Here is a 56,319-nt window from a genome sequence, read left to right on the forward strand (position 1 = left end):
GGGCTGACGCAGATTGGCCACGGCGCGGCCCGCCATGGTGGGGATGGCCAGCAGGCGGCCATCAGGCACCGATGGCAGGAACACCTGGATGAACGACAGCAGCACAGCCACGGCGACCGTCAGCACCAGGGCCCGGGCCAGCAGATCCATCACGGTGGAAGCGCCCCGCTCCTGGCTGGTGCGAAACAACACATGCAGCAACACCAAGGCACAGGCCATGGAGCCCATGGCCATGAGCGCCAGGCCTTCGGCCAGCCCGCGCCATACCATCGACACGCCTGCGGCGGTCATGCACACCAGAAGTGCCACCGACAGGCCCACCAGCCCTTTGCTGCGCAACCGGGCCACTGGCGACCCGGGCGCCACCAATTGCTGCGCACCTGCACGCCCCAGCGCCCAGACGCACGCCCCCCACCCCGCCACCGACAGGATCTGGTTGTAGAAGGTGATCATGGGCGGGTCACTGGGCGCCAGCAAAGTCGGCAACAGCACAGCGGCCAGGAACCAGGGCCACAAACGCAACTGCCAGGGCGAAGTGAGCCGCGCGAATGAAAACGTGAACGGATGCATGGCGCCCATTGTCTGCGAGCTTGCGTTTCGCTCAGGGACTACCCTTCCTTGAATCGAGGGGCGGGAGTGTCCCGAGGTGGCGCACATATTGAATGCACAAACAAGCAGAATGCATTCGCATGTCACCTACGGCCCCCCGATCACCTTCACCGCGTTCACGCACCCAGGATGTCGACACCCGGGATGCCATCGTGCGTGCGGCCCTGACCCTCTTCGCCAAGCACGGCGTCGACGGTGTGTCGCTTCGCCAGATCGTGGGTGCCGCCGGTCAGGCCAACCCCTCGGCGGTGCACTACCACTTCCAGAGCAAGGAGGGCCTGGTGGCCGCCGTGCTGCGCCATGTGCAAGACCAGCTGCTGCCCATGCAGGAACAGGCACTGGCCACCATGGACGAGGCCGCCACACGCGATGAACTCACCGTGCGCGACGTCATGCGCCTGTGGGTGACCCCGGCCGTGCTGATCTATGCCGGCTCGGCAGAAGGCCGCATGGCCATTCGCTTCCTGTCACGCCTGACCTGGCAACCCCAGCACATGGGCCAGGATCAGCTGGTGGGCTGCAGCCAGGCTCACATGGTGCGTGTGTGCGAGCACCTCGAACGCCTGATTCCCCACCGCAGCCGCGAGCGGCTGTTCTTCCTGACCGTGCTGGCCACAGCCAACATGCTGCACGCCCTCTCGGATGCCAGCGTGCTGATGCGCCAGACCGTGCTGGGCCTGGACCGCCTGGTCGAGGACAAGCCGTTCGAAGTGGTCGACTGGATCGTCGATTACCTGGCCGACGGTCTGACGGGTCAGCCACAGATCATGTCCACGGCCGGCGCTCCGCGCGCAGCCTGAGGCGGCACCGCCTGCAAGCTCGTGTCGCCAGGGGCCATCAATGCCCTTGCATGAAAGCGGCGTGAACGCATCACCGATACTGGCACATTGCCTGCCACGCCGAGCGACCGATGCACCCTGCCCCTTTGTTGACCGAGCGCCAAGAGCGCTGGATGCTGTGGTGCCTGGCCGCCGTGCAGTTCACCCACATCGTGGACTTCATGGTCATGATGCCACTGGGGCCACAGCTCACGCAGCTGTTCGGACTGTCTGACGCACAATTCGGCCTGCTGGTGTCGGCGTATTCGCTGGCCGCCGGGGCATCGGGTCTCACGGCCTCCTTGTTCATCGACCGCATCGAGCGGCGCCGCACGCTGGTGGGCCTGTACGCCGGTTTCGCACTGGCCACCCTGGCCTGCGGCCTGGCACCGACCTACATCAGCCTGATGGTGGCACGGGTGCTGGCCGGCGTGTTCGGCGGTGTGCTGGGCGCCCTGGTGCAGACCATCGTGGCCGACACCGTGCCTTATCAACGGCGGGGCCAGGCCATGGGCGTGGTGATGGCCGCCTTCTCACTGTCCACGGTGGCGGGTGTGCCTGCCTCGTTGTGGCTGGCCTCCGTCTGGGGCTGGCACGCCCCTTTCATCGTGCTGGCGGCAGCCTCGGTGCTGATCTTGCTGGCGGCACTGCGCCTGGTGCCCGAACTGCGAGGCCACCTGCAGGCCCAGACCTCGGGCATGAGGCCCTGGCATGGCTTGGCCGAAGTGCTCAAGGTGCCCGCCCACTGGAAGGCCTTCACCCTGTCGACCCTGATGATGCTGGGCAGCTTTTCCATCATCCCCTACATCACCATCTACACCACCACCAATCTGGGCCTTCAGCCCCAGCAGGTGCCCTGGGTGTACCTGGCGGGCGGCGTGGCCACGCTGTTCACCTCACGCTTGTGGGGGCGGTTGGCCGACACCTGGGGCAAAGAGAAGGTGTACCGTGGCCTGGTGGTGGCAGCAGTGCTGCCCATGATGGCCCTGACACACATGCAGCAGGCCAGTCTGCCACTGCTGCTGGTGGTCACCACCGCGTTTTTCGTGCTGGTGTCAGGACGCATGGTGCCCGGCATGGCACTGCTGACCGCCACACCACCTGCCCACTTGCGTGGCGGCTTCATGAGCGTGAACAACGCCATCATGTCGGCCACCATGGGTTTGGCCTCGTGGGTGGGTGGGCTGCTCATCAGCCGTGCGCCCAACGGCCTGGTCACCGGCTATGAACGGTGCGGCTGGCTGGCCTTGGTCACCAGCGCGCTGCTCGTGGTGTGGGTGGGGCAACTCAAACCTCGCGAAACCGGCGCGCTTGCGAACGGATGAATGACGCGCCAACGAAAAAGCCCTGCGCAGGCAGGGCTTGGAGAGGTTGACCCGCTTGATGCAAGCGGCCGTGACCGGATGAACCTCAGGGTGCAGGAATGTCTGCGATGGTCAAAGGTTTGTCGTTGACCTTGGGGATGCGCAAAGCGGTGGACACGTCGATCTTGATGTTGCCCCAGTCTGTGGACACCAGCACGGCCTTCAGAGGCACCGACAGCGCCAAGGTCTTGCCGATTTCGTCGCTGGTCACCGGCTGGAAATACAGCTCGCTGATCGATTGCTTCATGGTCAGCGCCAGACCCTTGAGGCTGATCTTCAGGTCGCCATTGTCCTTGAATGAATAGATGGGAACGTGGTTCAGCACGGTGCCTGCCGAGGTGAACACATCGCCGTACAGCATCTTGTCGGTGAAATTCACATCAAAGTTGGCCAGCACCACCCAGTTCTTGACGCCACCCTTGCCGGTGCGCACCAGTTGCAGTGCCGAGCGACTGGCCTGGCCCGACTTCGGCTTGATCTTCAGGTCCCAACCCACGGCCACGTCGGCCTTGGTGACGGGCTGGTTGTAGCTGGGAACCAGCACATTTTCGTCCAGATCAGGGTCGTAGACCGACACATCACCGATCTTGGTCATGTTGCCCAGCGGCACGAAACTCACCCCGGCGCCAGTCGCCGAGCCGTAACCAGCATACGACAGCGTCAGGACCGAGGTTGCCTTCAGGCCCGCCGTGTTGAGGGTCAGCGCAGAGGCACCGGTCGAGACTGCCAGGCCGGCAACAGCCATCACACCCGTCAGGGCGAAACGATGAAAGGTCATCTTGAGATCTCCGTCTAAATCGTTGTGTCGAGGGATGACTCATGATGCCGACTCGTTTGATTCATGTGTATGAATCAATCTAATGGCTTCCCCTGAACCGGGGGTACGACATGTGCATTCGCCACAAAAATCCCCCACAGGAGACCCCGGGTATCCCCGCGGTGACCCAAGATGCAAAAAAAAAGCCTCCCCGAACGGGAGGCTTTGCGCAGGGTGCCCCTCGTCGCCTGAGCGACAAGGGATCACACGACAGCGATCACTGAGCGGCAGCGAAGTCGGCGGCGGTCAGCGGCTTGGTCGACACGGCGGGCGAGCGCTTGAACGAGGTCACGTTGATGACGATGTTGCCCCAGTCCAGTTCGATCAGGGTGGCACGCAGTGCACCCGACAGGGCCAGAGCATTGGACACTTCTTCAGCAGCGCCAGCGGCGAACTTCAGGGTGTTGACCGAACCGGTCTGGTTCAGCACCAGGCCCTTCAGGCTGATCTTGGTGTCCTTGGGGTCGGTGAAGGTGTACAGCGGGGCAGCAGCGATCACGGTGCCGTCCGACTTGATGATGTCAGCGAAAACGGTGGTCTTTTCGAAGTCGACCTTGAAGTTGGCAACGCCGATCCAGCGGGCGCCACGCACGATCTTCAGGCCCGAGCGAATAGCTTCGCCAGACACCGGGGTGATCTTCAGGTCGAAACCGACATTGACGGTGGCCTTGGTCACCGGCTGGTTGAACGAGGCGGCAGGCACGTCTTCCTGCAGTTCCTCGTCGAAGGAAATGACGTCAGCCAGGCGGGTCATGTTGCCGATGGCCTTGAAGTCAACGCCAGCGCCAGTGGACGAACCGTAGGCAGCAGGGGTGAAGGTCAGGACCGAGTTGGCTTTCAGGCCAGCGGTATTCAGGGTCAGGGCCGAGGCAGCGCCAGTGGTAGCGATCAGGGCGGCAGCGAAAGCAAGCTTGAAGGTGTTAGCCATCTGTGTACTCCGTTTGTGAGAGTGTTTGTTGAACCGACGACTTCATCTTGCCTGCAGCGCATTCAATCGTGGCCGCTGAACTCCTTGGGTTTGCCCTAGGGCATGGCATGAACCGAGGGGTTTCGTCCCCCATCAAACACGGGGTACGGATCAGGGCAAACGCGAGGAATGCCTGAGAAGCACACTTTTGAAGGGCCTGAAATTCTCTTGTTCAGTTGCAAGCCCACGGGCCGGTGTTCAACGCCCCAACCAGAGGGTTTACACGGTGCATGTCCAGCGGAGCGGGGGGCAAACTGCCCGCGGGGCTCGCCCCAACCATCCATTCATCACTCAGGAGTTCACATGCAACGACACTTGCTGGCTGCGGCAGCTGCCCTGTCCTTGGCCCTCATCACACCCGTTGGTGCACAAGCGCAAACAGTCACCTTGCAGCCTGGTCAGGACCACCTGCTTCAACCCAGTGATCCCAGCTTGCCTCCGGTGGCGATCACTGTGCTGCCCACGCAGCAACGCGCACAGTTCAGCATGCTGCCCGGTGTGTCTTGCCAAGGGTTGGGTGCTGTTGCTGTGTCGGCCCTTGTGGAACAAGACCCATACTGCATCCAATTCGGATTCAATGCTTTTGGCCAAGATTTCAAGGGGCAGGTCACCGCCAATGCTGGCACAAGCTACAAGGCGCACTATCTGTCAGAGGCGGCCATTGCAGGCGGTTTGACAACGACCTACCGTATCGATCTCTCAGCGCCATGGAGTGAAGTGAAAATCGACCTGACTGAAGGATCGATCATAGAGGGACTGTTCAAAAGCGGTTTCAACTGGACATTTTCTCGCTCAGCCATGGGCATTGGCGGCAAAGTTTCTGAAACAGAGTTTCGCCTAGTTGCTCGTGATAAAACGGTCTACACCAACTTCAATGGAGCCTCTTCGGCAACAAGCACAAGACCGCAAATGAAGTACAGCCAATTGAACGCGCCAGTCTGGGGCTTTACCGATTGGATTGGCCCAAAAATTCCGCTGAACCAAATCGCAGGCAAAACACGCGAACAACAAACTGAAGCATTTCAAAAGGCGGGCTTCACCGTTCGGAAAACGATCGACGGCGCACTGTTGGTCACGGGAAGGTATTTCACCAGAGGTTTGGCGTTGACTGGTACTGGTGCCAGCCTTTACTGGCGCAGCTTTGGCGGAGTCAACGCTGCGCGATCGGTGCTTGCATCGAGCTATGAACAAAATGATAGCTTGGCATCCGATCCACGCGAACAAGCGAACAAAGCCGAGTTTTCGATTCAGATGAGTTATCTGATTCGGAACTGACGCCTTTCGGATCAATTCAACCAATACGTATCAAAAATCGCGCCCAATTGAGAGCATGTAAATCGTGTTGGTCAATTGGGTGTCTGTTTTTCTGACGTAGGTGCCAGACGAATTCCCAGAAAAACTCTGCGCTGCGCGGGTGGTGATCGCGGTGATCCCGCCCAACGCATCATAAAGTCGGCTTCTGCTGGACCCGTCAGCGCCTCTGACCGCCAGGAGGCCTTCGCCTGCCAAGATCACGCCCGTCACGTTGTCCACCAATCCAGCCTGGTCATTGCCCAGGTCGAGGATGGCCGGCGTGTTCTTGTCAAAGCGGCTGTTGCGAGTCACCAAGGTGGCCTGCGTCTTCAGCTTGACGGACCCGATCGAGAAGTTGACGCGCCACGAATCATTGAGCGCATACCGAAACCCCAGCATGGGGCCTGCACCGAACGCGTTCTTGATCGACACCGAGGTGTCGCCAGGATTGCTTCCCCCCACATAGGCATTGAGCGCCGGCGTCGCCTTGGTGTCATAAAAAATGGCGTACATGGCCAGGGCACCCGTGTAAGGCCTGAACCTGGACGACGCGCTGCCCCAGTAGCGCCCGAACATCACCGTGGGCGGCAACAGCTTGCTGCTCAAGATCTGCTGCCCCTCCAGGCCAAACGGGGACAACACTTCGACCTCCTGCCCATCGCCGTCCAGCACCACGCGATATCGTGGCCGCCCGGTGGCGGTCACTGACGTGGTCAGCGGGGCCGCCAGCACATAGGTCTCCACCGCCCATTGGTGGTCATCGTCCAGGTAATAGCCCAAGCTGATGCCACCCGTGGACATGGAACGACTGGCCTGCCCACGTATGCCCGGGGGTGTGCCCAGTGCGTCCAAACCCAGGTTCGACATGGTGGCGCTGAGACGTGGCAAGGCATTGGCAAACCGCGCCATGTTCCTGGCGATGTCTTTGGCATCGGTTTCCGAACCCGTGATGCCGTCCTGGGCCATCATGCGCAAGATGTCATTGAACAGGCGATTCGAAGGCGAACCAGGTGTGTCCACTGTGGCGCCACCCACCATGGTTTGCAGCAAGCTCAGAGGCAGCACCTTGCCATTGGGGCCGTCAACATCGTAGGTTTCCCCGGACTTGGTCTGCACGTTCACATGGATGGCGCCCGCATTCCAGAACGTGCGGTCGCGAAGCGCAGAAGAAATCTTGAGCGACAACGACGGTTCCGCAGCAGCGGCCGGCACCGCCGCACTGAGCCAGACGAGCGCACACGCGGCAAGCCTGGGAAATGATGGGCCCATGGACATGAAAACTCTCCTGAATATTTGTGATCCCGGATGAACCGGGTGCCAAGATGCTAGGAGAGCTTCCGGCCGCGGGCAAGGCACCCGCAAAGGGGGCGTGTTTACCCGCTTCCCCAAAGAAAAAGGAGGCCATAGGCCTCCTTGATGAATGCTGTGGCCCGGATCAGAAGTCGCGGCCGATGGACAGCATGTAGATCGTGTTGTTAAGGACTGTGTCCGTCTTTCTGACATAGGTACCCGTGTTGTTACCAGAGACAACCTGAGAAACACGAGTCACGATACCAGTGACACCTCCGAGGTCTGCGAACAGCTTCTGGCGACTGGCAGTCGTGCCCTTGATCGCAGCGACGCCCTCGCCGGTCAGGATCGTGCCGGTAATGTTGTTAAGAAGACCCGCCTCATCGTTACCAAAGTCCAGTACGGCCGGTGTGTCTTTGGTGAATCGGCTGTTACGAGTTGTCAGCGTCGCGGTGGTTTTGAGCTTGACCGACCCCAATGAGAAGTTGACGCGCCAAGAATCACCCAATGCATACCTGAAACCCAGCATTGGGCCAGCGCCAAAGGCGTTCTTGATGGATACCGTGGTATCGCCAGGATTGCTACCACCCACGTAACTGTTCAGTGCTTGTTCTGCTTTGGTGTCATAGAAAATTGCATACATGGCCAACGCGCCCGTGTAAGGCCTGAATTTGGCATTAGCGTCCCCCCAGTACCTACCGAACATCACCGTGGGCGGCAACAATTTGGATGTGAGAATATTTTGTCCCTCTAACCCGAAAGGTGAGAGCACTTCCACCTGCTGCCCGTCAGCGTCCTCAACAATCCGATAACGTGCCTTGCCAGTTGCTGAAACGGCTGTGGTCAGAGGCGCGGCGAGCACATAGGTTTCTACCGCCCACTTGTGTTCGTCATCCAAGTAGTAACCGATACTGAGCCCACCAGTAGACATCTTGGGTTGAGCAACGCCCTTGATACCCGTGGGTGTACCCAAAGAATCCAGTCCGAGAGCGTCCATATCGCTCTTCAGCAATGACAAACCATTGTTATTACCAGCCAAGGCTGTTGCCAAATTCCGAAGGTCGGTATCAGAGGCAGAGATCTTGTCCAGAGCGACGATCTTGAGGAATTCGTTGTACAAACGATTTGCGGGTGTCCCAGCCGTATTGGCACTGCCAGTGCCGATGAACTGAGGCAGCATGCTCTTGTTGATCACCTTCCCATTCGGCCCATCGACGTCATAGGTATCACCCGACTTGGTCTTCACGTTCACGTGGATGGCGCCAGCATTCCAGAAGGTGCGCTCGCGCAAGGCGCTGGCAATCTTCAGGGACAGGGTGTCGCCAGCGGCTGCAGCCAGGGGCGAGAAGGTGCAACCAGCAGCCATCAGGGCAGCCACCACGCCGGTACGCGCCAACACGGAACGGTTCATGTCGTCTCCAAAAACTTGTGCTTCACACTACAACAAACAAAAAGCCGCTCGAATGCTAGCGCATGAGCGGCTTGTCACAAGGCCAGGCTTACACCACCTGGCCTTGCGTGCAACACCAATTACTTGGCGCGGCGACGGGCGGCGAAGCCCAGACCCACCAGACCGATGGCCATCATGGCGTAGGTGCTGGGTTCCGGCACTTCACGCACCGAGAACTTCAGGACCGAGTTCACGTCACCGTAGCTCTGCACAGCGGTCAGAGCCGAGATGCCAGCGTTGGTCAGGCCCAGCGAGTTCTTGAAGAAGTCGAAGCCAGCGGTGGTCACGCGCAGGTCGCCGATCTGGTTTTGGGCTTCAGCGGTGTAGTACACGCCGCGAGCGTCGGTCAGGCGCTGGATGTTGGTGAAACCAGCAGCGCTCATGGCGGCCACGGGGTCAGCAGCGGTCAGAGCCGAAGGAGGGATGGTGGTCGGGCCGGTCAGGGTGCCGATGGTCCACAGGGTTTGGGTGCCCAGGTCATAGGTCACGGCAGGACGGGTGCCCACAGCGCTCTTCACGCCGAACAGGGTGGCCGACACGGTGCGGTTGACCAGGTCGAACGACAGGTTGGTCACGCTGGCGAAACCACCGGTCAGGGTGCTGTTGCGCACGCCAGTTTGCTTGGCACCACCGGCCGAGCCCACACGCAGCACTTGGCCGGTCTGGTCATCAGCGGTCACCGAGGTCACGGGGGCCGAAGCGAAAGCCGAATAGCGGCTCAGGATGTCGGTTTCGTCTTGGCGCAGTTCGCCGCCGGTGGCGGGCGACACGGGTTCGATGGTGACTTGACCGGCGTTCAGGGCCGAGATCAGGCCGCCAGCGGTCGAGGGGTCAGAACCGTCGTAGCAGAACGAGCTGTCGCAGTTGCTGAAGGTCAGGGTGCCCGACGAACCGGTCAGCAGGGTCAGTTCGGCTTGACGGCCCGAACCTGCGGGATCGCTCACAACCACGGCTTGGCCGACGTTACCGGTCACGGCAGCGGCGTTGGCGGCACCAGCGGCGACCAGCGCAGCGGCAACAACCAGAGACTTCATTTCGAATTTCATGTCTATCTCCACTAAAGCGGCCCTTTTGGCAATTTTTTACTGCCGGGAGGTCAGGCATCCGCGTCTTCCTGTCCACCAAGCACAAGCTCTGAAGCCTGTACGGACAAAGCATACCGGGGGTGCCGAGCGCTTCACAACCGGAGGTCACAGTAACGACCGGTAAAACGCCTCAGGAAAACACCAAACCGAGGCACTTACCCCTCAGTCGGGGGTGCGGGTAATCACTGAACATTAAGAGTTACCCGCACGAACTTCCGCTTGCCGACCTGCACCACGTGCTGGCCAGCCCCCAGTTTCAGTGCGCGGTCGGTCACCACGGCGCCGTCCACCCGCACGCCACCCTGGTCCAGCATGCGGTTGGCCTCGCTGGTGGAGGGCACCAGGCCGGTCTGCTTGAGCAGGGCGCCAATGCCCAGGCCGTCGGCAGCAATGCCCAGGGTGGCCTCGGGGATGTCATCGGGAATGCCGCCCTTCGATCGGTTCACGAAATCCTGCAGGGCCGCTTCGGCCGCGGCCTGGCTGTGGAAGCGGGCCACGATCTCCTGGGCCAGCATGACCTTGGCGTCGCGGGGGTTGCGGCCGCCCTCGCACTCGGCCTTCAGGCGGCCGATCTCGTCCATGGGGCGGAAGCTCAGCAGCGTGAAGTATTTCCACATCAGGGTGTCGCTCACGCTCATGAGCTTGCCGAACATGTCGTTCGGGGCCTCGCTGATGCCGATGTAGTTGTTCTTGGATTTCGACATCTTCTCGACGCCGTCCAGGCCCTCCAGCAGGGGCATGGTCAGGATGCACTGGGCTTCCTGGCCGTATTCGGCCTGCAGGTGGCGCCCCATCAGCAGGTTGAACTTCTGGTCGGTGCCGCCCAGCTCCAGGTCAGACTTCAGGGCCACCGAGTCGTAGCCCTGCATCAGGGGGTACAGGAACTCGTGCACGCTGATGGAGGTGCCGGCGTGGAAGCGGTCGTGGAAGTCGTTGCGCTCCATCATGCGGGCCACGGTGTAACGGCTGGCCAGCTGGATCATGCCGCGCGCGCCCAGGGCGTCGCACCATTCGCTGTTGTAGCGAATCTCGGTGCGGGCCGGGTCGAGCACCAGGCTCGCCTGCTTGTAATAGGTCTCGGCATTGGCCTTGACCTGCTCGGGCGTGAGCGGCGGGCGGGTGGTGTTGCGGCCCGACGGGTCACCGATCAGGGAGGTGAAGTCACCGATCAGGAAGATCACCTGGTGGCCCAGGTCCTGCAGCTGGCGCAGCTTGTTGAGCACCACGGTGTGGCCCAGGTGGATGTCGGGCGCCGTGGGGTCCAGGCCCAGCTTGATGCGCAAGGGCACGCCCGTGGCCTCCGAACGGGCCAGCTTGGCCACCCATTCGTTTTCAGGCAGCAGCTCTTCCACGCCTCGGCGGGTGACCGCCAGGGCCTCCAGCACGCGGTCGGTGACAGGGTGTTTGGGGGCGTTGGCAGCGGCTTGATCTGGGGCAGACATGGAAGATCTCACGGATGTGTAAAGACGGCCGATAAGGCTGGCAGGGAGATGACACCGGAAGGCTGGCGGCTATACTGCGCACACTTTTCCGAGGGTGTCATGCCTTTGTCACATCGCGAAATGCGATGTGCACACGGCGCGGCGGGGATTCTAGGGGACAGCTTTTGGCTTCTGAACACTTGCATCGACTGTTGACTCTGGCTGAGGCGGCCCAGGAGGCCGTGCATCGTCACCCCCGCCGCCTGATGGCCGCCACCCTGGTGGTGCTGGCCGGCTCGGCGGCCACCGCATTCGGTGTGGCCCCGCTGGCCGCCGACGACAGCCGCATCGCCCCCACCATCCAGCAGATTGAAGAAGCGCTGCCGCTGCCCCAGCTGCCCGAGCAAGTGGCGGCCCTGGACAACGCCTCGCTGCGCCTGTACCGCAGCGCCCTGACCCACCCCTCCGACACGGTGGACAGCCTGCTGCGCCGCCTTGGCGTGGACGATGCGCAAGCCGCACAGTTCATCCGCGCCGATGCGGTGGCCAGCCAGGTCATGACCGGCCGCAGCGGCCGCATGCTCAAGGCCATCGTGGAAGAAGGCCGCCTGGTGGAACTGGTGGTGCGCGGCCCGTCACAAGACGCCGAACAGCTCGACACCCACTTCACCCGCATCACGGTGCAGCGCGCCGGTGGTCGCCCTGATGGCGAGTTCTCGGCCCGCGCCGAACAGGCCCCGCTGCAGGTGCAGTCGCAGGTGGCCTCGGGCACGATCCAGTCGTCGCTGTACCAGGCCACCGACGACGCCAAGGTGCCCGACGCCATCGCCAACCAGATGGCCGAGATCTTCGGCTCCGAGATCGACTTCCGACGCGAACTGCGCAAGGGGGATGCCTTCAGTGTGGTCTATGAAGCCCACACGGCCGATGGTGAACCCATCACCTGGGGCGGCTCGGCCGGCAAGGTGCTGGCCGCACGCTTCATCAACCAGGGCAAGGTGCACGACGCCGTCTGGTTCCAGGAACCGGGCCGCAAGGCCGCCTATTACGACCTGAGCGGCAAGAGCAAGAACAAATCGTTCCTGGCCTCGCCGCTGGCCTTCTCGCGCGTGACCTCGGGCTTTGCCATGCGATTCCACCCCATCCTGCAGCGCTGGAAGGCGCACCTGGGGGTGGACTATGGCGCGCCCACCGGCACCCCGGTGCGCTCGGTGGGTGACGGCGTGGTGGCCTTTGCCGGTGTGCAGAACGGCTATGGCAACGTGGTGCAGGTTCAGCACTCGGGCAACCGCATGACCGTGTACGCCCACCTCAGCCGCATCAATGTGCGCAAGGGCCAGGCCATCAGCCAGGGTGACAACATCGGCGCTGTGGGGGCCACGGGCTGGGCCACCGGTCCGCATCTGCACTTCGAATTCAAGGTCAATGGCGCCCATGTGGATCCGATGCAGATCGCGCGCGCCTCGGAAAGCACGCAGCTGTCACCCGTCGCGCTGGCGCAGTTCCGCCGCATGGCCGTGCTGACGGCGCCACGCCTGGACATGGCCGACCAGATGCAGACGGCCGGCGCCAGCAGCGGCCCCCGCTTCGAATAAGCCCATGGCGCAGCCACAGGCCTTCATCGGCCTGATGTCGGGCACCTCGATGGACGGTGTCGACGGCGTGCTCGGGCTGATCGGGCCCGATGGCCAATGGCTGGGCTCACTGGCGCATGCGCACCAGCCCTTTCCCGAGCCGCTGCGCCAGGAACTGATGGCCTTGAACACCCCGGGCGCCGACGAACTGAACCGGGCGGCCCTCGCCAGCCAGGCGCTGAGCGTGGTGTATGCCGAGGTGGTGATGGCGCTGCGCCAGGCGCAACCCGATGTGCCTGTGCAAGCCGCGGGCGCCCATGGCCAGACCGTGCGACACCGCCCCGAGCTGGGCTACACCCTGCAGTTGCTGGCCCCTGCCCTGCTGGCCGAGCTGTCGGGCGTGAATGTGGTCGCCGATTTCCGCAGCCGCGATGTGGCCGCAGGCGGGCAAGGTGCGCCGCTGGTGCCCATCTTCCATGACGCCCTGTTCGGTCGCCCGGATGCCGTGGTGGCCGGGCTGAACATCGGCGGCATCTCGAACATCAGCCTGCTGGCGCCAGGCCAGCCCCCCAGGGGCCACGACTGCGGCCCCGGCAATGTGCTGATGGACCTGTGGGTGCAGGCCCACCGCGGCCTGCCCTATGACGCCGATGGCGCCTGGGCGGCCACCGGGCAGGTGCAGGCCGACTGGCTGGCGCTCGCCCTGGCCGACCCCTATTTCGCGCAGGCCGCGCCCAAAAGCACCGGGCGTGACCTGTTCCACGCCGACTGGCTGCAGGCCTGGCTGGCCCGCTGCGGTTTGCCCGATGCCGCCACGCAGGCCGCACGCGCCGCCGATGTGCAGGCCACGCTGTGCGAGCTGACGGCCGCCTGCTGTGCAGCCGACGTGCTGCACGGTGGTGCCCGCGAGGTGCTGGTGTGTGGCGGTGGCGCGCTGAACGGCCACCTGATGGCCCGCCTGGCGTCCAAGGTGCAAGGCGCCGCACCCGGCACGGTGGTGCACACCAGTGCCGCACGGCAGCTGCCCCCCATGGAAGTGGAAGCCGCCGCCTTCGCGTGGCTGGCCTGGGCCCACCATGCAAAACGGCCGGGCAATGTGCCGGCCGTCACGGGGGCCCGTGGGCCCCGGGTGCTGGGTGCGCTGTACCCAGCCTGAGTGCCTCGCCTGAATCGGCAAGGCAGCGCCTGAGGTGTCAGCTCAGACCGAGAAACTCGAACCGCAACCGCAGGTGGTGGTAGCGTTCGGGTTGCGGATCACGAACTGGGCGCCTTCGAGGTCGTCCTTGTAGTCGATCTCGGCACCGATCAGGTACTGCAGGCTCATGGCGTCGATCAGCAGGGTCACGCCGTTCTTGCTCATGGGGGTGTCGTCTTCGTTCTGGATTTCGTCGAAAGTGAAACCATACTGGAAGCCCGAACAGCCGCCACCTTGCACGAACACACGCAGCTTCAGGTCAGGGTTGCCTTCTTCGGCCACCAGTTCAGCCACCTTGGCGGCAGCGGCATCGGTGAAAACAATCGGGGCCGGCGGTGCGTCAGGCACCTCGGCGGTGGTCAGTGCTGCGGTGGCAGTGCTCATACAGTTCTCCAGAAATTCAATGCGCCGGCTCAGCCGTTGTTGGCGGCCAGCTTCAAGGCAGGCTTGTCTTCGGTCTTCATGGGGTGCAGTTCACCATTGATGGTGGCCCCCTGGTGCATTTCAAGCGCCTCGTACTTCACATCGCCCACGATACGCGCTTTGGGCTGAAGTTCGAGCAGGTCTTCCGATTCAACCGGACCCTGCACAAGGCCATTGATGATGACATGGCCCGCACGGATCTTGCCCGTGACCTTGGCCTTTTCGCTGATGACCAGCAGGGTGCGCTTGTCACCGATGGCGATGATGTCGCCCACCACTTCGCCGTCGATGCGCAAGCCGTCGCTGAAACGGATCTCGCCCTGCATGACGGTGCCTTCACCGATCAGGGTGCGGAGAGGGGGGGTCTTCTTCCAGCCAAACATGCGAACTCCAGGTCAGTGCCGATCAGAGGGGCGCAAGATTTACACCAATCGCCACCAGCGTCAATGCCCTGATTGTGCGGTGCGTCACAGCTTCTGGCTTTGCGTGGCGTGCACGCGGCCCTGCTCGTCCAGCACCCGCACCTGCACCTGCTTGACCACGACAGTGGAGGGGTATTCGGCCACCCCTTCCAGGCGGGCGTACTGGCGCAACTGCAGCGGCTTGCTCACCTGGGGCATCTGCACGTTCCAGGGCTTGCCATCGACCAGCCCGGACAGGCTGACTTCGTAGCGCCCGCGGAAATCAGGCAACGCGCGACCACCCTGCTGCATCACCAGCAACTGGTAGCGCAGCTGGCCAGGGGCCGGCAGGTCGATCTGCAGGCCGCGGATGTTCATGCCATCGCCCGCCGAGGGCATCAGGCGCTCGAAAAAGCCCAGGTCGTCTTTGAGCACCTGGTTTTCCAGCTCCAGGGCCTTGACCTGCTCGGCCAGACGGCTCTGGGCGGCTTTTTCGGCCTTGAGCAGGCTGTCGGCGGTGTTGGCGATGGCCTGGGCGCTTTCGCGCTCGCGGCGCAGGGTGTCGATGTCGCTGCGGGCCTGCTGCAAAGCCACCTTCAGCTCGGCCGAATCCTGGCCCAGGCCGGCGATGTTCTTGCCGAACTCGAAGGCCCACAAGGCCAGCGCACCGGAAAAACCGAGCACCACGGCCACGGCGGCCCAGCGCAGCGGCCACGGCAGGTGGCTGCGGACTGTCATGCGCGGCGAGCTGATCGACAGCCGCCGCCGCAGCAGGCGCCAGCGCATCAGGGCAGCACCGGCACCAGGTTCAGGCCCAGGTGCTCTTCCAGGCCGAACATCAGGTTCATGCACTGCACGGCCTGACCCGAGGCGCCCTTGCACAGGTTGTCTTCCACCACCAGCACCATCACGGTGTCGGGGCGGGGCTTGTGCACTGCGATGCGCACCGTGTTGCTGGCGCGCACGCTGCGGGTTTCGGGGGCGCTGCCAGCCGGCAGCACGTCGACGAAGCGCTCGCCCTGGTAGGCGGCTTCGAAGGTGGCCTGCAGGTCGGCGGCCTGGCCGGCGCTGTTCAGGCGGGCATACACCGTGGAATGGATGCCGCGGATCAGGGGCAGCAGGTGGGGCACGAACAGGCAGTCGATGTCGTCGCGGCCTGCGATGGTGCGCAGCTGCTGGTTGATCTCGGGGCCGTGACGGTGGCCCTTGACGCCATAGGCCTTGAAGTTGTCGGCGGCTTCGGCCATCAGGGTGTGCACTTCGGCCTTGCGACCGGCGCCCGACACGCCCGAGGCGCAGTTGGCGATGATGCCGGTGGGCTCGATCAGGCCGGCACGCAGCAGCGGGGCCAGGCCCAGCTGCACCGAGGTGGGGTAGCAGCCCGGATTGCCGATGACACGCGCGGCCTGGATGGCCTCGCGGTTGAGTTCAGGCAGACCGTACACGGCTTCGGCCAGGATGTCGGGACAGGTGTGGGCCATGCCGTACCACTGTTCGAACTCGGCGGTGTCTTTCAGGCGGAAATCGGCCGCCAGGTCGATCACCTTCACGCCAGCGGCCAGCAGCTCGGGCGTCTGAGCCATGGCCACACCATGCGGGGTGGCAAAGAACACCACATCGCAGGCCTTCAGGTCGGCTTCGTCCGGGGTGACGAAGGGGATGTCGACGTGGCCGCGCAGGCTGGGGTACATGTCGGACACCGGCATGCCAGCCTCTTTGCGCGAGGTGATGGCCTTGATCTGCACCTGAGGGTGCTGCGCCAGCAGGCGCAACAGCTCGACGCCCGTGTAACCGGTGCCACCGACGATGCCAACTTTGACCATGACCAATCCTTTGCGAGAACCTGCGGGAAAACCGCGATTGTAGAGATCTCGCAGGGCCGATCCCTGTTTCGCCAGGGAATCGGGAGGCCGACGCCGGTTTCCAGGGCTTTTTCGGCCATCACACAAGGCCCGCAGGGCTCAACCTGTGCGTGCGAATGCCGACACCAAGGCATTGCCGGTCGGGCTCGGAATGCCCGACGGCCGGCGCGCAGTCGCCGTACCGGACTGCCCGTCGGCTCGCATGGACTTTTCCCAGGTGAGCCCACATGGTCAATTTTCGCAACGCACTGGTGGCCTGGAGCTGCCTGCTCAGCCTCGGCGTCGCTCAAGCGCAATGGGCAGGACTGACACCCTGGTCCCCCCCGTGGCTCAGCCCGCCGCTGAGCGATTGGCAACGCGCCAACCAGTTGCAGCAACTGGGTGGTGCCCGCTGGCTGGCGCAGGGTGTGAACGGCCATGGGGTGATCGTGGCCGTGCTGGACACCGGACTCAACCGCCAGGTGGCTGATTTTGCAAATTGGCAGCGGGTGCTGCCAGGCATCAATGCCATCGACGGCAGCCAGAACGTGCAGGACGAAAGTGGCCATGGCACCCAGGTGGCCAGCCTGCTCGCTGCACCCATCAATGGTGCCGGTGTGGTGGGTGTGGCCCCCATGGCCACCTTGCTGCCCATCAAAGTGGTGGCTGGCGACCTGGCCAGCAGCGCCGCCGTGACCGCTGGTTTACAAGCGGCGCAGCGCGCCGGCGCCCGCGTGGTGAACATGAGCCTGGCGGCCACCGGCCCGACGGCCACGCAGGCCCTGAAAGAGCTGGCCGCCACCGACCGTACCCTGGTGGTGGTGGCCGCAGGCAACCAGGGGCAACCTGAGGCCGCATGGCCCGCCCGCTACGCCGGCACCGCCTGGGCCCAAGGCACGATGCTGGTGGTGGGCGCGGTCGACGTCAACCGCCAACTGGCCAGCTTCAGCAACCAGGCAGGCAGCGCGGCCGCCCACTACCTGGTGGCACCCGGTGTGAACATCCAGGGGGCCGGCACCTCGGGCACCCTCACCCTCAGTGGCACCTCGCAGGCCACGCCAGCGGTGTCGGGCGCTGCGGCCCTGCTGCTGTCGAAATGGCCCTACCTGCGGGCCAGCCAGGTGGGCGCCATCTTGCTGCAGACCGCCGATGACCTCGGCGCCCCGGGCGTGGACCCGGTGTATGGGCACGGCCTGCTGAACATCGACCGCGCCTTGAGCCCGGTGGGCAGCTTCACCTACCGCACGGCCCGCGGCGTGACCTTCACGGTGCCCCTGAGCAGCGGCAGGGTGCTGTCCAGCCAGCCTCGCGTGGCCAGCCCCCAGGCCTTCCAGGGCCTGATCACCCAGGTGTTCGACGCGCACGGTCGCCACTTCACGCGCGACGAAGGTCAGGCCCTGGCCGCGCGCACGCGTTTGCGTCTGGACACCCTGCTGGGCCAGGATGGCCTGCTGGGCGAGCTCAGCCTTCGCCCCCTGGGGGCCGGGCTGCTGGGCTGGAGCTACCAGGCGCAGACACGCCCCACCCAGAGCCCCAGGGGGCCATGGGGCCCTGCCGACCCCTTCTCACCCCAGGCCAAGGCCCCGCTCGCCCAGTTCCACGCCTGGCAATGGCGCAGCCCCACACAGGCAGGCGCGCCCACAGGCTGGCAAGTGGCGGTGGGTGACGGCGGCACGGCCACCATGGCCTTAGGTGCCGGCAGCCTGAGTGGCCTGGACGGCATCCAGCACACCGCGTGGGCGCCCCAGGAGTGGCAAAGCTGGCTGGCCAGCCCCCTGATCGGTTTGTCACCGAAGCACCGGCTCGGCGCCATTGGCGTGCCCCTGGCGCCTGGCTGGCAACTGCGCGGTGCCTGGCTGAACCCGCAGGCCGACGACAGCCAGGCCCGCGGTCGACTGCAGGCCACTGAACTGCACCACGAAGGCCCTGGCCACCGGCTGAATTTGAACTTCAGTGTGTTGGACGAACACGGCTTTCTGGGCGGCTACTCACGCGAGCCCCTGGGCCTGAACCAGCAAACCAGAACGGTGGGCGTGACCTTGGCCGGCGCCTGGCAACTCGACACGCACTGGGCCCTGGGCCTGCAGTGGACCCGCGCCGACAGCCCGGCCCCGGCAAACCACGGCCTGCTGCTGGCCAGCACCCGACTGCTGGCCGACGGCCATGCCGTGGGCCTGATGCGGCGTGACACCTGGGTCCCGGGGGACCGCTTGAGCCTGACCCACCAGGCCCCACTGCGCGCAAGCCAAGGCAGCCTGACCTACCAGGTGATCGACCAGGTCGACCCCGACACCGGTGTGCCGCACTACGCCGAACACACGGTGCAACTCAAACCCGAAGCACGCGAACGCCTGACCGAGCTGCGCTACACACGCCCCGACGGCCCAGGTCGCCAATGGGCTGTGGCCCTGGCCTGGCGGGTGCATCCCGACCACGACGCCACCGCCTCGGCCGAGCTGGCGCTGGGCCTGTCGTACAACATCCGGTTCTGACGCCACGCAACGAGTGTGCAGGCATGAAAAAACCCGCCAGGTTGCCCGGGCGGGTTTTTCGGAAGACCACCAGCGCACCGAAGTGCCCTGGCAGCGTCCAGTCGATCAGCGCTTGCTGAACTGCTTGCGGCGACGGGCGCCGTGCAGACCGACCTTCTTACGCTCGACTTCGCGGGCGTCGCGGGTCACGTAACCAGCGCGGCTCAGTTCGGGCTTCAGGGTGGCGTCGAAATCGATCAGGGCGCGGGTCACACCGTGACGGACGGCACCAGCTTGACCGGATTCGCCACCACCGTGGACGTTGACCTTAATGTCGAAGGCTTCACCGTTGTTGGTCAGCACCAGGGGCTGCTTGACCACCATGATGGAGGTCTGACGGCCGAAGTACTGTTCCAGAGGACGACCATTGATCGTGATCTGGCCGGTACCCTTCTTGATGAAGACGCGGGCAACCGACGACTTGCGACGGCCGGTGCCATAGTTCCAGTTACCGATGGGCATGGTGGCTCCTTAGATGTCCAGCGTCTTGGGTTGCTGAGCGGTGTGCGGGTGTTCACCACCGGCATAAACCTTCAGCTTCTTGATCATGGCGTAGCCCAGGGGGCCCTTCGGCAGCATGCCCTTCACGGCCTTTTCCAGGGCGCGGCCGGGGTGCTTGGCCTGCATGTCCTTGAAGCGCGTGGCGTAGATGCCGCCAGGGAAGCCCGAGTGACGGTAGTAGATCTTGTCGTTGGCCTTGGTGCCAGTGACGCGGATCTTGTCGGCGTTCACGATGACGATGTAGTCACCGGTGTCGACGTGGGGGGTGTAAATGGCCTTGTGCTTGCCGCGCAGACGGAGTGCCACTTCGCTGGCGACACGTCCGAGCACCTTGTCGGTGGCGTCAATCACAAACCACTCGTGTTGAACTTCGGCCGGCTTGGCGCTGAAAGTCTTCATGAGAGTTCCTTGAGAGATCAAAAAAAGGCTGACGCTTGCCTTGGTGCCACTTCTGTTCCGGGATCGGCGCCATGGGCCCCAGGCCCACAGGTCAGACCGACCTGGAACCTGCGCCCGCTGCCCTCACCGTGATGGTGGCCTCGCGGTTCGCTGCCGACCCTGACGCCTGCCACCACAAATGCCGGTGGACCGCGTGTGTTCAGGACCGAACATGCCCGGCGTGCATTCACCCGTTCTTTGCAGACCAGTGCAGCATGCCGCTCAATCCCCGGCAGCCAAGACGGGGAATTTGACACTCTAGCACGGGTTTCGCACCACTGCAATGCCCTGATCCAGATCAGGACACCGGCTTCAATGGGTTGCAGACCGACCGATAACCCGGCAGACTGGTGGAAACCCTGATACACGGCATCCACATGATGGTCACCGTCAAACCTGTGCACGAACTCGATCAGTTCGGCCCATCGGGGGCTCCCGGTTCCGCCGTTTCGGCACGCCAAGAAGCCCGTCGCCTGGCCCGACGCCAACACCTTGCCCATGCCTGGATCCCGATCCGGCAGCTGAAACCGCGCCACCGCGCCAAGATCGTCGACCACCTGCTGCAACTCGACGAGGGTGATCGGTACCTGCGCTTCGGCTTTCAAGCCACCGCAGAGCAGATGAAGGCCTACGCGGCCTCCATCAACTTCAAGCGCGACGACGTGTTCGGTGTGTTCAACCGCCGCCTGCAGCTGATTGCGGTGTCACACCTGGCCGATCTGGGGGACCTGAACCACCCGGCCATGGCCCAGGGCCGCGGGCACGCCATGGAGTTTGGCGTGTCCGTGCTGCCGTCGGCACGCGGTCTGGGCCTGGGGCAGCGCCTGTTCAACCATGCCGTGATGCACGCCCGCAACCGGCACGCCCACGCGCTGGTGATCCACGCCCTGACCGAAAACCGCCCCATGCTCAAGATTGCCGCCCGCGCGGGGGCCTTGGTGGAGACCAACGGCGCTGACTCAGAGGCCTGGCTGCGTCTGCCCAAAGACAATCTGGCCAGCCACCTCGAAGGCACGGCGCAGGACATGGGCGCCGAACTGGTGTTCCGCTGGAAGGCACAGGTTCAGGCGGTGCGCCACCGCCTGCAACAGTGGCTGTCGGTGTGAACGCGGTCACGACGCACACGACCCGTTCCACGCTTTGAATTTTTGCGGGCCGATCTCACAAATGCTCACCGTTGTGACCGCCTGCGAACCCCACTCCCCTCCGCCTAGGGATTTCCAGCAGTCCCGATGACGCCTACGATGCTTCCATGCTGTTGACCACCACCCTCTTGATCGCAGGCCCCACGCTCGCCTTGCTGGCGGGCGGCGCTGCCGTGCACTGGTGGCACACCCGAAGGCAGCGCTCGGCCCAGGCCTGGCCCACGGCCTTCAGCCTGACAGCCCGCCCCCTGTTCACCACCGAAGAGCGGCTGCTGTTCCGCGAACTGCAGGCCGCCTTGCCCCAGCATGTGGTGCTGGCCAAGGTGAACCTGCTGCGCTTTTGCCATGCCACGCGCGAGTCGGAAGCACGCCTGTGGTTCGAGCGCCTGCACCCGCTGAACGTGTCGTTCGTGGTGTGCACGCCCCACGGCACCGTGATCTCGGCCATCGACCTGGAGGCGCCCAACCGCCCCACCTCGGGCCGCACCTTGCGCCTGAAAGAATCGGTGCTGGACGCCTGCCGTGTGCGCTACCTGCGCGTGCCCAGCGGCCAGCGCCTTGACCCGCACGCACTGGCCCAACTGGCTCTGGGTGCGCAGCAGTTTTCTGGCACGCAGGCCGCGACACCAGGTTCAAGCGGGTTGGCGGGCGCCTCAGGCGCCCTGTCGCCCCTGGCCCAAGCCCGGGCGGAACTGGCGCAAAAGCTGCAACACCGCCGCACCGAGCGCGCGCACCGCAACAGCGCCAACCGCACCCGCCACGACACGGGCTACACCGAATCCACCTTCGGTGATTCCTTCTTCGCCATGGATAGCCGCTTCGATGCCGACGCGGCCAATTCGGTGCCGGCCCCGCTGTCGGCGCCCGACGCGCCAGGGCTGGCAGCCGCCGGCTCACGCTGAGCCCGCGGCCTCACCCCTCCAGTCGCCTCAGTGCCCCAGCAGCAAGGCGTTCACGCGGCGCACATAGGCCGCCGGGTCTTCCAGCTGCCCGCCTTCGGCCAGCAGGGCCTGGTCGAACAGCACCTGGGCCAGGTCATCAAAGCGATCGGCCGTGTCCAGCTTTTTCACCAGGGCGTGCTCGGGGTTGATCTCCAGCACGGGCTTGACGTCTGGCGCATCTTGCCCGGCCTGCTTCAGCAGGCGCGCCAGGTGGCCCGACACCTCGCCCTCACCCACCACCAGGCAGGCCGGTGAGTCGACCAGGCGGGTGGTCACGCGCACTTCTTTGGCACGGTCTTTCAGCGAGGCCTGCAGGCGCTCGACCAGCGGCTTGAACTGCTCGGCCACCTCGTCGGCCTTCTTCTTTTCTTCTTCGTCCTGCAGCTTGCCCAGGTCGACCGCACCCTTGGCCACGCTCTGCAGCGAATGGCCTTCGAACTCGTACAGGTGCGACAGCAGCCACTCGTCGACGCGGTCGGTCAGCAGCAGCACCTCGATGCCCTTCTTGCGGAAGATCTCCAGCTGGGGGCTGTTCTTGGCGGCAGCCAGCGAATCGGACGCAATCACATAGATGTCGTCCTGGCCTTCCTTCATGCGCGACACGTAATCGGCCAGCGACACGGTGGGTTCGCCCGACTCGTCGTGCGTCGAGGCAAAGCGCAGCAGCTTGGCCAGGCGCTCGCGGTTGGCGAAATCTTCGCCCACACCTTCTTTCAGCACCTGCCCGAATTCCTTCCAGAAGGCGGCGTACTGCTCGCGCTTGGCCGCGTCTTCGTTGTTCGCAAGGTCTTCCAGCATCGACAGCACGCGCTTGGTGCAGCCCTCGCGGATGGCCTTGACGTCGCGGCTTTCCTGCAGGATCTCGCGGCTGACGTTCAGCGGCAGGTCGGCCGAATCGACCACACCCTTCACAAAGCGCAGGTAGCTGGGCAGCAGGGCCTCGGCATCGTCCATGATGAACACGCGCTTGACGTACAGCTTCAGGCCGCCGTGCTTGTCGCGGTTCCAGATGTCGTACGGCGCCTTCTTGGGGATGTAGAGCAGCTGGGTGTATTCGCTGCGGCCTTCCACGCGGTTGTGCGTGTGGGCCAGCGGGCCTTCGCTGTCGTGGCTGATCTGCTTGTAGAACTCGTCGTACTGTTCCTGCGTGATCTCGCCCTTGCTGCGCGTCCACAGCGCGGCGGCGCGGTTCACGGTGTCCCAGGTGTCTTCGAGCACGTACTCGCTCTTCTCGGCGTCCCAGGTTTCCTTTTGCATCAGGATGGGCAGCGAGATGTGGTCGGAATACTTGCCGATGATGCTGCGCAGCTTCCAGGCCGACAGGAACTCGTCTTCGCCTTCGCGCAGGTGCAGGATGATGTCGGTGCCACGGGTGGGCTTGGTGATGGCTTCGACCTCGAAATCACCCGTGCCTTCGCTGACCCAGCGCACGCCCTCTTCAGCCTTCAGGCCGGCGCGGCGGGTTTCCACCGTGATCTTGTCGGCCACGATGTAGCCGCTGTAAAAGCCCACGCCGAACTGGCCGATGAGCTGGGCGTCTTTCTTCTGGTCGCCCGACAGGCGGCCCATGAACTCTTTGGTGCCGCTCTTGGCGATGGTGCCCAGGTGGTCGATGGCCTCCTGCGTGCTCATGCCGATGCCGTTGTCGCGGATGGTGAGGGTGCGGTTGCCCTTGTCGACCAGCACGCGCACCTCGAGGTTGGGCGCGTCTTCGTAGAAGCTGGCGTTGTCGAGCGCCTCGAAGCGCAGCTTGTCGCAGGCGTCAGAGGCGTTGGAGATCAGCTCGCGCAGGAAGATTTCCTTGTTGGAGTACAGCGAGTGCGTGACCAGGTGCAGCAGTTGCTTGACCTCGGCCTGGAAGGAATGGGTGGTCTTGTCCATGGCTGTTCGTGTGCAGTCTGTGGATGGGCAATGTGTGAACGTGGGGGCCGCCAGCAGAGCAGCCACCCGACGCCGCCACAGGTGAGGCACAGGCAGCCGATTTCAAGGGGTGGGGTGGCATGAGGCCTTGGGGCGGCAAAAAATTTCGCGAGGCCCTTGCAAAGCTGCAAAAAGGCAGGCTATACTTTCGGTCTCGATGGCGCTTTAGCTCAGCCGGTTAGAGCGACGGAATCATAATCCGCAGGTCCGGGGTTCGAATCCCTGAAGCGCCACCAGAACACAGCCAAGTAACGCGATTACCTGGTACGAAAAGCCACCCTCGCGGTGGCTTTTTGTTTGGTGCCGTAGGGCCACTTGCTGGCGATCTGTAGGCACATTGCGCCGATGCCCACCGCGCGCGCAACCAGTAAACGACCGGTCTTTGAACCACACATAGGCATCGGACTTTTGCTTCGACTTGCTGCGCACTGATTTGACAGCGCCAATGGCATCTTTAATCAGTGGATGCTCAGTTCACGGCCCAGCAGGGCCGCACCAAGGGCGGTGCCTCGACCTGAAAGCCGCTCTGCCTGAGGCCACACAACAGATGAGCGGCCGCCTGTTCTTCGATGGCCAGCCGCACTATTTTCACCGCCGAGCCCAGGTGTGGTGTGAACACTGTGGCGGGGTGGCCAAGCAATCGGGCGTCAATGTCGCAAGGTCGGTCATCCAGCCCCCAGTCTTCCAGCTCGAACACATCGGCAGCGTAGGCACCCAGGTGTCCGCCGGCCAGCGCATCGGCCACATCTGATTCCCGAACCACCGAGCCTCGGCCCACGTTGATGAGCACCATGTCGGGCTTGGCCTGTCGCAAAAGGGCCGCGTTGACCAGGTGCCGGGTTTGCGGACTCAAGGGCAGGGCCAAGAAGACGAAGTCGCTTTGCGCGAAGGCTTCGGGCAAGCTCACCTGCTGAACCGACATGCTGCGTGAATGCAAGTCAACGCCCAGCACCTTTGAACAGCCAAAGCCCCGGAGCCGTTCCACGATGGCCAGTCCCACGGCCCCAAGTCCGATCACCGATGCCACAGCGCCATGCAGGCCCTTGCCATACAGGCTGGGCCGCCAGCCCTGAAAGCCGGCACGAACCTTGGCATCACCGGCCATGAGGTTGCGTCCCGCTGCGATGGCCAGCCCCAGCGCCAACTCTGCCGTGGGTTCAGTGAGCAGGTCGGGCACATAGCTCACCCGTACACCGCGTTGCTTGCAGACCTGCAGGTCAAAGTTGTCGTAGCCCTTGAGAGCGCAGGCAATCACCTTCAGGCGCGGGGCGGCAGCCAAGGTTTCGGCATTCACCCGATCGGTCATGAAGGCCATCAAGCCATCGGCATCCGCCAAGTGCTGGTGCAGTGTGTGCGGCGACCAGGGCTCGGGGCCAGGGTTCATCACGACATCCAGACTTTCTTGCAGCAGCCTGAGCACGCGCTCGTGCAAGGGTTGGGTCACGACCACGCGGGGTCGACCGAGAGGGGCATTCAGATTCATGTGGATTGATACGAAGAACGGCGAGCTGTGGACACCAGTACACGCCCGGGAAAGAGGCAGCGCTCCAAAGCCAGCAAGGCCTGCATGAGCACCCTTGGGTGTTGACCTACTTCAGCTTGCGCCGCAGCAATGCGCCCAGGCTGTCCACCACCAACACACAGGCCAGGACGCACAACAAGATGGCGCTGACCTGGTCGTAGTTCACCAGCCTGAGCGCAGCCATCAGTTCAAAGCCGATGCCGCCTGCACCGACGATGCCCAGAACGGCAGATGCCCTGAAGTGGTACTCCCAGCGGTAAATGGTGATGTCCCCCAGCTGCGGCATCACCTGTGGCAACACTGCATGGGCGATGACCTGGAATCGGCTCGCGCCGGCCGCCCTGGCGGCCTCCAGTGGCTTGGGGTCCACGTGCTCGATGGCTTCGGCGTAGAACTTGCCCACCATGCCCGCCGAGTGCAGGGCCAACGCGAGTACACCGGGCAAGGCCCCGAAGCCTACCGCCGCCACGAAGACGATGCCCAGAATGATTTCGGGAACTGAGCGGAAGGCCGCCAACAACGTGCGCGCCAGTTGCCCAATGGTTGCGTGGGGCGTGGTGTTGGGAGCGGCGAGCAGTGCCAATGGCAGGGACAGCACCACCGTGAGTGCGGTCCCTGCCACGGACATGGCCAGTGTGTCGGCCAAAGGTTGAACCCAATGACGCCAGCGTTCAAAGTTGGGCGGCACCATCTCTGAGGCCAATTGCGCCATGGCCGGAGCACCCTCTGCAAACCGCTGAGCGTCAAAGAACCCTGTGACTTGCAGGGCCCCCAGACACACCATCAGCAGCACCGAGCACAGCCCCAGCAATCGCAGACGCCTTGCGGCGTCCTCCTGCAAGAGCGCTTCCATCAAGGGTGCCGAACTCATTTCATCTTGCCCAGATCGAGTTTGAGCACGCGCGCGGTCTCACGCAGCACGTCGTAAGCCTTGTCGTCTGTGGCCTGGAACCCCTGAACCCGGAAGCTCTTGAGCACCTCCGCATCCTTCATGTTCAGAAATGCATTGCGAATGGCCTGCTTCAGCTCGGGCTTCAAATCAGCCTGCATCACCATGGGGTAGTTGGGAATGGGTGCGGTCAACTCCATTTGAACGATCTTGCTGCCATCCACCGTGCCACGAGACATCAGGTTGTCCAGGATGGGTTTGGACAAGGCGCCGGCAGGCACCTGGCCCGCTTGAACCGCTCTGGCCACTGCATCGTGCGTGCCCAGATGTACCGGGCGATAGTCCTTCTCGCCATCGAGCTTGGCCTTGGTCAGCAGGTGGGCGCGAGGCGCCAAGTGGCTGGAAGTGGAGGCCTGATCGCCAAAGCCAAACGCCTGACCACGAACGTCAGCCAACGACTTCACCGGGCCACCGGCCGTGGCGATCAGCACCGATTGGTAGGTGGGTGAGCCGCGCTCTACCCCCACGGCAAATGGCTCGATCGTTGGCGCCTTGGACTTTGCGAGCACGTAAGAGAAGGGGCCAAAGTAGGCCACTTCAATGCGGCCGAATCGCATGGCTTCGATCATCGACGAGTAGTCTGTCGTGACGATGATCTCCACATCCTTGCTCAGGGTCTTCTCCAGATACTCCTTCAGGGGCTGGGCATTCTGGATGATCGTCGAAGCGTTCTCGTCGGGCAGCAGGGCCACGCGCAGCTTCTTGGGGTCTTTGCCTTGAGCCCACGCGGGTGTGGCAAGCAGACAGGCCAGCACGGCAGAGGCGCCCAGGCGAAGAAATGGACGGCGAAGGTTCATGGGGATGTCTCCATCAGCGAAGGGTTGAAAGGGTTGGCGTGAAAGGATTCGGGTTCGACGCCTGCAGCGCAGGCCGTGGTGGACGCACCTCGGGAGCCATAGAGGCGCGCCTGCAAATCAGGACTCAGATCGGGAGCGGGCACATCAAAGAGCACCTCGCCGGATCGCAGGCCGACGATGCGGTCAGCAAACGTTTTGGCAAGATCCACCTGGTGCAGGCTGACCAAGGCCGTCAACCCGTCGTTTTTGCAGATGCCGTGCAACAGGCTCAGAACGGAATGCGCTGTGGCAGGGTCCAGGCTGGCCACAGGCTCATCGGCCAACAAGACTTGGGGTGACTGCACCAGGGCCCGGGCAATGCCCACCCGCTGCTGCTGCCCGCCCGAGAGCATGTCGGCGCGAAACATGGCCTTGTCCAACAGACCGACGCGCTCAATGGCACCCAGTGCGAGCAGGCGTTCTCGCTTTGACCATGGCCACAGGCTGGCCAGCGATGGCCTTGACCCCACCAGGCCCAACAGCACATTGCTCAGCACCGTTTGCCGACCGATGAGGTGATGCTGCTGAAACACCATGGCGCACTGACGCCGCAGGGCCCTCAAGCGCGCCGCGCGTGAGCCCTGCTCTACCGCACCTTGGAGCTGTACCGAACCCGTGCTGGGTTGCACCAATTGGTTGATGGAGCGCAGCAGCGTCGACTTTCCAGCTCCTGATGCCCCGAGCAAGACCGCAAACTCACCTGGGGTGAAGGACAAATCCGCCGGTTTGAGCGCGCACATGCCACTTGGATACGTCACGCCCACGCCCCGCAGCGTCAACACCCCCCTACCCGACAGCGCAGCAGGCTCCTTCGCGAACAACTGGGTCATCTTTACTCCAACGCGTTTGCACCTGGCGCAGTCTGAGGGGCTCGCGTGTCACACACATGACGTTTTCAGCCGCAAGAATTCAGGTAACCATTGATCACATCTATGAACGGAATCAGCCTGCTTGCGGCCCTGAAGGCCTTCGATGCCACCGCTCGCTTGGGCAGCATGACCCAGGCTGCCAAACAACTGGGCCTACAACAACCCACGGTGTCGGCCCACGTGCTTCGGCTGGAGCAGGAGTTCGAGGTGGAGCTGTTTCACCGGCGCGGGCGACGCCTGGAGCTCTCTGGATTTGGCTGTTTGCTGCTGGAGCAGACCCGCAGGGTGTTCAGCGGCGAAGAAGACGCGCAGGCCCTGTTGCTCGCCGCCCGCCAGCACTATGTCGGGCGTTTGCAGATTCATGCCATCGGCCCGTACAACGTGCTGCCCATCTTGAAGCACTACCGCCTGCGCATGCCCAATGTGAACCTGAGCGTCGCAGTCGCCGACTCACAGACCATCATCTCCCGCATTCTTGACTGGCGGGGCGATGTCGGCATCGTGCTCGGAGCGCCCGTCGACCCTCAGTTGTTTCGCATGCCGCTACGCAAGCAAGCCCTGGTGGTGTTCTGCCACAAACACCACCCACTGGCGGCCAAGACCGCCATCACCATGAAAGACTTGGCAGGGCAGGGTTTGGTTTCTAGGGAAGAGGGCTCCACCACACGACGGGTGTTCGAACAAACGCTGCGCAAGCACCAAGTGACCATGAGAACTGTGTTGGAGATGGGCAGTCGTGAGGCCGTTCGAGAAGCCGTTGCACAAGGTTTTGGCATCGGTGTGGTCGCTCAGCCGGCATACATCGCTGACGAGCGCTTGGTACAACTGCCGCTGGCCGACGCGACGATGCACACCGAAGTACACGTGGTGTGCCGTCAGGAGCGCAGCCAAGTCCCGTTGATCCAGGCCTTTATTGAGGCCGCTCGGCTGTTCTCGACGGATACAAAGCGCATTCAGGACACCGGCAGCGACCCGTGCAAAGCTGGTTTGATGTGACGGCCGATCCATAGCACCTGCTTTGCATGAAATCCAGAGCACGCGTCTATGCCTGCCATGGCGCACGATGTGACCCGCAGGTCCGGGGTTCGAATCCCTGAAGCGCCACCAAAATTCAGAAGCCCTGTGAGTCCTCGACTCGCAGGGCTTTTTTCTTGCCCTGATTCACGCGCGGCTTTGGCCCGCCTGATGACAGCTGCTTCGGATCCAGTTGGGCCTTGTCAGCTGCAGGGAAGGATTTCTGAGCCCCTGACAACTGGCCTGACCGTCGGCAACAACAACCCGCGCCAGCGTCGTGCAGCACCAGCTGTGCGGAGGACAACCCATCGCACCCTGGTCAACGTCACCAGCACGAACCGCATGTTTGCAAAGAGCATTGCCTTTCAGGGTATCACCCATTCGGGTGTCGTTATTTTTTACACACCGAAATCGAATGCCCACAAAAAGCATCGCAAGCCCTTGATTTTAAATATAAATATGCATATGGCATGCTTTGTGCTTTTTGAATCCAGGGCAGCCCCCTCTCCCCCCTATTCATCAACAGCCTTCAGGATGTCATCGAAATGTTTGTCACACAACTTTTCCGCCCGAGCCAACTCGCAGCTGCCGCAGTGCTGGCGCTTGCTTCCGTCTGTGCGCACGCAGGCCCGATCAGCTTCACCATCGCAGGCCCCGGCACCACTTCCGCCACCTCGTCCGGTGGTGTGAGCACACTGAGCTACGCGTTGAACCCCGCAGGCTTCGGCACGCAAACTTGGCAGGTGCAAGGCATTGCCGACGCGGCTGGCGACTACTCCTTCAACTGGGACTACTCGGGCTTCCACGCCTACTTTTCGGTCACTGCATTCCTGAACACTTCGTCAGGCCAAACGCTGGTCAACGCGGGCCCGAACAACTGCTGCACCACGCCCTCGGCTGGCTTCAACTACACGGGCAGCTACACGTTCACTGGCCTCCAGGCCGGTGACACCTTCGGCTTCAACCTGGGTGGCGGAAACTTTGACTCCAACAACCAGTTGAACGGCACCCTGACCCTGACCCAGACCTCGCAAGTGCCCGAACCCGGCACCCTGGCGCTGGTGGGCCTGACGCTCGCCGGCCTGGCCGCCGCAGGTCGCCGCAAGAAGGCCTGACGCCACCGCATCGCGCTGGCTCCATGCAGCCCTGCTCAGGCTGCAAGGACACTCGCATCTGGGCCCCAAGCGTTTGCCTGGGGCCCTTTTCTTTCCAGGCCATGCCGCTCGGACGCCTGGCGCGGTTGAATCTCAAAGCGCGGCTACAAAGCGTCGATTTTCTTTACAAAAGCTTACCAAGAGGGCAGTGAAATACTCGCAAGCAATTGATTTGATTGAATAATTTTCTGTGGCATGGAAGGTGCTTAAATTTTATGACGGTCATGCAGGGACTCACACGCCCAGCAAAGCCCGATCACCCCACCAAATCAAGCAGTTGTCCACCATGAAAAAAATTCTCAATTCGTTGCTCGTCTCTGCCGCCGTGTTGTTGCCTGCCGCACAAGCCGATGCCGCAGTGGTCACCTGGGACATCGTCACGACTTTCCAGGACTTGAAGGGCACCGTCACCTTCGACAATGCACCCATCGCCGGGTTGCAAGACGGTGCATACGACGGCAATGACACGCACATCTACAACGCCGTGTTGACACTGACCAGCGCCAGCCTGGGCATCAACTACGTCAACAACAGCGCGTATTTCCAGCCGCTGACCAACACATTCGACAACAAACACATCGACACCTGCTATCCCTGCGGAGTTTCCAGCAACGCGGGGAACATCAGCCTGACTTTCAGTCCTTACTCTGACCAAGGTAGCCCGGCCGTCGGCGCGTCGTCGTACTACCTGTACGTCAACGGTGCCGGCTTCCAGAACGCCGCCTACCGCTGGGCATTCAGTGACACGGGTGGCCAAAACAACACCAACCTCAGCAACGTGCCGGAACCCTCGGCATTGGCCCTGGCAGCCCTGACATTGGTGGGTGTGGCCGTGGCAGGCCGCAAGCGCGTGGCCGCTTGATTTTCGGCCATGGTTTGATGTCCGAGCGCTGACAAGGCGCCACAGAGACAGCCCGTGAGAAAAAGGCTCAGGCGTTGCCGCCTGAGCCTTTTTTCTTTACCCCAAGACTCATGACCCAGCGCGGGCGCTTCTCCAGCATGACGCTGATCGCGTCAATGACCTGCGCATCCTTGGCTGCCCGATCCGTCGTGGGCTTGTACAACGCCGACTGCGGACATCCCACGGCCTGACAGGCGCGCACACGGGACAGATGATGTTTGTCGACCATGATCTGCACCGCAGCTCGCCTGGCGATCAGCGTCACAATTTTCGCGACAGCACGTCCTTGATCGCGGCGTTCTCCGCTTCGAGCTCCTTGACGCGCTTGAGCTCATCAGCCGACATGCCCGCGCACTTGCTCTTCCATTGGCGGCGCGTCGCCGCGCTGATGCCATGCTTGCGGCAAACCTCCGCCGCGGCCAGGTCCGTCTCGCCCTCGCTCAGGATCGCCAGGATCTGGCTCTCTGTGAATCTCGACCTCCTCATCGCATCTTCCTTGAAGATGCGGAAGTCTCTATTCTCAGCTCGTCTACTCAGAGGGGGCGCTTACGCTATGGACTGGTTGCGCCGAGTGTGGCCGGCACCTGGGCTGAGCGCTCTCGCCGACGCACCCGCTGCTGCAGGTGGCGACGCAGCACCCGGTTCATGTCGCGCGGCACAAAGGGTTTGCTGATGTAGTCGTTCATGCCCACTTCCAGGCAGCGCCGGTGATCGTCGAACTGGTCGCCGGCGCTCATGGCCACGATCGGCATGGGCACCCAGCCACGGCTGGTCTCCATGGCACGGATGCGCCGCGTGGCCTCGATGCCGCCCATCTCCGGCATGTGAAAGTCCATCAGCACCAGGTCTGGCTCGTTCGTGTCCAGCCATTCGAGGGCGCGCCGGCCGTTCTCGGCCACCACCACATCCAGGCCCAGGTTGGCCAGCGCGGCCTGCGCCACCAGGGCGTTGACCGGGTTGTCTTCGACCACCAGCACGCGCCCGCTCAGGCGCAGGCCCAGGTCTTCAGCCGAGTGTTCGCTCGGTTGCTCGCTGGCGTGGGCCGGAGCACCTGCATCGGGGCGACTGCTCCGCGGCAGTTCGAGGGCGAACGAGAAGTTGGTGCCCACGCCCACCTGGCTGTCGCAGCGCAGCTTGCCGCCCATGGCCACGCAGATCTGCTGCGAGATGCTCAGGCCCAGCCCGGTGCCACCCACCAGGGTGTCGTCGCTGGCTTCGACCTGGTGAAAGGCGTCGAACACCTTGTCCAGGTGCGTCTCGGGGATGCCCCGGCCGGTGTCCTGCACCTCGAAGACCACGCGGCAGGCGCCGGCATCGTTGGCGTGTGCGCCCTGGCCGGCCAGCGCCAGCCGCACGACCACATGCCCTTGAGCGGTGAACTTGACGGCATTGCCCACCAGGTTCGTGAGCACCTGACGCAGCCGATCGGGGTCGACCTCCAGCCACAGGTCGTCGGGCAGATCTGATCGCAGCATCACGACCAGGCCTTTGTCCTGCGCCACGACCTGCGAGAGTTCACACACATGGCGGGCCAGTTCGTTGAGCAGCACAGGCCGGGCATGCAAGCGCACGCCATGGTCCTTGAGCCGAGAGAAGTCGAGCACGTCGTTGATGACACCCAGCAGGTGCTCGCCCGCGTTTTGCAGCAGCCCGAGCTGGGACTGGCCTTCACGCGAGGGCGTGTGGGCCTGCAGCATGCGCGACAGGCCGAGGATGCCGTGCAGCGGGGTGCGCATTTCGTGGCTCATGGTGGCCAGGAAGCGGCCCTTGGCGGCGCTCAGCGACTCGGCCTCGCGCAGGGCGTGAGCGCGGGCTTGCGCCAGCTCTTCGCTCTCGAAGCGCAGGCGCAACATCTCGCTGATGCGGCGGTGCCCGCGGGTGGCCTCCAGCCACAAGATCACCACGAAGCCGATGAGGCTGACGGCGCCGAACCATCCCAGCAGCCCGCCAGTGTGCACACCGTACACGGCGCAAGACAGCAGGATGGGCACGGTCCAGGCGCGCACGTTGTCGCGGTCGCTGCTGACCTGCGCAGCGCCGGTGGCGGCCATGCCGATCAGCACGCCAATCAGCGCGATGGCCAGTTGCTGGTCAGGCCCGGTGGGCAACACCCAAGGCAGCGCGCTCCAGCACAGGCTGAACACCAGCGTGAGCGCCAGGTAGCTGTGCTGCCAGAAACGGGCCTGCCGGTTGGCCGAGCGAAGGTAGGCCATGGCGTGCAAGGCACGGGTGGCGGCCAGCACCAGGGCAGCGACCAGCCAGCACAGCGTTGGCAAGCCCAGGGGGCCGGGCTGAACAAAGTGCAGCAGACCGCCGATGAGCAGGGTGAAGCCGGCCAGCGTCCAGGCGGTGACGGGCATGTGGCCATACAGCATCCGGACGCGCGCATGGGTGATGCGAGCCTCCAGGGCCTGAGCCTGGGCCGACGGCGTGTCGGTGGATGTGGCGGCTGTCTGAGCAGGGCGGAGACGAGGGGCGTCCATGGACGGAGGGCAGACCAGGCTGCGAGCCGGGGTGGCTGCGCTGGCTTCAGTGTCACGCAAGCCGATGGCGTGCGCATGCGGTTATCCACCATCCAGGGGGCCAGCGGTGTGCACTTTGCACTGGTTCAGCGAGAAGTGGGCGGGGTAAGAGGGCTTCTGTTTGCGCGCAGCATTTCCTGAACATCCTTCAGCCCCGGGCTGCTGTTTGGTCGACAGGCCATGGGCCACCATGGGTCCATGATGAAAGGAGCTGCACCATGCCTTGGCTGATCTGGGGTGTCTTTGCTGCTTTGGTGGGTCTGACGGCCCTGGGCACCTGGGGCCTGACCGCCCTGCTGGAGGCCGCACTGCCCGCCCTGGGCGATTCGCCTGAGGCCATGCGGCAGGTGCTGGCCCAGTGGCAACCGCCCGAGTGGCTGGGCTGGCTGGTGGACACCGGCTCATGGGCCCAGGTTCAGCAGGCGGGCCTGTGGGTGCTGGAGATGTTGTCGCATGCAGGCCCCTACGTCGGCGGCGTGGCCAGCTGGCTCGGCCCGCTGATGTGGGTGTTGTGGGCGCTGTTCAGCGTGGTGCTGCTGGTGGTGGCCGGCGGGTTGCATGCGCTGGTGACACGGCCCCAATCGGTGCTGACCCCGCGCGTGGTGGGTGGCCTGGCTGCAGCAGGCCGGGCCCGCGTGCTCGGCGGGCCCAAGATGTGGCTGGCCCTGGCGCTGTGGCAACGCTGGCGGCGTCAGCGCTGAGGCACTGCAACGTCCATCACCAGCCGGATGCCCACCAGCGTGTACCGGGTGGTGGCGCTGTTCCAGTTCCGGTAGCTGCAACGTGCATACAAAGGCCAGGTGTGCCACGAGCCGCCACGGCGCACGCGCACGCTGCCCTCTGCGGGGCCGGTGGGGTTGTGCACGGTCTGGCCTGCAGGCTGGCCCGGCCGGGCGTAAGTGTCGTCGGCGTGGAAGTCGGCCGTCCACTCCCACACATTGCCATGCAGGTCATGCAAGCCAAAGGCATTCGGCGTGAACCGCCCCACAGGGGCCGTGAAGGCAAAGCCGTCATTCACCGGCAAGGCCTGCTCGCGCCACAAGGGCCAGTGCTCGGCGGCGTCACGGTCGAACACATTGGCCGAGCCCTGAAGGCTGTCGGGTGCATCACCCGTGTGGAACTGCGTGCTGCTGCCGGCGCGGCAAGCGTATTCCCACTCGGCCTCGGTGGGCAGGCGATAGCGCCGCCCCTCCTGCTGGCTGAGCCATTGGGCCAGGGCCTGCGCGTCATGCCAGGTCACGTTCACGACGGGGTGTGAGTCGGTCTGGGCAAATCCGGGGTTGGCCCATGAAAATCGTGGCGCACGGCCAGCAAAGGCATCGCCCTTGCCCTGCACGCCGGGGTGCTGCGGGTCGTATCCATAGCCACCCGTGCCGTCGGCCACCGATTCGGGCAGATGGCCCGAGGCCGCCAGGAAGGCACGCCACTGGCCCACGGTCACCTCATGGCGGGCCATGTAGAAGCTGCTCAGGCGCACCCGGTGTGCAGGCTGCTCGTCTTTCAGGTCCAGCAGGCGCTCGCGTGGCAGGCCGGGGAACCACCGCGCCATGTCGTCTACCGAAGCCGGGTTGCCCATGGTGAACTCGCCCGCAGGCAGGCGCACCATCTGCATGCCCAGGCGGTTGGTCACGATGGGCTCGGGCGGAGGAACTGGACCATCGGGCGGCTGCGCCCCGGCCTGCAGGGCCACCAACGAGACCAGCGCGCAGGCCAGTCGGCCCGCCCCGCACGCAGGCAAACGGTCATGGATCAAGGTGTGCATGGGCACAGGTTAACGCAGCGTGCCGGGCTTGATAATCCGGGCATGAACCTGCCTGCCCTGATCCTGGCCGCCGGACGCGGCGAACGCATGCGCCCCCTGACCGACCACACCCCCAAGCCGCTGCTGGCGGTGCGGGGCAAGGCCCTGATCGAATGGCACCTGGAGGCCCTGGCCCGCGACGGCGTGCGCGAGGTGGTGATCAACACCGCCCACCTCGAAGAACAGTTCGCGCCCCGCCTGGGTGACGGCAGCCGCTGGGGCCTGCGCATCCGCTATTCGAACGAGGGTCAGGACCATGGCGGCGCCCTGGAAACCGCCGGCGGCATGGCCAAGGCCCTGCCCCTGCTAGGCGACGCCTTCTGGGTGCTGGCCGGTGACGTGTTCGTGCCGGGCTTCCGGTTCGACCCGGAGGCTGCCGCGGTGTTTGCCGCAGGCGACGACTGGGGCCAGCTGTGGCTGGTGGACAACCCGCCTCACAACCCCCTGGGTGATTTCGTGCTGGATGACGAAGGCCGGATCCAGCGCCGCACCGAAGGCGGCTGTGCAGGCCTGACCTACTCCACCATCGGGCTGTACCGCCCGGTCATGGTCGAGGGCATTGCCGTGGGCGAAAAAGCCGCCTTGCGCCCCTGCCTGGAGCGCGCCATCGACGCAGGCCGCCTGAGTGGCGAACACCACGGTGGACCGTGGGTGGATGTGGGCACGCCTGAACGGCTGGCGCAGCTGAACCAGACGCACTGAGCGCACACCCGATGACGCAGGGCCTGCACCTGACCGCCGACCTTTATGGGTGTGCCGCCGACCACCCCTGGATGACCTGCGCCGATGCGCTGCGTCAGGCCTGCCTGGACGCCGTGACGCAATGTGGATTGCATCCGGTGGGGGAATGCTTTCACCGCTTCCCCAGCCCCGCCCAAGGTGGCCCGGGAGGAGTCACCGGCATGGTGTTGCTGGCGGAATCGCACCTGGCCGTGCACACCTGGCCGGAAAGCGGCCTGGTCACACTGGACGTGTTCGTGTGCAACCAGGGGCAAGACAACCGCAGCAAAGCATGGGCACTGCGCGAGGCCTTGATGAAGGACCTGGCCCCAGCACAGGCCAGCCTTCATGCCCTGGAGCGCGGTTTGCCAGAGGCTTGAAGCACCTGATCGGCCGCACGCTGGCCGTGCGCAAAAGCCTCTTCGAGCACCGAAAATGCCGAAAGATCGCTGTGGGCCCAATGCAGGCGGGGTGCCTCGGGCACACCTGACACCAGCGCGCGCAAGGCCGCATGCCCGCGCAGACCGGGCACCGGAATCACCATGCCGTGCCCCCAGCGCATCAGGTCCATCTGCAGAACCTGCTCGGGCAATTCAGGATGCACCTGCACCAGATCGGCCAGCACGCGGGCAGCCCATTCGGCCCACCCCGCCTGGGCCAGGGCCTGCCTGGCCTGCCGCGCCTGCTGGGGGCTGTCGCCCCCCAAGGCCCAGTAATGCGTCAGCAGCGTCGGGCCGGTGGGCGGTGCCAGGGCTTGGTGCCGGGCGTTCACGTAGCCCAAGGACGGCATGCGCTGATCGGCCGCACCCTGGTCGCTGTAGAACACGTTGTCCCACGACAGAGGGGCTCCGGCACGGGCCACAGGCGCCTGCGCCAGCAGCACTTGGGTGACCAACCAGGGTGCCTGGTGCAACCAGGGTTGTACCGCCTGCAAGGCAGACACGGGGTTGCGCACCATGCGGGCAGCCACCCACAAGGGCACTGCCATCACCACCTGCTGTGCCTGCCACGGCTCCAGGGCCTGGCGCTGCGCCGACCACACCCACACCGTCGCCCCATGGCGCTCAGCCTGAACCTGCACCACCGCCTGGCCCGTGCGCACCCGGTCACCCAAGGGCGCCGCCAGCCGCCGCACCAGCTCGGCGTTACCGTCGGGCCAGGTCAGCACGCCATCGCCTTCGTGGCTGTCACCGTCGATGCGCATGTGCCGGCTGGCCACATACTGAATGCCCGCCCAGGCCGACACGGCCTGCAAGCTGGCGCCATAGTCGTCGCGGCAGGCGTAATCGAGCCACCAGCGCAGGGCTGGCGCGGTGAAACCCTGCGCATCGAGCCACTGCGCAAAGCTCAGGCCATCGAGCGCCGCGTGTCCGGTTGTCCAGGGCTGCTGATGCGTGGGCATGGCAAAGCCCAGCGATGCACCCAGGGCCTGCACAGTCGATTCAAACCGCCGGACCTGGCCTTGTTCGGCCGCTGACAGCCCCTCAAAAGGCAACAGGCCTTCTTGCCAGTGCCCCCGCCAGGCACCAGAGGGCAAAGCCCCATCGGGCAGAAACAAGCGTTCTTGCGGGCTGTGGCACAGGTGGCGCTCATCGCCCACCCAGCGCCCATGGCGCCAGTGGATCAGGCCCTGGGCCTGCAGCCAGGCACTCAGGCCTGCGTGCGCTCCGCCTGAAGCTGCGGGCACAGGCAGGTAATGGGCGCCCAGGGGGCAGGGCAAGCCTTGCACCACATGGCCTTTGGCATTGCCGCCGGGGCGATCGTCCAGATCGAGCACGACCACGTCGTCCAGCCCCTGCGACACCAAACGTTGTGCCGCGGCCAGGCCGGCCACGCCCGCGCCCACCACCAGGGTGTGCACGGTGCGAACCGGTGCGCCGACCGCTGGAGGCGAGCGAAGGGATGCCTGATCTCGCCACGCGTGGCCTCGGGCCATGGACCCGCCCACCCAGGCGCCGGTGATGTGTGGCGGCAAGGCCTGTCCCCAGCGCCATGGCGCACCCGCGCCGCACCCTGAAAGCCAGGGCCAGGCGGTGGCAGCAGCGGTCGCCAGGCCAGCACGCGCACCCGTGCCCAGAAGCTCACGCCTGGACGGGTTCATTCGTGGATGCGCCCCCACTCGGCCTCGAACGTGTGCACCAGCGTCTGGTTGCTCAGGCGGTTGGGCTCGGCCTGCACCCTGGCCATGTCGGGCGGGAAATCGAACAGCGCAGGTGCGCCTTGGGGCGTGAGGAACTTCAAGCCCGCCGGTAAGCGTTGAGGCCAGCGGTCGGGCATGGGGCGATGCGACGCCACGATGAAGCCCCATTCGCCAAAGCTGGGCACATGCACATGGTAGGGCTGCGTGCGCAGGTCAACCGCCTCCAGCGTGCTGGCCACGGTCCAGAAGCTTTGGCGGGCGATCAGCGGCGACGTGGTCTGCACCACGGCAAATCCCGACGCACTCAGGTGCTCAGCCACCAGGCTGTAGAAAGTGGTGGTGTACAGCTTGCCGATGGCGTGGTTGGTTGGGTCAGGGAAGTCGATGACGATGACGTCGAAGACCTCGTCGTGCTGCTGCAGCCAGGTGAAGGCATCGGCATTGACGACACGCACCCTGGGGTCGCGCAGGGCGCCGCGGTTGAGCGCCACCAGGGCGGGCTGCTGGCTGAACAGACGCGTCATGGCCGGGTCCAGCTCGACCAGGGTCACCGCCTGCACGGAGGGGTGCTTGAGCACCTCGCGCACGGCCATGCCGTCGCCTCCCCCCAGCACCAGCACGCGCTGAGCTGCGCCATGGGCCGACATCGCCGGGTGCACCAGGGCCTCGTGGTAGCGGTATTCGTCGCGGGCGGCGAACTGCAAATTGCCGTTGAGGTACAGCCGCGTGCTGCCGTTGGCACCGGTCAGCACGATACGCTGGTACGGCGTGCTTTCTCGCAGCACCACGCCGTTGCCGTAGAAGCGGTCTTCGGCCCAGGTGGTCAGCGGCTGGGCCCCGACCATGGCCAGCACCAGCATCCCCATGATGAGCAGGCATGTAGCGGCATGGCGGCGCACGGCCGCCACCTCGTGTCGGAACATCCAGAGGGCCCACACCGCCACGAGCACATTGAGCAGCCCGAAGAACACGCCCGTGCGCACCACGCCCAGGTGGGGCACCAGCAACAAGGGAAACGCCAGGGAGACGACGAGCGCGCCCAGGTAGTCGAAGGTGAGCACGTCCGACACCACGTCCTTGAGTGCGTGCTGACGGGCAAACCTCGCCTGCAGGATGCGCATCACCAGGGGGATCTCCAGACCCACCAGCACACCGATCAGCCCCACCGCGCCGTACAGCAAGACCCTGAAGCTCCAGAGCTCGCCCACGGGCAGGAAGGCATGGGCCACGAACAGGGCCGCCGGCATGAGGCCGCCGAACAGGCCCACCATCAGCTCGATGCGCAGGAAGTGTCCGACCAGGCCATCCACCAGGTGCCGCGACAGCCACGAGCCCACGCCCATGGCGAACAGGTAGGTGCCAATGACCGTCGAAAACTGAAGGATGGAATCGCCCAGCAGGTAGCTGGCCAGGGCCCCGGCGGCGAGCTCGTACACCAGCCCGCATGCGGCCACCACGAACACCGAGGCCAGCAGCAGCAACTCGGCCGGTCGAACGCGTGCCGAGGGACTCCGTACCGAATCGGTCATGCCTGAAAGCACCGCCACGCCGTCACCACCGGCATCTCCCGATCAACCATGGATGGCCGCCGCCACGATCATGCCGATCGACAGGCACATGGCGGCCACCACGATGGCAAGGGCCACGTTGCGGCGTTCGACGATCTCGCCCCACAGGTCGTAGGGCGTGAGCTTGTCCACGATGATGAAACACAGCCAGAACAGGACCACCCCGATCAGGGCGAAGGCAATGGAGCCGACGAACACTCCGGGCTGAAGCCAAGGCAAATCCAACATGATCACGCTCTCCTATTTGTGAAAACCACCGCTGCTGTAGCCACCATACGAGCCCCCATGACCGCCAGATGAGCCCCCCGAGGAACCGCTGCCCTGCTCAGCCAGACACCGCTGGTGCTCCACGCTTTGGGCGCCATACAGATCGGCGATGCGGTCGCACTCGTCAGGCTGCACAAACACATACACGATGAAGCCGATGAACGCGAGGACAATCAACCAGCCACCGACACCCAGGTCGGTGACGTCTTCCCCCATGGCGGTCTGGGCCTGCTCGCTGAGCTTGTGCAGCACCGACACCTTGCGCTCGGGCAGCCCAAAGGCCTTGCGCACTTCGTCGTCACGCAGTGTGCGCCCGGCCGACCAGTGCAGCTCCTGGCCCGTGGCTTCGCTGTACAAACGCCGATGGGCCTGCCCGCCGGTGCCCTGGTAATCGACATTCAGGCTGCGCTCTTCGCGCTGGACACGCCAGTAGAACTCGCCCAGCACCGCAGTGGTGATGGCCTCGTAGGCCTCCATGCGCTTGTACCAGGTGCCCTTGTATTGCGCGCGCTCACCGTCCACCTTGGGTGCCCCGGTCAGGCTGGCCGACAAGGTCCACTGTTCATCGGCTTCGGTCAGGAAAGCAAAGCCTTCGGTCTGGTTGTAGAGCAGGTATTCGCGCCAGAAGTACACGGGCTCGCCCTGCACCACCGCCACCTGCCGGCGCTCTCGCACGCCCACCACCTGCCAGGACCTCCGCGTGTCGCCCAGGGACAGCCGTCCGACGCACCCCAGCGGCAACTGGCTGTCGAGCGTGACCAGGTCCTGGTGGTGCGCCAGGCCTTCGAGCTCCCCATCTTTCAGGGTGATCACGGCATGGCAATGCCCGCAAGCCACCGACACCGACTGCGAAAGCTTCACCTCGACCGCACTGCCACAGTGAGGACACTCCACCCCGCGGCCAGGGCGCTGAGCCTCCCGGGCGACCAGGCGCTTTTCACCGCCCTCATCGGCAGCGGTGACGGGGGCACCATCCGCCGCCAGCAAGCCGAGATCGGCCAGCGCCACCGATTGCCCTCGGTAGGCCTCAGGGCCTTCGGGCGCCCACTCCAGCGCCATGACCTCGCCCGCGGGGTTGCGCAACTCGACCAGGGGCTGGCGGTGGCCGAAATCCGGGCGCCGCGACAGTTCACCCTGCGCCGCCACGCATTCGGCCTGCACGTTCCAGGTCACGGTCCAGGAAGTGCCCAGCAAAGACACCGAAGCCCCCGGCGTCAGGGCCTTGGGCTGGGGCACGGGAGGGCAAGGCGTGACCGATTCGGTGACGACACAGGTGCCGTTGTCTTCACTGAGCCAGGCGGTTCGCCCGTCGTCGAACAGCAGGTTCCATTCGGTCCAGCGACTGCCGTCGGGCCGCCCGGCCTCGTCAGGGGCCGACCATTGCACGCGCCCCACCGCGACGAAACTGCGCGCCTGCCAGCGACCGGTGCACCCCAGGCTCAAGGGGCTGTGATCATGGAAGACATCGGAGGTCTGGCCCACCCGGCGCAGGCTGTCGCCATCGCGCAGCAGGGTGCTTTTGCAATAGCTGCACACGGCCATCACCGACGCCGGTGATTTCAGCTCCACCGGCGCGCCACAGAACGAGCACGTCATGCGCCAGACGCGCTGCGGCGTCGGCTCAGTCATCACCGACCTTCATCTGCCAGCGCCGGGCTCAGACCAGCTTGCGCAGCAGTTCGGCCTTTTTGGCTGAGAACTCGTCGTCGGTCAGGATGCCCTTGGCCTTGAGATCACCCAGCTTCTCCAATGTGGCCAGGATCTCGTCGGGCTGCAGGGCCACCACAGCCGGGGCGGGGGCCGCAGTGGCCTGTCCCTGCAAACCTTGCTGAAGCGTCTGCGCCATCATCTGGCCCATGGCCAGACCGGCCCCCAGGCCCGCAGCGTCACCGGCCAGACTGCCCTGCCCTCCGGCTGCGGCGAGCGACGGCACGGCTTGAGCGGTCTGGTACTGCATGAAGCGGCCCATGTCCTGACCGACCATGCCCATGCCGATCTTCTGGTCCAGCACCTTTTGCAGTTCTTCTGGCAACGACACGTTCTGCATGGTCAGGCCATCCAGCTGCAAGCCCATGGCCTCCACGGCAGGGCGCGCAGCCTCGGACAGCACCTTGGCGAAGGCCACCTGGTTGGCGGCCAGGTCCAGGAAGGGCACGCCGCTGTTGGCCACGGCGTCGCTGAGGTGCTGCAGCAGCACGGCGCGCAATTGCCCGTCGAGGTCGGCCACGCCATAGCTGGCCCGGGTGCCCGAGATCTGCGTGTGGAACTTGCGCGCATCGACCAGGCGCACACTGTAGTTGCCAAAAGCACGCAGGCGCACAGCACCGAAATCCCGGTCACGCAAGGTGATGGGCTGACTGGTGCCCCAGCGCAGGTCCATCTGCTGTCGGGTGCTGAAGAAGTAGACGTCGCTCTTGAAGGGCGAATCGAACAGCTTGTCCCAGTTTTTGAGGTTCGTCAGCACGGGCAAGGTGCGGGTGGTCAGCGTGTGCGTTCCCGGGCCGAACAGGTCGGCAATCTGCCCTTCATTGACGAACAGGGCCAACTGGGTTTCTCGCACCACAAGTTGTGCGCCATTCTGGATTTCGCGGTCCTGGAAGGGATAGCGCCAGGCCAGCACGCCATCGGCCTCTTCGTTCCATTCGATGACATCGACAAACTGCTTCTTGATGAAATCCATCAGTGCCATGACCGTCCTCCAGCAACTCGTTGGGTTGTTTGTCTCGAGTATAGGGCTCGGCTTAAAATGCGCGTTTTCACAGCCTCTGGATCTACACCATGAACCGCTGTTTCACAGCGCCCCTGACGCGGCGGGGTGCCTGGGCCTGCGTGGCCCTTGTGCTGCTGGCCGCCCACGGCCTGGCCTCTGCGGCCACCTACCTGCCACGCGAGCTGCCCAAAGGTTCGCTGCGCGGCGAACTCACCCTCGGCAACTGGCCTGAAGCCCAACTGGGCAAGCAGGGTGTGCGCATGGCACCCGGCGCGCGCATCAAGGCGGCCGACAACACCCTGGTCATGCCCAACCTGATTGCCGGCACCAAGCTGAAGGTGAATTACACGGTCGATCTGTATGGCCTGGTGCACGAGGTCTGGGTCTTGCGCCCCGACGAGCTGGCCAAGCTGTGGCCCGAAACCCCTGAACAGGCGTCGAAGTGGACCTTCGACCCCGTGACCCGCACCTGGACGAAGTGACATGAATGCCCCCCTGCCCGGTCAGGCGACCGTGAACCTGAACGACCTGCCCGCCCCCGCTGATGCGGCTGACGCGGCTGCCAACACCGCCGACACCCATGCGACCGCCGCCGCTGCGTCAGGTAAGAAGGTCTACATCAAGACCTACGGCTGCCAGATGAACGAGTACGACTCGTCCAAGATGTCGGACGTGATGAACGCGGCCCAGGGCTACACGCCCACCGACAACCCGGAAGAGGCTGACCTGATCCTGTTCAACACCTGCTCGATCCGCGAGAAGGCGCAGGAAAAGGTGTTCTCCGACCTGGGCCGTGTCAAACACCTCAAAGAAAAGGGCGTGATGATCGGCGTGGGCGGTTGCGTGGCCAGCCAGGAAGGCGCCGCCATCATCGAACGGGCGCCTTATGTGGACGTGGTCTTCGGCCCGCAAACGTTGCACCGCCTGCCCCAGATGCTGGCGCAGCGCCAGGCCAGCAAGCGCCAGCAGGTCGACATCTCCTTCCCCGAGATCGAGAAGTTCGACCACCTGCCGCCACCGCGCAAGGAAGGCGCCTCAGCCTTCGTGTCGATCATGGAAGGCTGCTCGAAGTACTGCAGCTACTGCGTGGTGCCCTACACCCGCGGTGAAGAGGTGTCGCGCCCCTTTGAAGACGTGCTGACCGAAGTGGCCGACCTGGCCGACCAGGGCGTCAAGGAAGTGACGCTGCTGGGCCAGAACGTGAACGGCTACCGCGGCCTGATCGGCGAGGGCCCGGACATCGCCGATTTCGCCATGCTGATCGAGTACGTGGCCGAGATCCCCGGCATCGAACGCATCCGCTTCACCACCAGCCACCCCAACGAATTCAGCCAGCGCCTGATCGACGTGTATGGCAAGACCAGCAAGCTGGTGAACCACGTGCACCTGCCTGTGCAGCACGGCTCGGACCGCATCCTGATGGCCATGAAGCGCGGCTACACGGCCCTGGAGTTCAAGAGCACCATCCGCAAGCTGCGCGCCGTGCGCCCGGACATCCGCATCTCGTCGGACTTCATCGTGGGCTTCCCCGGTGAAACCGACGAAGACTTCGACAAGCTCATGAAGCTGGCCACCGACATCGAGTTCGACGCCTCGTTCAGCTTCATCTTCAGCGCACGCCCGGGCACACCGGCCGCCGCCCTGGAAGACAGCACGCCGCACGAGGTCAAGCTCAAGCGACTGCAAACCCTGCAGGCCTACCTGGAAAGCAATGTGCAGCGCTACAGCCAGATGCTGGTGGGCACCACGCAGAAGATCCTGGTGGAAGGCCCCAGCCGCAAGGACCCGTCCGAGCTGATGGGCCGCACCGAGTGCAACCGCATCGTCAACTTCCCCGCAGGCCCTACCCAGACCCTGCGCGACCGACTGGTGGGCCAGCTGATCGACGTGAAGATCGTGCACGCCTACCCGCACTCGCTGCGTGCCGAGGTCGTGACCGCCTGATTCAGGGGGTGGCGCCTGAGGCTTTCCCTGCTGTTCTAAGGCTCGGCGTGCGCCGAAGATGAACGCTTTGCGTTCAACAGGGAAAGACCATGAGCGAATCGAAAGTGTCGCGCCGCGGCTGGTTGGGCGGCATGGGGGCCTCGGCGGCCGCCGGCCTGCTGGGCGGCGGTGCTGCCAGCACGGGCACCGAAGCCCAGGCGGCCAGCGTGTCGCCCGGACGCATCGAGGCCGAGGTGCTGGTGATCGGGGCCGGTTATGCCGGTCTGGCGTGCACCCGAGCCTTACAGCAAGCCGGTCGCGATGTCGTGCTGCTGGAAGCGCGCAGCCGCCCCGGTGGACGCTGCCTGAACCAGGCCATGCCTGCACCGTTTCAGCGCTACACCCTGGAAGCTGGCGCTGCCTACCTGGCCCCGCAGCAAACGCGCATGCGCGAGCTCGCCGCAGAGCTGGGCATCGGCCTGTTCCCCACCTACAACACGGGCAAACTGGTCAGCTACCTCAATGGGCGACGCGGCACCTACAGCGGCGTGGTGCCCACGGCCAACCTGGTGGCCGCGGCCGAACTGGGCCTGGCCTTGCTGAACCTTGACGGCCTGGCAGCGAAGCTGGACCCCGAAGTTCCGTGGGCGCACCCCAAGGCGGCCGAGTGGGACAGCCAGACTTTCCAGACCTGGATGGACAAGAACCTGTTGTCGGGCGACGCCAAAGACATGATGCGCCTGGCCGTGTTGAGCCTGCTGTCGTGCGAACCGCGCGAAGTGTCGCTGCTGTTCGTGCTGTTGTATGTGCGCGCCGCGGGCAGCCTGACCACCTTGCTCAGCACCGAAGGCGGCGGCCAGCAAGACCGTGTGGTGGGTGGCAGCCAGCGCATTGCCTTGGGGCTGGCACAACAGCTGCAAGGGCGCCTGCTGTACAACATGCCGGTGCACCGCATCACGCAGACCGCACAAGACATCGTCGTGCAAGGCGATGGCTTCGAGGCCCACGCCCAACGCGTGGTCATGGCGATGTCACCCGGTATGGCAGGCCGGATGCGTTACGACGGCATGCTGGACGCCGCCATGCAGCAGCGGCGGCAACTCATGCAGCGCATGCCCATGGGCGCCATCTGGAAAGTGCATTGTGTGTACGACCGCCCGTTCTGGCGCGACGATGGACTCAATGGGCAGGTGACAAGCGACCAGGGGCTGACCAAAGTCACCTTCGACAGCACCCCACCGGAAGCCGGTGCACCCGGCGTGCTGATGGGCTTCATCGACGGGCAGGACGCGCTGGATGCCTGCGCCATGGCCCCGGCCGAACGCAAGCAGAAAGTGCTCGATGCGCTGGTGGCCTATTTCGGCCCCAAGGCCGCTCAGCCACTGGCCTACTCGGAACAGAACTGGCAGGCCGAAGACTACTCAGCAGGTGGCCCCACCGCCTACACGGCACCGGGTGTGCTGACCGCACTGGGCCCAGCGTTGCGCACGCCCTGTGGTCGCCTGCACTGGGCGGGCACCGAAACGGCCACTGTGTGGCTGGGCTACATGGAAGGGGCTGTGCGTTCAGGCGAGCGGGCCGCCCGTGAGGTGCTGGCCCGCTTGTGAAACACCGACTCAGCGGCGGCTGATGCGACGGTTGTCCACGCAGCCGCCACCTTCGACCTCCAGCACGCGGGCGGTGAAGGTGCTGCCACTCAAAGCACCCTTGGCTTCCAGCCGCGCACCATTGACCAGGCAGCTGCTGCGACCCTCCCGGTACAAAGCCCCTGCGGTCTCCACCGAGTAGGTGGTCGAACCCGTCGAGACCGTCACCAGGGTACCGCTGACGGCCGTGACTGTGCCCTCCACTTCGTCCACGTTCGACGCGCTGCTGCTGGAGTCGTCATCAGAGTCGGCCCCCTCCACGTCGACCACGCGAGCGATCACGTCTGAGCTGGCGCTGGCTGCGGTGTTCAGGCTGCCCTTGAAACTGACTTCGGCCCCCACCACCAGCAGGTCGGCGGTGCTGCCATGGGCAAAACGGGCATCGCTGACATCGACCACCACCTCGCGACTGTCTGGCAGGAACGAGGCCTCGTTCAAGGCCACGGTCAGCAGCTTGCTGGTGCTGTTGTAGCTGACCACGGTGCCCTCACCACGGGCGCGGTTGGCGCGGGTGTCGGCAATGCTGCCGGCACTGCTCGATTCGATCTTGATCAGGCTGGCCTGCACGGTGGCCGTGGTGCTGTCCGTGCTGCTGACCACAATGCCCTTGGCTTCGATGCGCATGCCGGCGGTCAGGCTGGCCAGGGTGGTGGTGGTGCGTGTGCTTTCATCGACCACCGCGCCACCCGTGGCCAGGGTGATGACCACACCATTGCCCAGACGGCTGTCATTGACCACCACCTGGTTGGCAGTGGCATTGACGCTGACCACCGTGCCATGCACCTCGGCCTGGTTGCGGATGAAATCACGCAGGTCGCTCTTGGGTCGCTTGACGATGATCGGGGACACGATGGTCTGCCCGCTGGCATTGAGGCTGGTGGTGAAACGCGCCAGGTCGAAGTCAAGCACCAGGGCGTTTTCCGCGGCAGGGTTGTATTCGATCTCGACGCGCAAAGTCTTGGTCGATCCATCGCCTGTGAAGAAGGCGTTCACCGAACTGCCATCACTGGTCTTGACCAGGGTGATCTCGTCGGCCAGCGTGACACGCACTGCACGGTAGGTGCCCACAGGAATGGTGGATTGAGACATGAGCTGGCCCACCGAATCGAGCGAACTCAGGTTGTAGATCTGAGCGGTGTCACTGCTGAACAAGGTGACCTCGTTGCCGCTGGTGTCGATGGCCGTGATCTTGAGCACACCGACCCAGACCTGGCTGTAGTCGTCAGACACGGCGTCGGTGATGTAAGTGGACATGGCCACTTGCTGACCACCGGCGCCGGCCGTGCTGCCACCACCGCCCCCGCAAGCCACGAGGGTGGCCAGGGCAGCAGCCGACAAGGGCCAGGCAATCAGCTGGAAAAGGGGGCGTGACATCAGGTTCATGGCGATCTCCATTGCTTCGCTAAATGTGCGATTCACACATTTAAGCAGCAATCGCCACCAGTTGTCCAGCGCGCGCTGACAGAAAGTCACAACTTCAGGCTGCCCCATCCACGGGCCATGCAGTACCGAGCCATGAAAAAAGGCCCTGAAGCAGGGCCTTGGGTTGTGTGCAAACTGGAAGCTGCCGCAGGCTCAGGGTGGCGACGAACCGATGCCTGAGGGTTCTGCGAGCCCGCCGTCGGCCGACATGTGCAGCAACTCGGCACTGCTGTCGGGCCACGTCTCCAGTTCGCTGAAGGCACTGGGCGGCAACACCGCGCTCAGCACACGGTCACGGCCCAGGCGCTTGGCTTCGTACAAAGCGGTGTCGGCCCGCTCCAGGGTCTGTCCCAGGCTGGCATTGGCCACGTGGATGGCCACGCCCGCCGAGAAGGTCACGCGCAGCTCCGGGCGGCTGGAAGACACCACCGCCTGGCGCAGCTGAGATTGCAGGCGCCACAGAGGGGCCATGGCCTGCGGGCTGCTGGAGTTGGGAAACAGCATGATGAACTCTTCACCACCCCAACGAGCCAGCACATCGGTTTCGCGCAGCACGGCCGCGGCAATGCGTGAGAACGAGATCAGCACTTCGTCGCCCACACGGTGACCATGGGTGTCGTTGATGCGCTTGAAGTGGTCCAGGTCGATCAGGGCCACCGAGAAGCGCTCACCATAGCGCTCCAGGCGGTCCACACTGGCATCGAGCAGCTCCTGCATGTGCCGGCGGTTGTACAGCCCAGTCAACCCGTCGCGGGTGGCCAACTCCTGCACCTTGGCCAGGGCCGCCTCCAGCTCTCGCCGTTGCTGGCGCAAGCGGTTGCGCCATTCGGCCAGCTGCAATGAAGCGTAAATCAGCACCGGCACGGTGCCGCCCAGCAGCTCGAAGCGCAGCAGTTCGTGCCCGCCAGGGTAGTAGACCGGATCGAGCCGACTCAGCACCGCCATGCAAGGCCCCAGCACAGCCATCGTGGCGATGCCCGTCACCAGGGTGTGGGTGGGGCTGTGGGTGTACATGCCGAACACCATGACCAGGGTGATCAGCCCCAGGACCACACCGCGGTCACCCGGCCGAATGGCGATGTAGGCCAGGCTGATGGCCACCAACGCCACGGTGAACAAGGGCACCGTGAGCGCTGGATCTTTGAGTCGGCGAGTGCACCCGCTGCGAATAGCGGCCAGCATCAGCAGGTTCAGCGGCACAACAGCCCACAGCAGCACATCGACCATCCAGGGACGGATCATGCCCAACTGCGACACATGGTGAGCCACCACCGAGCAGGCCAGGTAAACCAGCACGCACAGGCCCACGCCCAGCACACGCTCGCGAGTGGCCCGGTCAAAGCCCAGCATCCAGTGCAGCAAGGGCCTGACCGCCTGCCGAAAAGTCATGGGGCGGATTTCCGCGGTGCGGAAGTCTGGCGCAGCGCTCATGCGGCCCCCCCTTGCGGCCAGGGCCGCTGCGCCCACACAGGGGATGCAGCCCCCGCCTGCCCGGGCACCGACGGGCTGGGCGCGGCCAATGCCACCCGGTTGCGTCCTGCATGCTTGGCCTCGTACAAGGCCAGATCGGCACGTTCGATCACCTGCTCCAGGCTTTCGCCCACCTGCCACACGGCCAAGCCGGCCGACAGGGTCACGCGCAAGGACTCGTGTTCGCTCATGGGCAGTTCCGACAACTTCTGGCGGATGCGCTCCAGCGCCACCAGGGCTTGATCTCCCTCGACATGAGGCATCAGCACCAGGAACTCTTCGCCCCCCCATCGGGCCGAATGGTCCAACGCGCGCAATTCCGCCTTGATCAGGCCAGCAAAACGACGCAGCACCTCATCGCCCATGCGATGACCGTACAGGTCATTGATCCGCTTGAAGTGGTCCAGGTCCAGCACGGCCACGCTCAGGGGTGTGCCAGCGCGTGCGGCACGGGCCATCTCGTCGGCCATGACCTGCTCGATCTGCCGGCGGTTGAGCAAGCCCGTCAGCATGTCGGTGGTGGCCAGGGCCTGCACCTGCCCCAGCGTGTCCTGCAGACGCTGAGCCTGAGCGGCGATCTTCTCGCGCAGCTCGGCGACCCACATGGCCACCAGGGCCAGGGCCCACAAGGTCACGCCGCCCACCACCGCGTGAGACACCAGCACCACCGGATCGACCACCGGGGTGGCCCACAGGCCCAACCACAGCTGCGCCGCGCCCATCAGGCCGATGGCCCACAGACCCAGCAACAGACTCTGCCGGGGGCGCACACGGAACATGGTCAGCGCGATGGACTGGGCCAGCAAGACAAAGATGTCGGCCCGCAACGGGCCCAGCAGCGCATAGGCCACCACCGTGTTGAAGATGGCGGCCATGGCGTGAGGCATGGTCAGCACCGGGTCGCGGAAACGCCTTGACCAGCCCGACCGCACGAGGGCGAACACGAGGGTCCAGGTGCACACCATCAGCCAGGTGATGAGGCGAGCCACCTCGGTGGGCATGTAGCCCAGCCAGACGGCATGCCACATCACCGCCAGGGTGAGGACGTAGAGTTGAGCACTGCCCACGCAAAAGCCGACGTGCCGTCTGAGGACGGGATCTTCGCCGGCGAACCAGTGCCAAAGGGAGGTCAGCCAGGGAGGTGTGTGCATGGGTTACATACCTGATGTGACCCGTTATCGGCACTCCTTCAGCCGGGTTGAGTCATGATTTGCCGCGCCATGAAAAAACCCTCCCGAAGGAGGGTTTGTCAGCAAGCGTTCCCTGGCCACGGCTCAGTCCACCGGGCTCCAGGCCTGCACCGACACCTGCCCGGCGAACAGTGGGTGTTCGCGGGCCTCCTGCCAGGTCAGCACCGGGGTCACACAGCCATCGGCAGCGTCAAAGCGCGTGGTCCAGTCGGCCAGGGGCCGGCTGCGAACCAGCGCTGCCACCGCCGCCTTCAGCGCCTGGCTTTCAGGCGAGTGGGGCATGAGCCCACGCTGCCAGTGCTTGTCGGCCCACTGCGGCCGCTCGAAGACGGCGCAGGCGGCCTTCCAGAACTTGTGCTCCAGAGCGCCCACGGCCAGGTGGCGCCCGTCGGCGCAGGTGTACAGGTTGTAGCAAGGCAGCACGCCATTGAGCAGGTCTTCACCCGCGCCCGGCATGCGCCCGCCCAGCAGCGGCGCCATGAGCTGCCCCGTGGCCTGGGGCATCACCAGCTGGGCGTGCAGGCCATGGGCCATGCTGACGTCGATGTGGCGCCCTACCCCGCCGCGCCGTGCCGCCAGCACCGCCGACAGCACCGCGATCACGGCCAGCGAGCTGCCCGCGGCCAGGTCGCCCCACTGCACATTCGACAAGGCCAGCTCGCCCGTGGTGGGCGAGCGCATCTGGTCGAGCACCCCCGACAGCGCCAGGAAGTTCAGGTCATGGCCAGCCTTGTTCGCCCAGGGACCTTGCTGGCCGTAGCCCGTGATGGAGACCATCACCAGCCGCGGGTTCAGGGCCTTCAGGCGCTCATGGTGCAGGCCCATGGCCTGCAGCACGCCGGGGCGGAAGCTGTCGAGCATCACGTCGGCCTCCATCACCCATTCGCGCAGCCGGTCGAGATCGGCCGGCTGGCGAAAGTCGATGGTGCGACATTCCTTGCCGTGGTTCAGCGCCTCGAACAAAGGGGCCAGGGGCCGCGCGGGGTCGCCCTCGGGCGGCTCCACCTTGACGATGGTGGCCCCCAGGTCGGCCAGCATGCGCGTGGCATAAGGCCCTGGCAGGTTGCGCGACAGGTCGAGCACCTGCAGGCCATCGAGCAGGCCCGCCAGGGGCCCCAGCGCGCGCGGCAGGGCCGTGCTCATGCGGCCTGGCCTTGCGCTGCCGTGGCGTCTTCGAAGCGGCCGCCTTCGGCTGCCAGCTTCACCACGATGGCGGCGGGCTCGAAGCGCCGCCCATACAAGGCCGCCAGCTCACGCGCACGGGCCACGAACTGCCTGGGGCCCACGGCGTTGATGAACTGCAGCGCACCGCCCTGGTGGGGCGCAAAGCCCCAGCCGAAGATCGAGCCGATGTTGGTGTCGGCCACCGAGCGCACCACGCCTTCTTCAAAACAACGCGCGGCCTCGTTGGCCTGGGCATACAGCAGGCGGTCGACCAGTTCCTGCTGGCTGGGCTGCTGCGCCACCGGCGGGTAGATGGCCAGCAGGCCGGGCCACAGGCTCTTGTCCTTGCCGTTGTAGTCGTAAAAGCCCTGGGCCGCCTTCTTGCCGATGCGGCCTTCGGTGCCGCCAATGCGCTGCACCACGGCAAAGCCCGGGTGCACATCCGGCAGGGGCGCGCCTTCATCGATGAGGTCCTTGCGGGTCTGCTCGGCGATGTGCAGCGACAGGCTCAGCGAGACCTCATCTTGCAGGGCCAGAGGTGGCATGGGCATGCCTGCCTTCAGACCGGCCATTTCCACCGAACGCGGGTGGATGCCCTCGCCCAGCATGGCCATGCCTTCCATGATGTAGGTGGTGAACACGCGCGAGGTGTAGAAGCCGCGCTTGTCATTGACGACGATCGGGGTCTTGCCGATCTGCAGCACGTAGTCGAAGCCACGGGCCAGGGTTTCGTCCGACGTGTCCTGGCCCACGATGATCTCGACCAGCGGCATTTTGTCGACCGGCGAGAAGAAGTGCAGGCCGATGAAGTGGGCCGGGCGTGCGCTGGCCTGGGCCAGACCAGTGATCGGCAGCGTGGACGTGTTCGAAGCGTACACGGCCGTGGGCGCGATCACGGCCTCGGCCTGCTGTGTGCAGCGGGCCTTGATGCCACGGTCTTCGAACACGGCCTCGATCACCAGGTCACAGCCTTCCAGCGTGGCGTACTCGGTGGTGGTCTGGATGCGGGCCAGCAGCGCGTCGCGCTTGTCCGGCGTGCTCTTGCCACGGGCAATGGCCTTGTCCAGCAGGCCTTGCGAATAGGCCTTGCCCTTCTCGGCGTTCTCCAGGCTGGTGTCCAGCAGCACCACATCGATGCCGGCCTTGGCCGACACATAGGCGATGCCCGCGCCCATCATGCCGGCGCCCAGGATGCCGACCTTGCGCACCTTGCCCTCAGGCACACCCTTGGGCCGCGACTGGCCCTTCTTGATGGCGTTGAGTTGGTGCCACAAGGTGCCGATCATGTTCTTGCTGACCTGCGAGACCACGCAGGCCGCAAAGTAGCGCGACTCCACCTGCGAGCCGGCGTCGAAGTCGAGCAGGCACCCCTCGAACAGGCAGCTCATGATGTGGGTGAGCGCCGGGTAGTTGCCATGCGCCTTGGCATTGGCGATGGAAGGCGAAATGGCCAGCACCTGCACCACGGCCGGGCTCTTGCTGTCGCCACCAGGAATGCGGAAGCCCTTGGTGTCCCACGGTTGCTGGGGCTTGGGGTTGGCCAGGCACCAGGCCTTGGCCTTGGCCAGCAGCTCGTCGCGGTTGGCGGCCAGATCGGTCACCAGGCCCATGGCATGGGCCTTGGCCGCGGTCAGCTCCTTGCCCTGGGTGATCAGCTCCATGGCCTTCTGGATGCCGATCAGGCGCGGCACGCGCTGCGTGCCACCGCCACCGGGCAGCAGGCCCAGCTTCACTTCAGGCAGGCCGAACTTGGCCTTGGGGTCGTCGATGGCGATGCGCGCATGGCAGGCCAGGGCCAGCTCCAGGCCACCGCCTAGGGCGGTGCCGTTCAGCGCGGCCACCACGGGCTTGCCGCTCTTTTCCATGCGGCGCAGCAGGCCCTTGAGGTCTTCGCACAGCTGGAAGGCCTCTTCGGGCGTGGTGATCTGCGTGAGCTGGTCGATGTCGGCACCCACGATGAAGCTGGGCTTGCCCGAGGTGATCACCAGGCCCTTGAGGCTGGCGTCGGTTTCCAGCTGCTGCACCAGGCCGGCGAAAGGCTCGATCAGCGTGGGGTTGAGCACGTTCATGGCGCGCCCGGGCATGTCGATGATGGCCAGGCCGATGCCGTCGGCATCGATGTCGAAGGTGAAGGCTTGAGGTTGAGTCATGGTGTGGGCCTCCCGGGTCAGACGCGTTCGATGATGGTGGCGATGCCCATGCCGGCACCGATGCACAAGGTGGCCAGGGCCGTGGCTTTGCCCGTGCGCTCGAGTTCATCGAGGGCCGTGCCCAGGATGATGGCGCCCGTGGCACCCAGAGGGTGGCCCAGCGCGATGGCGCCGCCGTTCACGTTCACACGGTCCATCGGCACACCCAGGTCTTTCGCGGTCTTCATGGGCACGGTGGCGAAGGCCTCGTTGATCTCCCACAGGTCGATGTCACCCGGCGTCATGCCCAGCTTGTTCAGTGCCTTGTGGCAGGCCGGCGTGGGGCCGGTCAGCATGATGGTGGGCTCGGAGCCGCACTCCACCGCCATGCGCACGCGGGCACGGGGCTTGAGGCCGGCCTTGAGGCCTGCTTCCTTGCTGCCCAGCAGCAGCAGCGCAGCGCCATCCACAATGCCCGACGAATTGCCGGCATGGTGCGCGTGCAGCACCTTCTCGATGGTGGTGTACTTGGACAGCGCGGTGGCGTCAAAGCCCATGGTGCCCATCATCTCGAACGAAGGGCTGAGCTTGGACAGCGTCTCCACGCTGGTGCCGGGGCGCACGGTTTCATCGCGGTCGAGCATGAGCATGCCGTTGATGTCGCGCACGGGCACGACCGACTTGCTGAAGCGGCCTTCGGCCTGGGCGGCCGCGGCACGGCGGTGCGATTCGGCCGCGTAGGCATCGAGGTCGGTGCGCGAGAAGCCTTCCAGCGTGGCGATCAGGTCGGCGCTGATGCCCTGGGGCACGAAGGCCGTGCCCGTGTTGATGCGCGGGTCCATCACCCAGGCGCCCCCGTCAGAACCCATGGGCCAGCGGCTCATGCTTTCCACGCCACCGGCCACGACCATGTCGTCCAGGCCCGCGCGGATCTTGGCCGCGGCCATGTTGATGGCCTCCAGGCCCGAAGCACAAAAGCGGGACAAGGTCACACCGGCGACCGATTGCGACCAGCCCGCGTCCAGCACGGCGGTGCGGGCAATGTCGGCGCCCTGCTCACCCACGGGTGTCACGCAACCCAGGATCACGTCATCGACCAGCGACGTGTCGAGCTGGTTGCGTTGCTGCAGCGCCTGCAACAGCGTGCGCAACAGCCACACCGGCGTGGCCTGGTGCAGGCTGCCGTCTTTCTTGCCCTTGCCGCGCGGCGTGCGCACGGCGTCGAAAATGTAGGCTTCGATCATGGAAGCTCCTCAGAAGATGTTGGCGTGGCGTGCAAGGTGGTGGATCACAGAAAGCGTGATGCCAGCTCTTTCATGATTTCGTTGGTGCCGCCATAAATGCGCTGCACGCGTGAATCGGCCCACAGGCGGGCGATCGGGTACTCCTTCATGTAGCCGTAGCCGCCGAACAGCTGCAGGCATTCGTCGATCAGCTTGCACTGGTTGTCGGTGATCCAGTACTTGATCAGCGCAGCGCGGTCGACCCCCAGTTCGCCCTTGAGGTGCGACACCATGGCCGCGTCGACCAGCGCATTCGAGGCCATCAGCAAGGCCTGGCATTCGGCCAGCTTGAATCGGGTGTTCTGGAAGCTGAAGATGGGCTTGCCAAAGGCCTTGCGCTCTTTGGTGTAGGCCAGCGTTTCCTTCATGGCCAGCTCCATGGCCGCAATGCCGGCCAGGGCCACCAGCAGGCGCTCCTGCGGCAGCTCCTGCATCAGCTGGAAAAAGCCCATGCCCTCTTGTTCACCGATCAGGTTGTGCTTGCTCACGACCACGTCGTCAAAGAACAGCTCGGAGGTGTCCTGCGCATCCATGCCGATCTTGTCGAGGTTGCGGCCACGGCGGAAGCCCGGGGCCTCGTCGGTCTCCACCACCATCAGCGAGATGCCCTGGGCGCCCTGGTCCTTGTCGGTCTTGCAGACCACGATGATCAGGTTGGCCAGCTGGCCGTTGGTGATGAAGGTCTTGCTGCCGTTGATCTTGTAGGTGTGGCCATCCTCCGACTTCTGGGCCAGTGTGCGCACGCCCTGCAGGTCAGAGCCGGTGCCGGGCTCGGTCATGGCGATGGCGCCGATCAGCTCGCCGGTGGCCAGTTTGGGCAGCCAGCGCTTCTTCTGTTCTTCGGTGCCGTAATGCAGGATGTACGGGGCCACGATGCCCGAGTGCAGCGAGCCACCGAAACCGCCAATCCCGGCTTCGCCCTGGGCCAGCACCAGCGCGGCCTCGTGCCCGAAATCACCGCCCGCGCCGCCGTACGCTTCCGGCATCGAGGCACACAGGAAGCCGTTGGCACCGGCCTCGCGCCAGGCTTCGGCCGTCATCACGCCGTCGTGGCGCCATTGCTCGTCCTTGGGGCCCCACTGTTCCTTGAAGAAA

Annotated in this window: 51 protein-coding genes and 1 tRNA gene (2 of these 52 cut by a window edge); 18 read left to right on the forward strand and 34 right to left on the reverse strand. The window is 64.7% G+C overall.

Going from position 1 to position 56,319, the window contains the following annotated elements:
* On the reverse strand, positions 1-570 hold the start of the coding sequence (locus tag EYS42_RS11425; protein WP_130968288.1) for a PglL family O-oligosaccharyltransferase. It extends 1,293 nt beyond the left edge of the window; 570 of the gene's 1,863 nt are visible here — the first part of the coding sequence; it begins with the start codon at positions 568-570; its stop codon lies off the left edge, out of view.
* A gap of 119 nt (positions 571-689) precedes the next feature.
* On the opposite strand from EYS42_RS11425, the gene EYS42_RS11430 reads away from it, so the two are divergent.
* Both EYS42_RS11430 and EYS42_RS11435 read left to right on the forward strand, forming a co-directional pair.
* On the forward strand, positions 690-1,409 hold the full coding sequence (locus tag EYS42_RS11430) for a TetR/AcrR family transcriptional regulator (protein ID WP_165456746.1): 720 nt from the start codon (positions 690-692) through the stop codon (positions 1,407-1,409).
* Positions 1,410-1,519: 110 nt separating this feature from the next.
* Complete coding sequence (locus tag EYS42_RS11435; protein ID WP_130968290.1) at positions 1,520-2,752, forward strand: MFS transporter; 1,233 nt, start codon at positions 1,520-1,522, stop codon at positions 2,750-2,752.
* An 85-nt stretch (positions 2,753-2,837) separates the two neighbouring features.
* Here EYS42_RS11435 and EYS42_RS11440 read toward each other — a convergent pair whose 3' ends face one another.
* Both EYS42_RS11440 and EYS42_RS11445 read right to left on the reverse strand, forming a co-directional pair.
* The gene (locus EYS42_RS11440; RefSeq protein WP_130968291.1) at positions 2,838-3,569 is read right to left on the reverse strand and encodes a hypothetical protein; all 732 of its coding nucleotides are present in this window, start codon (positions 3,567-3,569) and stop codon (positions 2,838-2,840) included.
* A gap of 256 nt (positions 3,570-3,825) precedes the next feature.
* Entirely contained in the window at positions 3,826-4,536 is a 711-nt protein-coding gene (locus tag EYS42_RS11445) for a beta-ketoacyl-[acyl-carrier-protein] synthase family protein (RefSeq protein ID WP_130968292.1), read from the reverse strand.
* 342 nt (positions 4,537-4,878) lie between these two features.
* Here EYS42_RS11445 and EYS42_RS11450 point away from each other — a divergent pair, with 342 nt between their 5' ends.
* Positions 4,879-5,850: a hypothetical protein gene (locus EYS42_RS11450; RefSeq protein WP_130968293.1), complete on the forward strand. Its 972-nt coding sequence runs from the start codon at positions 4,879-4,881 to the stop codon at positions 5,848-5,850.
* 30 nt (positions 5,851-5,880) lie between these two features.
* On the opposite strand, the gene EYS42_RS11455 is transcribed toward EYS42_RS11450, so the two are convergent.
* The 4 genes from EYS42_RS11455 to tyrS all read right to left on the reverse strand — a co-directional run bounded on the left by EYS42_RS11455 (position 5,881) and on the right by tyrS (position 11,135).
* The gene (locus EYS42_RS11455; protein WP_245503628.1) at positions 5,881-7,224 is read right to left on the reverse strand and encodes an OmpW/AlkL family protein; all 1,344 of its coding nucleotides are present in this window, start codon (positions 7,222-7,224) and stop codon (positions 5,881-5,883) included.
* Between the two features lie 79 nt (positions 7,225-7,303).
* Positions 7,304-8,569 carry an OmpW family outer membrane protein gene (locus EYS42_RS11460; RefSeq protein WP_130968295.1) on the reverse strand — a complete coding sequence of 422 codons (1,266 nt, stop codon included), beginning with the start codon at positions 8,567-8,569 and terminating at the stop codon, positions 7,304-7,306.
* Positions 8,570-8,688: 119 nt separating this feature from the next.
* Positions 8,689-9,654, reverse strand: coding sequence for a PEP-CTERM sorting domain-containing protein (locus tag EYS42_RS11465; protein ID WP_130968296.1), 966 nt, complete (start codon positions 9,652-9,654; stop codon positions 8,689-8,691).
* Positions 9,655-9,875: 221 nt separating this feature from the next.
* Complete coding sequence (gene tyrS / locus EYS42_RS11470) at positions 9,876-11,135, reverse strand: tyrosine--tRNA ligase (RefSeq protein WP_130968297.1); 1,260 nt, start codon at positions 11,133-11,135, stop codon at positions 9,876-9,878.
* Between the two features lie 221 nt (positions 11,136-11,356).
* Here tyrS and EYS42_RS11475 point away from each other — a divergent pair, with 221 nt between their 5' ends.
* Together EYS42_RS11475 and EYS42_RS11480 are read left to right on the forward strand one after the other, a co-directional pair.
* Entirely contained in the window at positions 11,357-12,709 is a 1,353-nt protein-coding gene (locus tag EYS42_RS11475; RefSeq protein WP_245503615.1) for a M23 family metallopeptidase, read from the forward strand.
* Between the two features lie 4 nt (positions 12,710-12,713).
* Positions 12,714-13,844 carry an anhydro-N-acetylmuramic acid kinase gene (locus tag EYS42_RS11480; RefSeq protein WP_130968299.1) on the forward strand — a complete coding sequence of 377 codons (1,131 nt, stop codon included), beginning with the start codon at positions 12,714-12,716 and terminating at the stop codon, positions 13,842-13,844.
* A gap of 42 nt (positions 13,845-13,886) precedes the next feature.
* Here the strand turns inward: EYS42_RS11480 and erpA are convergent, their stop codons facing one another.
* The 4 genes from erpA to argC all read right to left on the reverse strand — a co-directional run bounded on the left by erpA (position 13,887) and on the right by argC (position 16,530).
* Complete coding sequence (erpA, locus tag EYS42_RS11485; RefSeq protein ID WP_130968300.1) at positions 13,887-14,267, reverse strand: iron-sulfur cluster insertion protein ErpA; 381 nt, start codon at positions 14,265-14,267, stop codon at positions 13,887-13,889.
* A 29-nt stretch (positions 14,268-14,296) separates the two neighbouring features.
* Positions 14,297-14,689 carry a bactofilin family protein gene (locus EYS42_RS11490; RefSeq protein WP_130968301.1) on the reverse strand — a complete coding sequence of 131 codons (393 nt, stop codon included), beginning with the start codon at positions 14,687-14,689 and terminating at the stop codon, positions 14,297-14,299.
* 84 nt (positions 14,690-14,773) lie between these two features.
* Positions 14,774-15,445: a DUF6776 family protein gene (locus EYS42_RS11495; RefSeq protein ID WP_245503616.1), complete on the reverse strand. Its 672-nt coding sequence runs from the start codon at positions 15,443-15,445 to the stop codon at positions 14,774-14,776.
* A 47-nt stretch (positions 15,446-15,492) separates the two neighbouring features.
* A complete protein-coding gene (argC, locus tag EYS42_RS11500; protein WP_130968303.1) occupies positions 15,493-16,530 on the reverse strand; it encodes an N-acetyl-gamma-glutamyl-phosphate reductase in 1,038 nt (345 codons plus the stop codon).
* A 266-nt stretch (positions 16,531-16,796) separates the two neighbouring features.
* On the opposite strand from argC, the gene EYS42_RS11505 reads away from it, so the two are divergent.
* Positions 16,797-19,040, forward strand: a complete 2,244-nt coding sequence (locus tag EYS42_RS11505) for a S8 family serine peptidase (RefSeq protein WP_130968304.1) — start codon at positions 16,797-16,799, stop codon at positions 19,038-19,040.
* 105 nt (positions 19,041-19,145) lie between these two features.
* Here the strand turns inward: EYS42_RS11505 and rpsI are convergent, their stop codons facing one another.
* Positions 19,146-19,541 carry a 30S ribosomal protein S9 gene (rpsI, locus tag EYS42_RS11510; protein ID WP_130968305.1) on the reverse strand — a complete coding sequence of 132 codons (396 nt, stop codon included), beginning with the start codon at positions 19,539-19,541 and terminating at the stop codon, positions 19,146-19,148.
* A 9-nt stretch (positions 19,542-19,550) separates the two neighbouring features.
* Positions 19,551-19,979 (reverse strand): 50S ribosomal protein L13, encoded by a 429-nt coding sequence (gene rplM, locus EYS42_RS11515; RefSeq protein WP_130968306.1) that lies wholly within the window; start codon positions 19,977-19,979, stop codon positions 19,551-19,553.
* A gap of 389 nt (positions 19,980-20,368) precedes the next feature.
* Between rplM and EYS42_RS11520 the strand changes: the two genes are divergently transcribed.
* Entirely contained in the window at positions 20,369-21,124 is a 756-nt protein-coding gene (locus EYS42_RS11520) for a GNAT family N-acetyltransferase (protein ID WP_245503617.1), read from the forward strand.
* A 146-nt stretch (positions 21,125-21,270) separates the two neighbouring features.
* Positions 21,271-22,065, forward strand: coding sequence for a DUF2726 domain-containing protein (locus tag EYS42_RS11525; RefSeq protein WP_130968307.1), 795 nt, complete (start codon positions 21,271-21,273; stop codon positions 22,063-22,065).
* A gap of 27 nt (positions 22,066-22,092) precedes the next feature.
* On the opposite strand, the gene htpG is transcribed toward EYS42_RS11525, so the two are convergent.
* The gene (htpG, locus tag EYS42_RS11530; protein ID WP_130968308.1) at positions 22,093-23,985 is read right to left on the reverse strand and encodes a molecular chaperone HtpG; all 1,893 of its coding nucleotides are present in this window, start codon (positions 23,983-23,985) and stop codon (positions 22,093-22,095) included.
* Between the two features lie 198 nt (positions 23,986-24,183).
* Between htpG and EYS42_RS11535 the strand changes: the two genes are divergently transcribed.
* A tRNA-Met gene (locus EYS42_RS11535) sits at positions 24,184-24,260 on the forward strand.
* 233 nt (positions 24,261-24,493) lie between these two features.
* On the opposite strand, the gene EYS42_RS11540 is transcribed toward EYS42_RS11535, so the two are convergent.
* The 4 genes from EYS42_RS11540 to phnC form a co-directional block, all read right to left on the reverse strand.
* Positions 24,494-25,507: an NAD(P)-dependent oxidoreductase gene (locus tag EYS42_RS11540; protein ID WP_130968309.1), complete on the reverse strand. Its 1,014-nt coding sequence runs from the start codon at positions 25,505-25,507 to the stop codon at positions 24,494-24,496.
* A gap of 106 nt (positions 25,508-25,613) precedes the next feature.
* Positions 25,614-26,417 carry a phosphonate ABC transporter, permease protein PhnE gene (gene phnE, locus EYS42_RS11545; RefSeq protein ID WP_130968310.1) on the reverse strand — a complete coding sequence of 268 codons (804 nt, stop codon included), beginning with the start codon at positions 26,415-26,417 and terminating at the stop codon, positions 25,614-25,616.
* Entirely contained in the window at positions 26,414-27,292 is an 879-nt protein-coding gene (phnD, locus tag EYS42_RS11550) for a phosphate/phosphite/phosphonate ABC transporter substrate-binding protein (RefSeq protein ID WP_130968311.1), read from the reverse strand. The genes phnE and phnD overlap by 4 nt, the downstream gene beginning before the upstream one ends.
* Positions 27,289-28,161 carry a phosphonate ABC transporter ATP-binding protein gene (gene phnC, locus EYS42_RS11555; RefSeq protein ID WP_130968312.1) on the reverse strand — a complete coding sequence of 291 codons (873 nt, stop codon included), beginning with the start codon at positions 28,159-28,161 and terminating at the stop codon, positions 27,289-27,291. The genes phnD and phnC overlap by 4 nt, the downstream gene beginning before the upstream one ends.
* Before the next feature lie 102 nt (positions 28,162-28,263).
* Here phnC and EYS42_RS11560 point away from each other — a divergent pair, with 102 nt between their 5' ends.
* The 3 genes from EYS42_RS11560 (at position 28,264) to EYS42_RS11570 (ending at position 31,230) form a co-directional block, all read left to right on the forward strand.
* Complete coding sequence (locus tag EYS42_RS11560) at positions 28,264-29,196, forward strand: LysR substrate-binding domain-containing protein (RefSeq protein ID WP_130968313.1); 933 nt, start codon at positions 28,264-28,266, stop codon at positions 29,194-29,196.
* A gap of 611 nt (positions 29,197-29,807) precedes the next feature.
* Positions 29,808-30,329: a PEP-CTERM sorting domain-containing protein gene (locus EYS42_RS11565; RefSeq protein WP_245503618.1), complete on the forward strand. Its 522-nt coding sequence runs from the start codon at positions 29,808-29,810 to the stop codon at positions 30,327-30,329.
* Positions 30,330-30,558: 229 nt separating this feature from the next.
* Positions 30,559-31,230, forward strand: a complete 672-nt coding sequence (locus EYS42_RS11570; RefSeq protein WP_130968315.1) for a PEP-CTERM sorting domain-containing protein — start codon at positions 30,559-30,561, stop codon at positions 31,228-31,230.
* 67 nt (positions 31,231-31,297) lie between these two features.
* Here EYS42_RS11570 and EYS42_RS11575 read toward each other — a convergent pair whose 3' ends face one another.
* The 3 genes from EYS42_RS11575 to EYS42_RS11585 form a co-directional block, all read right to left on the reverse strand.
* A complete protein-coding gene (locus EYS42_RS11575; RefSeq protein ID WP_130968316.1) occupies positions 31,298-31,507 on the reverse strand; it encodes a hypothetical protein in 210 nt (69 codons plus the stop codon).
* A 23-nt stretch (positions 31,508-31,530) separates the two neighbouring features.
* Positions 31,531-31,755, reverse strand: a complete 225-nt coding sequence (locus EYS42_RS11580; RefSeq protein WP_130968317.1) for a transposase — start codon at positions 31,753-31,755, stop codon at positions 31,531-31,533.
* 65 nt (positions 31,756-31,820) lie between these two features.
* On the reverse strand, positions 31,821-33,752 hold the full coding sequence (locus EYS42_RS11585; protein ID WP_130968318.1) for an ATP-binding protein: 1,932 nt from the start codon (positions 33,750-33,752) through the stop codon (positions 31,821-31,823).
* A 257-nt stretch (positions 33,753-34,009) separates the two neighbouring features.
* Here EYS42_RS11585 and EYS42_RS11590 point away from each other — a divergent pair, with 257 nt between their 5' ends.
* Complete coding sequence (locus EYS42_RS11590) at positions 34,010-34,492, forward strand: hypothetical protein (RefSeq protein ID WP_130968319.1); 483 nt, start codon at positions 34,010-34,012, stop codon at positions 34,490-34,492.
* On the opposite strand, the gene EYS42_RS11595 is transcribed toward EYS42_RS11590, so the two are convergent.
* Positions 34,483-35,553, reverse strand: coding sequence for a formylglycine-generating enzyme family protein (locus EYS42_RS11595; RefSeq protein ID WP_130968320.1), 1,071 nt, complete (start codon positions 35,551-35,553; stop codon positions 34,483-34,485). The genes EYS42_RS11590 and EYS42_RS11595 overlap by 10 nt on opposite strands.
* A 42-nt stretch (positions 35,554-35,595) precedes the next feature.
* Here EYS42_RS11595 and murU point away from each other — a divergent pair, with 42 nt between their 5' ends.
* Positions 35,596-36,294, forward strand: a complete 699-nt coding sequence (gene murU, locus EYS42_RS11600; protein ID WP_130968321.1) for an N-acetylmuramate alpha-1-phosphate uridylyltransferase MurU — start codon at positions 35,596-35,598, stop codon at positions 36,292-36,294.
* Positions 36,295-36,305: 11 nt separating this feature from the next.
* Positions 36,306-36,692, forward strand: a complete 387-nt coding sequence (gene speD, locus EYS42_RS11605; RefSeq protein ID WP_130968322.1) for an adenosylmethionine decarboxylase — start codon at positions 36,306-36,308, stop codon at positions 36,690-36,692.
* On the opposite strand, the gene EYS42_RS11610 is transcribed toward speD, so the two are convergent.
* The 5 genes from EYS42_RS11610 to EYS42_RS11630 all read right to left on the reverse strand — a co-directional run bounded on the left by EYS42_RS11610 (position 36,659) and on the right by EYS42_RS11630 (position 42,976).
* Complete coding sequence (locus tag EYS42_RS11610; protein WP_165456748.1) at positions 36,659-38,173, reverse strand: FAD-dependent oxidoreductase; 1,515 nt, start codon at positions 38,171-38,173, stop codon at positions 36,659-36,661. The genes speD and EYS42_RS11610 overlap by 34 nt on opposite strands.
* Positions 38,174-38,409: 236 nt before the next feature.
* Positions 38,410-39,981, reverse strand: a complete 1,572-nt coding sequence (locus tag EYS42_RS11615) for a polyamine aminopropyltransferase (protein WP_130968324.1) — start codon at positions 39,979-39,981, stop codon at positions 38,410-38,412.
* Between the two features lie 42 nt (positions 39,982-40,023).
* Complete coding sequence (locus tag EYS42_RS11620; protein ID WP_130968325.1) at positions 40,024-40,248, reverse strand: DUF350 domain-containing protein; 225 nt, start codon at positions 40,246-40,248, stop codon at positions 40,024-40,026.
* A 12-nt stretch (positions 40,249-40,260) separates the two neighbouring features.
* Positions 40,261-41,916, reverse strand: a complete 1,656-nt coding sequence (locus EYS42_RS11625; protein WP_130968326.1) for a DUF4178 domain-containing protein — start codon at positions 41,914-41,916, stop codon at positions 40,261-40,263.
* A 28-nt stretch (positions 41,917-41,944) separates the two neighbouring features.
* Positions 41,945-42,976, reverse strand: coding sequence for an SPFH domain-containing protein (locus tag EYS42_RS11630; RefSeq protein ID WP_130968327.1), 1,032 nt, complete (start codon positions 42,974-42,976; stop codon positions 41,945-41,947).
* A gap of 89 nt (positions 42,977-43,065) precedes the next feature.
* Here EYS42_RS11630 and EYS42_RS11635 point away from each other — a divergent pair, with 89 nt between their 5' ends.
* The 3 genes from EYS42_RS11635 (at position 43,066) to EYS42_RS11645 (ending at position 46,527) form a co-directional block, all read left to right on the forward strand.
* Positions 43,066-43,479: a hypothetical protein gene (locus tag EYS42_RS11635; protein ID WP_130968328.1), complete on the forward strand. Its 414-nt coding sequence runs from the start codon at positions 43,066-43,068 to the stop codon at positions 43,477-43,479.
* A gap of 1 nt (position 43,480) precedes the next feature.
* Positions 43,481-44,941, forward strand: a complete 1,461-nt coding sequence (gene miaB, locus EYS42_RS11640; protein ID WP_130968329.1) for a tRNA (N6-isopentenyl adenosine(37)-C2)-methylthiotransferase MiaB — start codon at positions 43,481-43,483, stop codon at positions 44,939-44,941.
* A gap of 89 nt (positions 44,942-45,030) precedes the next feature.
* Positions 45,031-46,527 (forward strand): flavin monoamine oxidase family protein, encoded by a 1,497-nt coding sequence (locus EYS42_RS11645; protein WP_130968330.1) that lies wholly within the window; start codon positions 45,031-45,033, stop codon positions 46,525-46,527.
* Positions 46,528-46,536: 9 nt separating this feature from the next.
* On the opposite strand, the gene EYS42_RS11650 is transcribed toward EYS42_RS11645, so the two are convergent.
* The 7 genes from EYS42_RS11650 to EYS42_RS11680 all read right to left on the reverse strand — a co-directional run.
* On the reverse strand, positions 46,537-47,949 hold the full coding sequence (locus EYS42_RS11650; RefSeq protein ID WP_165456749.1) for a DUF4382 domain-containing protein: 1,413 nt from the start codon (positions 47,947-47,949) through the stop codon (positions 46,537-46,539).
* A 192-nt stretch (positions 47,950-48,141) separates the two neighbouring features.
* Complete coding sequence (locus EYS42_RS11655; RefSeq protein ID WP_130968332.1) at positions 48,142-49,419, reverse strand: GGDEF domain-containing protein; 1,278 nt, start codon at positions 49,417-49,419, stop codon at positions 48,142-48,144.
* The gene (locus EYS42_RS11660) at positions 49,416-50,609 is read right to left on the reverse strand and encodes a GGDEF domain-containing protein (RefSeq protein WP_130968333.1); all 1,194 of its coding nucleotides are present in this window, start codon (positions 50,607-50,609) and stop codon (positions 49,416-49,418) included. The genes EYS42_RS11655 and EYS42_RS11660 overlap by 4 nt, the downstream gene beginning before the upstream one ends.
* A 123-nt stretch (positions 50,610-50,732) precedes the next feature.
* A complete protein-coding gene (locus EYS42_RS11665; protein WP_130968334.1) occupies positions 50,733-51,791 on the reverse strand; it encodes a CaiB/BaiF CoA transferase family protein in 1,059 nt (352 codons plus the stop codon).
* Positions 51,788-53,962, reverse strand: coding sequence for a 3-hydroxyacyl-CoA dehydrogenase NAD-binding domain-containing protein (locus tag EYS42_RS11670; protein WP_130968335.1), 2,175 nt, complete (start codon positions 53,960-53,962; stop codon positions 51,788-51,790). Before EYS42_RS11670 ends, EYS42_RS11665 begins: the two co-directional genes overlap by 4 nt.
* Positions 53,963-53,979: 17 nt before the next feature.
* On the reverse strand, positions 53,980-55,185 hold the full coding sequence (locus EYS42_RS11675) for an acetyl-CoA C-acetyltransferase (protein WP_130968336.1): 1,206 nt from the start codon (positions 55,183-55,185) through the stop codon (positions 53,980-53,982).
* A gap of 44 nt (positions 55,186-55,229) precedes the next feature.
* Positions 55,230-56,319: the 3' portion of an acyl-CoA dehydrogenase family protein gene (locus tag EYS42_RS11680; RefSeq protein WP_130968337.1), read on the reverse strand. Its footprint extends 71 nt past the window's final position; only the last 1,090 of its 1,161 coding nucleotides appear in the window; its start codon lies off the right edge, out of view; it ends in the stop codon at positions 55,230-55,232.

The sequence above is a fragment of the Aquabacterium lacunae genome, from assembly GCF_004310865.1.
In the GTDB taxonomy this organism is placed as follows: domain Bacteria; phylum Pseudomonadota; class Gammaproteobacteria; order Burkholderiales; family Burkholderiaceae_C; genus Aquabacterium; species Aquabacterium lacunae.

Excerpts from the sequence above, each read along its gene's own strand:
- EYS42_RS11430 (WP_165456746.1), top strand. The coding sequence starts at position 690 with ATGTCACCTACGGCCCCCCGATCACCTTCACCGCGTTCACGCACCCAG.
- EYS42_RS11435 (WP_130968290.1), top strand. The coding sequence starts at position 1,520 with ATGCACCCTGCCCCTTTGTTGACCGAGCGCCAAGAGCGCTGGATGCTG.
- EYS42_RS11440 (WP_130968291.1), bottom strand. The coding sequence starts at position 3,569 with ATGACCTTTCATCGTTTCGCCCTGACGGGTGTGATGGCTGTTGCCGGC.
- EYS42_RS11445 (WP_130968292.1), bottom strand. The coding sequence starts at position 4,536 with ATGGCTAACACCTTCAAGCTTGCTTTCGCTGCCGCCCTGATCGCTACC.
- EYS42_RS11450 (WP_130968293.1), top strand. The coding sequence starts at position 4,879 with ATGCAACGACACTTGCTGGCTGCGGCAGCTGCCCTGTCCTTGGCCCTC.
- EYS42_RS11460 (WP_130968295.1), bottom strand. The coding sequence starts at position 8,569 with ATGAACCGTTCCGTGTTGGCGCGTACCGGCGTGGTGGCTGCCCTGATG.
- EYS42_RS11465 (WP_130968296.1), bottom strand. The coding sequence starts at position 9,654 with ATGAAATTCGAAATGAAGTCTCTGGTTGTTGCCGCTGCGCTGGTCGCC.
- tyrS (WP_130968297.1), bottom strand. The coding sequence starts at position 11,135 with ATGTCTGCCCCAGATCAAGCCGCTGCCAACGCCCCCAAACACCCTGTC.
- EYS42_RS11480 (WP_130968299.1), top strand. The coding sequence starts at position 12,714 with ATGGCGCAGCCACAGGCCTTCATCGGCCTGATGTCGGGCACCTCGATG.
- erpA (WP_130968300.1), bottom strand. The coding sequence starts at position 14,267 with ATGAGCACTGCCACCGCAGCACTGACCACCGCCGAGGTGCCTGACGCA.
- EYS42_RS11490 (WP_130968301.1), bottom strand. The coding sequence starts at position 14,689 with ATGTTTGGCTGGAAGAAGACCCCCCCTCTCCGCACCCTGATCGGTGAA.
- EYS42_RS11495 (WP_245503616.1), bottom strand. The coding sequence starts at position 15,445 with ATGACAGTCCGCAGCCACCTGCCGTGGCCGCTGCGCTGGGCCGCCGTG.
- argC (WP_130968303.1), bottom strand. The coding sequence starts at position 16,530 with ATGGTCAAAGTTGGCATCGTCGGTGGCACCGGTTACACGGGCGTCGAG.
- EYS42_RS11505 (WP_130968304.1), top strand. The coding sequence starts at position 16,797 with ATGGTCAATTTTCGCAACGCACTGGTGGCCTGGAGCTGCCTGCTCAGC.
- rpsI (WP_130968305.1), bottom strand. The coding sequence starts at position 19,541 with ATGCCCATCGGTAACTGGAACTATGGCACCGGCCGTCGCAAGTCGTCG.
- rplM (WP_130968306.1), bottom strand. The coding sequence starts at position 19,979 with ATGAAGACTTTCAGCGCCAAGCCGGCCGAAGTTCAACACGAGTGGTTT.
- EYS42_RS11525 (WP_130968307.1), top strand. The coding sequence starts at position 21,271 with ATGCTGTTGACCACCACCCTCTTGATCGCAGGCCCCACGCTCGCCTTG.
- htpG (WP_130968308.1), bottom strand. The coding sequence starts at position 23,985 with ATGGACAAGACCACCCATTCCTTCCAGGCCGAGGTCAAGCAACTGCTG.
- EYS42_RS11540 (WP_130968309.1), bottom strand. The coding sequence starts at position 25,507 with ATGAATCTGAATGCCCCTCTCGGTCGACCCCGCGTGGTCGTGACCCAA.
- phnE (WP_130968310.1), bottom strand. The coding sequence starts at position 26,417 with ATGAGTTCGGCACCCTTGATGGAAGCGCTCTTGCAGGAGGACGCCGCA.
- phnD (WP_130968311.1), bottom strand. The coding sequence starts at position 27,292 with ATGAACCTTCGCCGTCCATTTCTTCGCCTGGGCGCCTCTGCCGTGCTG.
- phnC (WP_130968312.1), bottom strand. The coding sequence starts at position 28,161 with ATGACCCAGTTGTTCGCGAAGGAGCCTGCTGCGCTGTCGGGTAGGGGG.
- EYS42_RS11560 (WP_130968313.1), top strand. The coding sequence starts at position 28,264 with ATGAACGGAATCAGCCTGCTTGCGGCCCTGAAGGCCTTCGATGCCACC.
- EYS42_RS11580 (WP_130968317.1), bottom strand. The coding sequence starts at position 31,755 with ATGAGGAGGTCGAGATTCACAGAGAGCCAGATCCTGGCGATCCTGAGC.
- EYS42_RS11585 (WP_130968318.1), bottom strand. The coding sequence starts at position 33,752 with ATGGACGCCCCTCGTCTCCGCCCTGCTCAGACAGCCGCCACATCCACC.
- EYS42_RS11590 (WP_130968319.1), top strand. The coding sequence starts at position 34,010 with ATGCCTTGGCTGATCTGGGGTGTCTTTGCTGCTTTGGTGGGTCTGACG.
- EYS42_RS11595 (WP_130968320.1), bottom strand. The coding sequence starts at position 35,553 with ATGCACACCTTGATCCATGACCGTTTGCCTGCGTGCGGGGCGGGCCGA.
- murU (WP_130968321.1), top strand. The coding sequence starts at position 35,596 with ATGAACCTGCCTGCCCTGATCCTGGCCGCCGGACGCGGCGAACGCATG.
- speD (WP_130968322.1), top strand. The coding sequence starts at position 36,306 with ATGACGCAGGGCCTGCACCTGACCGCCGACCTTTATGGGTGTGCCGCC.
- EYS42_RS11615 (WP_130968324.1), bottom strand. The coding sequence starts at position 39,981 with ATGACCGATTCGGTACGGAGTCCCTCGGCACGCGTTCGACCGGCCGAG.
- EYS42_RS11620 (WP_130968325.1), bottom strand. The coding sequence starts at position 40,248 with ATGTTGGATTTGCCTTGGCTTCAGCCCGGAGTGTTCGTCGGCTCCATT.
- EYS42_RS11625 (WP_130968326.1), bottom strand. The coding sequence starts at position 41,916 with ATGACTGAGCCGACGCCGCAGCGCGTCTGGCGCATGACGTGCTCGTTC.
- EYS42_RS11630 (WP_130968327.1), bottom strand. The coding sequence starts at position 42,976 with ATGGCACTGATGGATTTCATCAAGAAGCAGTTTGTCGATGTCATCGAA.
- EYS42_RS11635 (WP_130968328.1), top strand. The coding sequence starts at position 43,066 with ATGAACCGCTGTTTCACAGCGCCCCTGACGCGGCGGGGTGCCTGGGCC.
- miaB (WP_130968329.1), top strand. The coding sequence starts at position 43,481 with ATGAATGCCCCCCTGCCCGGTCAGGCGACCGTGAACCTGAACGACCTG.
- EYS42_RS11645 (WP_130968330.1), top strand. The coding sequence starts at position 45,031 with ATGAGCGAATCGAAAGTGTCGCGCCGCGGCTGGTTGGGCGGCATGGGG.
- EYS42_RS11650 (WP_165456749.1), bottom strand. The coding sequence starts at position 47,949 with ATGAACCTGATGTCACGCCCCCTTTTCCAGCTGATTGCCTGGCCCTTG.
- EYS42_RS11655 (WP_130968332.1), bottom strand. The coding sequence starts at position 49,419 with ATGAGCGCTGCGCCAGACTTCCGCACCGCGGAAATCCGCCCCATGACT.
- EYS42_RS11660 (WP_130968333.1), bottom strand. The coding sequence starts at position 50,609 with ATGCACACACCTCCCTGGCTGACCTCCCTTTGGCACTGGTTCGCCGGC.
- EYS42_RS11665 (WP_130968334.1), bottom strand. The coding sequence starts at position 51,791 with ATGAGCACGGCCCTGCCGCGCGCGCTGGGGCCCCTGGCGGGCCTGCTC.
- EYS42_RS11670 (WP_130968335.1), bottom strand. The coding sequence starts at position 53,962 with ATGACTCAACCTCAAGCCTTCACCTTCGACATCGATGCCGACGGCATC.
- EYS42_RS11675 (WP_130968336.1), bottom strand. The coding sequence starts at position 55,185 with ATGATCGAAGCCTACATTTTCGACGCCGTGCGCACGCCGCGCGGCAAG.